General features: G+C 64.3%; 54 protein-coding genes and 3 tRNA genes (2 of these 57 cut by a window edge). 30 read left to right on the top strand and 27 right to left on the bottom strand.

Annotated elements, in window-relative coordinates; genetic code table 11:
• Positions 1-54: the final stretch of a porin gene (locus IF809_RS09390; protein WP_462837434.1), read on the top strand. It extends 1503 nt beyond the left edge of the window; only the last 54 of its 1557 coding nucleotides appear in the window; its start codon lies off the left edge, out of view; its stop codon occupies positions 52-54.
• A gap of 277 nt (positions 55-331) precedes the next feature.
• Here the strand turns inward: IF809_RS09390 and IF809_RS09395 are convergent, their stop codons facing one another.
• The 3 genes from IF809_RS09395 to IF809_RS09405 all read right to left on the bottom strand — a co-directional run bounded on the left by IF809_RS09395 (position 332) and on the right by IF809_RS09405 (position 2217).
• On the bottom strand, positions 332-808 hold the full coding sequence (locus IF809_RS09395) for a GcrA family cell cycle regulator (RefSeq protein WP_128966597.1): 477 nt from the start codon (positions 806-808) through the stop codon (positions 332-334).
• 71 nt (positions 809-879) lie between these two features.
• Positions 880-1077 (bottom strand): hypothetical protein, encoded by a 198-nt coding sequence (locus tag IF809_RS09400; protein WP_007603456.1) that lies wholly within the window; start codon positions 1075-1077, stop codon positions 880-882.
• Between the two features lie 198 nt (positions 1078-1275).
• The gene (locus tag IF809_RS09405) at positions 1276-2217 is read right to left on the bottom strand and encodes an acetamidase/formamidase family protein (protein WP_462837435.1); all 942 of its coding nucleotides are present in this window, start codon (positions 2215-2217) and stop codon (positions 1276-1278) included.
• 181 nt (positions 2218-2398) lie between these two features.
• Here IF809_RS09405 and IF809_RS09410 point away from each other — a divergent pair, with 181 nt between their 5' ends.
• From IF809_RS09410 to IF809_RS09425, 4 genes are read left to right on the top strand one after another with little or no spacing between them, the layout of a single operon-like run.
• Positions 2399-3166: a YdcF family protein gene (locus IF809_RS09410; RefSeq protein ID WP_164939029.1), complete on the top strand. Its 768-nt coding sequence runs from the start codon at positions 2399-2401 to the stop codon at positions 3164-3166.
• 41 nt (positions 3167-3207) lie between these two features.
• The gene (locus tag IF809_RS09415; protein ID WP_128966594.1) at positions 3208-3990 is read left to right on the top strand and encodes a DUF169 domain-containing protein; all 783 of its coding nucleotides are present in this window, start codon (positions 3208-3210) and stop codon (positions 3988-3990) included.
• A 9-nt stretch (positions 3991-3999) separates the two neighbouring features.
• Positions 4000-5178 carry a saccharopine dehydrogenase family protein gene (locus IF809_RS09420; protein ID WP_462837436.1) on the top strand — a complete coding sequence of 393 codons (1179 nt, stop codon included), beginning with the start codon at positions 4000-4002 and terminating at the stop codon, positions 5176-5178.
• Positions 5179-5183: 5 nt separating this feature from the next.
• On the top strand, positions 5184-6359 hold the full coding sequence (locus IF809_RS09425) for a saccharopine dehydrogenase family protein (RefSeq protein WP_128966592.1): 1176 nt from the start codon (positions 5184-5186) through the stop codon (positions 6357-6359).
• Between the two features lie 110 nt (positions 6360-6469).
• Here IF809_RS09425 and IF809_RS09430 read toward each other — a convergent pair whose 3' ends face one another.
• Entirely contained in the window at positions 6470-7666 is a 1197-nt protein-coding gene (locus IF809_RS09430; protein ID WP_128966591.1) for an FAD-dependent monooxygenase, read from the bottom strand.
• A 148-nt stretch (positions 7667-7814) separates the two neighbouring features.
• Here IF809_RS09430 and IF809_RS09435 point away from each other — a divergent pair, with 148 nt between their 5' ends.
• Positions 7815-8291 carry a MarR family transcriptional regulator gene (locus IF809_RS09435; protein WP_164939028.1) on the top strand — a complete coding sequence of 159 codons (477 nt, stop codon included), beginning with the start codon at positions 7815-7817 and terminating at the stop codon, positions 8289-8291.
• On the opposite strand, the gene IF809_RS09440 is transcribed toward IF809_RS09435, so the two are convergent.
• The 3 genes from IF809_RS09440 to IF809_RS09450 form a co-directional block, all read right to left on the bottom strand.
• Positions 8260-9516, bottom strand: a complete 1257-nt coding sequence (locus IF809_RS09440) for an O-antigen ligase family protein (protein WP_462837437.1) — start codon at positions 9514-9516, stop codon at positions 8260-8262. The two genes, IF809_RS09435 and IF809_RS09440, sit on opposite strands and share 32 nt — an antisense overlap.
• A gap of 159 nt (positions 9517-9675) precedes the next feature.
• Entirely contained in the window at positions 9676-11223 is a 1548-nt protein-coding gene (locus IF809_RS09445) for an undecaprenyl-phosphate glucose phosphotransferase (protein WP_128966588.1), read from the bottom strand.
• A gap of 120 nt (positions 11224-11343) precedes the next feature.
• Positions 11344-12477 carry a glycosyltransferase family 4 protein gene (locus IF809_RS09450; protein ID WP_462837438.1) on the bottom strand — a complete coding sequence of 378 codons (1134 nt, stop codon included), beginning with the start codon at positions 12475-12477 and terminating at the stop codon, positions 11344-11346.
• Positions 12478-12679: 202 nt separating this feature from the next.
• On the opposite strand from IF809_RS09450, the gene IF809_RS09455 reads away from it, so the two are divergent.
• Positions 12680-14926 carry a GumC family protein gene (locus IF809_RS09455; protein WP_462837439.1) on the top strand — a complete coding sequence of 749 codons (2247 nt, stop codon included), beginning with the start codon at positions 12680-12682 and terminating at the stop codon, positions 14924-14926.
• A 40-nt stretch (positions 14927-14966) separates the two neighbouring features.
• Here IF809_RS09455 and IF809_RS09460 read toward each other — a convergent pair whose 3' ends face one another.
• On the bottom strand, positions 14967-16148 hold the full coding sequence (locus tag IF809_RS09460) for a GNAT family N-acetyltransferase (RefSeq protein ID WP_462837440.1): 1182 nt from the start codon (positions 16146-16148) through the stop codon (positions 14967-14969).
• A gap of 127 nt (positions 16149-16275) precedes the next feature.
• On the opposite strand from IF809_RS09460, the gene IF809_RS09465 reads away from it, so the two are divergent.
• The gene (locus IF809_RS09465; protein WP_462837477.1) at positions 16276-17319 is read left to right on the top strand and encodes a polysaccharide deacetylase family protein; all 1044 of its coding nucleotides are present in this window, start codon (positions 16276-16278) and stop codon (positions 17317-17319) included.
• On the opposite strand, the gene IF809_RS09470 is transcribed toward IF809_RS09465, so the two are convergent.
• Positions 17316-17537 carry a DUF2842 domain-containing protein gene (locus IF809_RS09470; RefSeq protein WP_128966584.1) on the bottom strand — a complete coding sequence of 74 codons (222 nt, stop codon included), beginning with the start codon at positions 17535-17537 and terminating at the stop codon, positions 17316-17318. The genes IF809_RS09465 and IF809_RS09470 overlap by 4 nt on opposite strands.
• Before the next feature lie 110 nt (positions 17538-17647).
• Between IF809_RS09470 and IF809_RS09475 the strand changes: the two genes are divergently transcribed.
• Complete coding sequence (locus IF809_RS09475; protein WP_453978637.1) at positions 17648-18730, top strand: COX15/CtaA family protein; 1083 nt, start codon at positions 17648-17650, stop codon at positions 18728-18730.
• Here IF809_RS09475 and IF809_RS09480 read toward each other — a convergent pair whose 3' ends face one another.
• The 4 genes from IF809_RS09480 to IF809_RS09495 form a co-directional block, all read right to left on the bottom strand.
• On the bottom strand, positions 18731-19075 hold the full coding sequence (locus IF809_RS09480; RefSeq protein ID WP_462837441.1) for a hypothetical protein: 345 nt from the start codon (positions 19073-19075) through the stop codon (positions 18731-18733).
• 138 nt (positions 19076-19213) lie between these two features.
• Positions 19214-20491: an O-acetylhomoserine aminocarboxypropyltransferase gene (locus IF809_RS09485; RefSeq protein ID WP_462837442.1), complete on the bottom strand. Its 1278-nt coding sequence runs from the start codon at positions 20489-20491 to the stop codon at positions 19214-19216.
• Positions 20492-20629: 138 nt separating this feature from the next.
• On the bottom strand, positions 20630-21214 hold the full coding sequence (locus tag IF809_RS09490; RefSeq protein WP_128966581.1) for a CoA-binding protein: 585 nt from the start codon (positions 21212-21214) through the stop codon (positions 20630-20632).
• Positions 21215-21320: 106 nt separating this feature from the next.
• Positions 21321-22145 (bottom strand): enoyl-CoA hydratase, encoded by an 825-nt coding sequence (locus IF809_RS09495; RefSeq protein WP_164938726.1) that lies wholly within the window; start codon positions 22143-22145, stop codon positions 21321-21323.
• 85 nt (positions 22146-22230) lie between these two features.
• On the opposite strand from IF809_RS09495, the gene IF809_RS09500 reads away from it, so the two are divergent.
• The 6 genes from IF809_RS09500 to IF809_RS09525 all read left to right on the top strand — a co-directional run bounded on the left by IF809_RS09500 (position 22231) and on the right by IF809_RS09525 (position 25906).
• Entirely contained in the window at positions 22231-22659 is a 429-nt protein-coding gene (locus tag IF809_RS09500; RefSeq protein ID WP_092291872.1) for a PaaI family thioesterase, read from the top strand.
• Positions 22660-22817: 158 nt separating this feature from the next.
• Entirely contained in the window at positions 22818-23282 is a 465-nt protein-coding gene (gene rplM, locus IF809_RS09505) for a 50S ribosomal protein L13 (RefSeq protein WP_128966579.1), read from the top strand.
• Positions 23283-23284: 2 nt separating this feature from the next.
• Complete coding sequence (rpsI, locus tag IF809_RS09510; RefSeq protein ID WP_128966578.1) at positions 23285-23767, top strand: 30S ribosomal protein S9; 483 nt, start codon at positions 23285-23287, stop codon at positions 23765-23767.
• 229 nt (positions 23768-23996) lie between these two features.
• The gene (locus tag IF809_RS09515) at positions 23997-25217 is read left to right on the top strand and encodes a GGDEF domain-containing protein (RefSeq protein ID WP_453997489.1); all 1221 of its coding nucleotides are present in this window, start codon (positions 23997-23999) and stop codon (positions 25215-25217) included.
• A gap of 57 nt (positions 25218-25274) precedes the next feature.
• A complete protein-coding gene (locus tag IF809_RS09520; protein ID WP_128966576.1) occupies positions 25275-25511 on the top strand; it encodes a hypothetical protein in 237 nt (78 codons plus the stop codon).
• 98 nt (positions 25512-25609) lie between these two features.
• Positions 25610-25906 (top strand): antibiotic biosynthesis monooxygenase family protein, encoded by a 297-nt coding sequence (locus IF809_RS09525; RefSeq protein ID WP_025036647.1) that lies wholly within the window; start codon positions 25610-25612, stop codon positions 25904-25906.
• 6 nt (positions 25907-25912) lie between these two features.
• On the opposite strand, the gene IF809_RS09530 is transcribed toward IF809_RS09525, so the two are convergent.
• Positions 25913-27085: an AI-2E family transporter gene (locus tag IF809_RS09530; RefSeq protein ID WP_164938725.1), complete on the bottom strand. Its 1173-nt coding sequence runs from the start codon at positions 27083-27085 to the stop codon at positions 25913-25915.
• A 234-nt stretch (positions 27086-27319) separates the two neighbouring features.
• On the opposite strand from IF809_RS09530, the gene IF809_RS09535 reads away from it, so the two are divergent.
• Both IF809_RS09535 and IF809_RS09540 read left to right on the top strand, forming a co-directional pair.
• Complete coding sequence (locus tag IF809_RS09535; RefSeq protein ID WP_128966574.1) at positions 27320-28093, top strand: gamma-glutamyl-gamma-aminobutyrate hydrolase family protein; 774 nt, start codon at positions 27320-27322, stop codon at positions 28091-28093.
• A gap of 98 nt (positions 28094-28191) precedes the next feature.
• Positions 28192-28803, top strand: coding sequence for a hypothetical protein (locus IF809_RS09540; RefSeq protein WP_128966573.1), 612 nt, complete (start codon positions 28192-28194; stop codon positions 28801-28803).
• 213 nt (positions 28804-29016) lie between these two features.
• Here the strand turns inward: IF809_RS09540 and glnA are convergent, their stop codons facing one another.
• On the bottom strand, positions 29017-30426 hold the full coding sequence (glnA, locus tag IF809_RS09545) for a type I glutamate--ammonia ligase (protein ID WP_128966572.1): 1410 nt from the start codon (positions 30424-30426) through the stop codon (positions 29017-29019).
• 150 nt (positions 30427-30576) lie between these two features.
• Positions 30577-30915, bottom strand: coding sequence for a P-II family nitrogen regulator (locus IF809_RS09550; RefSeq protein WP_007603495.1), 339 nt, complete (start codon positions 30913-30915; stop codon positions 30577-30579).
• Positions 30916-31293: 378 nt separating this feature from the next.
• On the opposite strand from IF809_RS09550, the gene IF809_RS09555 reads away from it, so the two are divergent.
• Both IF809_RS09555 and IF809_RS09560 read left to right on the top strand, forming a co-directional pair.
• Positions 31294-32793 carry an NAD(P)H-hydrate dehydratase gene (locus tag IF809_RS09555; protein WP_462837443.1) on the top strand — a complete coding sequence of 500 codons (1500 nt, stop codon included), beginning with the start codon at positions 31294-31296 and terminating at the stop codon, positions 32791-32793.
• Positions 32793-33233, top strand: a complete 441-nt coding sequence (locus IF809_RS09560) for a GNAT family N-acetyltransferase (RefSeq protein WP_462837444.1) — start codon at positions 32793-32795, stop codon at positions 33231-33233. Before IF809_RS09555 ends, IF809_RS09560 begins: the two co-directional genes overlap by 1 nt.
• A gap of 4 nt (positions 33234-33237) precedes the next feature.
• Here IF809_RS09560 and IF809_RS09565 read toward each other — a convergent pair whose 3' ends face one another.
• Positions 33238-34542, bottom strand: a complete 1305-nt coding sequence (locus IF809_RS09565) for a multicopper oxidase domain-containing protein (RefSeq protein ID WP_462837445.1) — start codon at positions 34540-34542, stop codon at positions 33238-33240.
• A 154-nt stretch (positions 34543-34696) separates the two neighbouring features.
• On the opposite strand from IF809_RS09565, the gene IF809_RS09570 reads away from it, so the two are divergent.
• The 6 genes from IF809_RS09570 (at position 34697) to IF809_RS09595 (ending at position 42219) form a co-directional block, all read left to right on the top strand.
• Positions 34697-34781, top strand: a tRNA-Leu gene (locus IF809_RS09570).
• Positions 34782-34962: 181 nt separating this feature from the next.
• The gene (gene tig / locus IF809_RS09575; RefSeq protein ID WP_462837446.1) at positions 34963-36321 is read left to right on the top strand and encodes a trigger factor; all 1359 of its coding nucleotides are present in this window, start codon (positions 34963-34965) and stop codon (positions 36319-36321) included.
• 321 nt (positions 36322-36642) lie between these two features.
• Positions 36643-37278, top strand: coding sequence for an ATP-dependent Clp protease proteolytic subunit (locus tag IF809_RS09580; RefSeq protein WP_128966567.1), 636 nt, complete (start codon positions 36643-36645; stop codon positions 37276-37278).
• 449 nt (positions 37279-37727) lie between these two features.
• Positions 37728-38999, top strand: a complete 1272-nt coding sequence (gene clpX / locus IF809_RS09585) for an ATP-dependent Clp protease ATP-binding subunit ClpX (protein WP_018642420.1) — start codon at positions 37728-37730, stop codon at positions 38997-38999.
• Positions 39000-39322: 323 nt separating this feature from the next.
• Positions 39323-41746, top strand: a complete 2424-nt coding sequence (lon, locus tag IF809_RS09590; protein WP_453978649.1) for an endopeptidase La — start codon at positions 39323-39325, stop codon at positions 41744-41746.
• Positions 41747-41814: 68 nt separating this feature from the next.
• Positions 41815-42219 carry a GFA family protein gene (locus tag IF809_RS09595; RefSeq protein ID WP_462837447.1) on the top strand — a complete coding sequence of 135 codons (405 nt, stop codon included), beginning with the start codon at positions 41815-41817 and terminating at the stop codon, positions 42217-42219.
• Between the two features lie 122 nt (positions 42220-42341).
• Here the strand turns inward: IF809_RS09595 and IF809_RS09600 are convergent.
• A tRNA-Val gene (locus IF809_RS09600) sits at positions 42342-42418 on the bottom strand.
• Between the two features lie 78 nt (positions 42419-42496).
• Here IF809_RS09600 and IF809_RS09605 point away from each other — a divergent pair.
• Both IF809_RS09605 and IF809_RS09610 read left to right on the top strand, forming a co-directional pair.
• A complete protein-coding gene (locus IF809_RS09605; protein ID WP_462837448.1) occupies positions 42497-44011 on the top strand; it encodes a cytochrome P450 in 1515 nt (504 codons plus the stop codon).
• Entirely contained in the window at positions 44011-44871 is an 861-nt protein-coding gene (locus tag IF809_RS09610) for a class I SAM-dependent methyltransferase (RefSeq protein ID WP_462837449.1), read from the top strand. The genes IF809_RS09605 and IF809_RS09610 overlap by 1 nt, the downstream gene beginning before the upstream one ends.
• A 48-nt stretch (positions 44872-44919) precedes the next feature.
• Here IF809_RS09610 and IF809_RS09615 read toward each other — a convergent pair whose 3' ends face one another.
• Genes IF809_RS09615 through IF809_RS09635 form a run of 5 tightly spaced genes read right to left on the bottom strand, consistent with a single transcriptional unit; the run spans position 44920 to position 51705 of the window.
• Positions 44920-45906, bottom strand: coding sequence for a cation diffusion facilitator family transporter (locus IF809_RS09615; RefSeq protein WP_462837450.1), 987 nt, complete (start codon positions 45904-45906; stop codon positions 44920-44922).
• Position 45907: 1 nt separating this feature from the next.
• Positions 45908-49120 carry an efflux RND transporter permease subunit gene (locus IF809_RS09620; protein WP_462837451.1) on the bottom strand — a complete coding sequence of 1071 codons (3213 nt, stop codon included), beginning with the start codon at positions 49118-49120 and terminating at the stop codon, positions 45908-45910.
• Positions 49113-50090, bottom strand: a complete 978-nt coding sequence (gene ihpB / locus IF809_RS09625) for a divalent metal ion exporter adaptor subunit IhpB (RefSeq protein ID WP_462837452.1) — start codon at positions 50088-50090, stop codon at positions 49113-49115. Before ihpB ends, IF809_RS09620 begins: the two co-directional genes overlap by 8 nt.
• Positions 50087-51361: a divalent metal ion exporter subunit IhpA gene (gene ihpA, locus IF809_RS09630; RefSeq protein ID WP_462837453.1), complete on the bottom strand. Its 1275-nt coding sequence runs from the start codon at positions 51359-51361 to the stop codon at positions 50087-50089. The genes ihpB and ihpA overlap by 4 nt, the downstream gene beginning before the upstream one ends.
• A 56-nt stretch (positions 51362-51417) precedes the next feature.
• On the bottom strand, positions 51418-51705 hold the full coding sequence (locus IF809_RS09635; protein ID WP_462837478.1) for a hypothetical protein: 288 nt from the start codon (positions 51703-51705) through the stop codon (positions 51418-51420).
• Between the two features lie 312 nt (positions 51706-52017).
• Here IF809_RS09635 and IF809_RS09640 point away from each other — a divergent pair, with 312 nt between their 5' ends.
• Together IF809_RS09640 and IF809_RS09645 are read left to right on the top strand one after the other, a co-directional pair.
• Positions 52018-52140 carry a hypothetical protein gene (locus tag IF809_RS09640; RefSeq protein ID WP_283814996.1) on the top strand — a complete coding sequence of 41 codons (123 nt, stop codon included), beginning with the start codon at positions 52018-52020 and terminating at the stop codon, positions 52138-52140.
• An 11-nt stretch (positions 52141-52151) separates the two neighbouring features.
• Positions 52152-53045: a hypothetical protein gene (locus tag IF809_RS09645; RefSeq protein WP_462837454.1), complete on the top strand. Its 894-nt coding sequence runs from the start codon at positions 52152-52154 to the stop codon at positions 53043-53045.
• A gap of 12 nt (positions 53046-53057) precedes the next feature.
• Here the strand turns inward: IF809_RS09645 and pepT are convergent, their stop codons facing one another.
• The 4 genes from pepT to IF809_RS09665 all read right to left on the bottom strand — a co-directional run bounded on the left by pepT (position 53058) and on the right by IF809_RS09665 (position 55375).
• Positions 53058-54305 carry a peptidase T gene (gene pepT / locus IF809_RS09650; protein ID WP_453978656.1) on the bottom strand — a complete coding sequence of 416 codons (1248 nt, stop codon included), beginning with the start codon at positions 54303-54305 and terminating at the stop codon, positions 53058-53060.
• 108 nt (positions 54306-54413) lie between these two features.
• Positions 54414-54743 (bottom strand): HU family DNA-binding protein, encoded by a 330-nt coding sequence (locus IF809_RS09655; protein WP_453978658.1) that lies wholly within the window; start codon positions 54741-54743, stop codon positions 54414-54416.
• Positions 54744-54932: 189 nt separating this feature from the next.
• Positions 54933-55009, bottom strand: a tRNA-Asp gene (locus IF809_RS09660).
• A 162-nt stretch (positions 55010-55171) separates the two neighbouring features.
• Positions 55172-55375: a hypothetical protein gene (locus IF809_RS09665; RefSeq protein WP_128966555.1), complete on the bottom strand. Its 204-nt coding sequence runs from the start codon at positions 55373-55375 to the stop codon at positions 55172-55174.
• 550 nt (positions 55376-55925) lie between these two features.
• Here IF809_RS09665 and IF809_RS09670 point away from each other — a divergent pair.
• Positions 55926-56162, top strand: the 5' portion of a protein-coding gene (locus IF809_RS09670) for a TonB-dependent siderophore receptor (protein ID WP_462837455.1). Its footprint extends 2013 nt past the window's final position; the window shows 237 of its 2250 coding nt (coding positions 1-237); the start codon lies at positions 55926-55928; the stop codon falls past the right edge of the window.

Consider the following 56162-nt stretch of genomic DNA (forward strand, 5'->3'; position numbering starts at 1 on the left):
CTGAAGGATCAGGACACCTACAGCATGCTGCTGCGCGCCCAGCGCAACTGGTAAGCTCAGGTTTTCCGACGATCTGACCAGGCCCCGGCGGGACACCGCCGGGGCCTTTTCTTGATGGGAACGCCGGTTGCGAAAATCAGAAGCCGTCTGCGCAAGCAACGAAGACGAGCTATGCGATTTGATTGCGCCAAATTTATTTACTTACCTGAGTTGCTCAGCTATATGGCTCTCAGCCGATTTCGAAAGTCACGGCTCTTAGCTTCACGCTAAGCCTCCAAGAACCTCCGGTAGTGCCCTGCCGGAGGTTTTTCGTTGTCGAGTGGGGCTGGCGTCAGCCGCGCATGAGGCGGCCGCGCGAGTTCGGCCGGTAGGCCAGGCGGCTATGGCCGGTGCAATAGGGCTGGCCGTCCTGCGCGGCGTTACCGCAGAAGCGGAAATCCTCGGCCCCCGGCGTCGAAATCGGCCAGCGACAGCTGTATTCGCGAAGCTCCATTAGGGAGCAGCGATTGGCGTCGTCGATCGGGCCGGTCACTACGGGTGCGTCCGCTTCGCCGTAGATCGTAGCAAGCATTTCGAATTGCAGCCGGGGCACCGCTTTCGGCGCGCGCGGCGCGCTCGTTCTGTCCTGAAGTCTGCGCTCGTCGACTGAGCGGCCGCGCGTGAGGTTCAATCGCGACAGCTTGCCGATCACGGCGTTGCGGCTGACGCCGATATCGGCGGCGATCTCGCGGCACGACAATCCGGCCTCGAAGTGCCGCTTCAACAGTTCAATTCGTTCAACGGTCCAGGTCGGTGAGAGAGCAGGCATTTGTACGGTCCCAGGTTGCGACATCCGGCCACTAGTCGCCGAGATCCGTCCGCATCAAGCGCGTCGCGCGCTCACGTCCTGCCATTGTCGCGAATCGACAAAAGCCCGTCCTTGATGGCGAGACGGATGCCTTCCTCGATCAATGTCCGTGCGACGCCGGGAACGCTGGTGCCGTGGGTGCCCTGTCTCACCAACTTCTCCAGGTAGGTGATGGTCGAGAGCGCCAAGGTTACGGGAATGCGGTCAGTCTCGGCTTTTTCGGTGGCCATGGCCGAACGCTAGCCTCTTACTCGGGTACATAAAAGTAACGATTAAGACTCTATTTAGGTTCAGGGGCGGAAGTCAAATCCGGGCTGGTACGGTGGTTCAGCGCATTGGAATCGCACGGGAAAAGGATGCGCCTGCCCGCGCCGCGCGGAATCCCGCGCGGCTTGTTGGGGGCAGCAGGTCAGAAGATGTGGGCGGGCTTAGCCGTGCACGATCGCTTTTTCGATCATGCAATGGATGCCCTTCGAGCCGTTGACGGTCTGGGTCACCCGCAGATCGGCCGCGAGACTGCAGAGCGTGTAGGCGTCCTCGCGCGACAGGCCTCTGAGCTCCCCGAGTAAAATGATCATGTCGCGCAGCGCCCGCACCGCGCATTGGTCGAGGTCGGGGTCCATCGCCATCGTCATGTAGTGGGTCGGCGTTTCCGCACGCGGGTAATCGAACCGCAAATCCTTGCGCAGCGTCAGCCGGAATCGGCCCTGCAGCGCCGTCTCGATCGCGGTGACGCAGACCTCGCCGTCGCCCTGAACGCCATGGCCGTCGCCACAGGAGAACATCGCGCCGGGAACGAAGACCGGCAGATACAATGTGGCGCCGGCGCCGAGCTCCTTGTTGTCGAGATTGCCGCCCATGGCGCGTGGCACGAGCGAAGAGATGCGGCCCCAGCTCGGGGGCGGCGACACGCCCATCACCCCGAAGAACGGCTTCAGGGGCAGGTCGAGGCCCCACGGCATCCGGCCGACCATCCGTGTCCGGTCGAGCGGGATGTTGAGGATGCGCGTCTCGTGGAAATCGTCGGGCAGGGTGCCCGACAGCGGCTTGATCAGATTCCAGCCCCAGTCCTGCCGCAGCTGGACGTCGAGGATCTCGACGGCGAGGACATCGCCGGGCTCGGCGCCTTCGACCGCGATCGGGCCGGTCAGGATATGGCCGGGGAGCATCCGCTCGTTCCTGGCATGAACCTCGAGCATCTCCGGCGGAACGTGAAACTTGCTGCGGTCGGGCAGCATGTCCGGACCGCCGCTGATGGTATCGACAATCACCTCGTCGCCGCTGGCAATGGTGAGGACCGGTTTAAGCGCGGCTTCAAAGAAGCCCCAATGGCAGGTTTCGGGACTTGAATGCAGGTGGTGTTGGGTCATTTGCCGCGTCCAGTCGGTTTCATCGGACCTTGTCACGAGATCATGTATGCCGGGGCTTGACCGGACAATCGATCCTCTCCCAAGAAGATTTCTGATGACAAGGGGGCAGGTCAAGCCGCACCCGATCACTCAAGCGAGGTTTCTCCTGTTCTTCGTTCTTTCCAAAACGCTCGGCGCGGCCGTGCTGCCGATCAATCTTCTGGTCGAGCTCGGGATCATCTCGGTCGTGTTGATGGCAACGCGCTTTGCCGGGCTCGGTCGGAAACTGGCCGCGACCACACTGGTCCTGCTCGCACTCGCCGCCTTTTCGCCGCTCGGCAATCTCTTGCTCTATCCGCTGGAGTCGCGCTTTCCTCCGTGGGATCCCGCGCGCGGCGCCCCCGACGGCATCATCGTGCTGGGCGGCTCCGTCGATACCGATCTGTCGGCGGCGCATCGGACGCCGGTGGTCACGCACGGAGCCGATCGCCTGCTCGCACCGGCCGAGCTTGCGCGCCGCTATCCGAATGCGCGGATCGTTTTCACGGGTGGCTCTGCGAACCTGATTTCGACCGGCGCCAGGGAGGCCGACTATTCGGTCCCGATCCTGGAAAGCATCGGCATTCCGAGGGAGCGCCTGATCGTCGAACGGGACTCGCGCAACACCTACGAAAACGCGATCTTCACCAAGCGCCTGGTCGCGCCGAAGCCGGGCCAGCGCTGGCTGCTGGTCACCTCGGCCTATCACATGCCGCGTTCGATCGGAATTTTCCGCAAGGCCGGATTTGACGTCCAGGCCTATCCTGTCGACTGGCGGATGGGCGGACGCGACGATCTGTTCTCGTTCACCAATGTCAGCGCTGATGGTCTCGGCCGCACCGAGGTGGCCATGCGCGAATGGATCGGCCTTGTGGCCTACCGCCTCATGGGCAGAACCAGCGAGTTGCTTCCCGGGCCGGCCAAGGACTAGAACTGGCCTCAGAAGCAAAACGTCCGCGTCGGGAGGATGCCATGCAGCAGCAAGCCGCTGATACGATCGACCTTGCCGGCCTCGTCGCCGATCTCAACAGCCTGTTGCGGCTGAAGACGACGGTAACAGGCATGAAGCTGTTCGCGCATGCTGCGGACATGGAGGCGATCCCGAAAATCCGGCGGCCGAATGCGGTTCACACCACCGATCAGATCGTCAGCATGGCCTCGCGCCTCGGGTGGACCGTCGGCATTACCGGCGAGGATCTTGTCGGCGCGCAGTGCCGCGCGGTGATCGGCCTCGCGCCGCAGGACGACAAATGGCTCGCGGGAGAGAACTATGTCGGCGTCTGGCACGGCACGGCGGAAGATGCGCGCAAGCGCCAGCAAGCCCTGGACGTGGTTCCCTTCGGACAATATCAAGCGCTCGCCGTCAGCCCGCTCGCAAGCGGCCGGCTCAATCCGCCCGACATCTGCCTCGTCTATGCGACGCCCGGCCAGATGATCATCCTGATCAACGGGCTGCAATATACCGGTTACAAGAAGTTCGAATGGGGCGTGGTCGGCGAGACCGCCTGCGCGGATTCCTGGGGACGGGCGCTCAAGACCGGCGAGCCCAGCCTGTCCTTGCCATGCTATGCCGAACGGCGCTATGGCGGCGTGCCGGACGAGGAGATGCTGATGGCCTTGAAGCCCTCCCATCTCGCCAAGGCAATCGAGGGCATGAAGGCGCTGGCCAAGAACGGCCTGCGCTATCCGATCCCGCCCTATGGAATTCAAAGCGACGTCCGCGCCGGCATGGGCGTGAGTTACGCAAAGAAGTAAAGGCCGACCATGAGCTCTGCGAAGTTCGACATCGTTGTCTATGGCGCGACCGGTTTCACCGGCCAGCTCGTCGCCGAATATCTGGCGACGCACTATAAGGGCGATGCCTCGCTGAAATGGGCGATGGCGGGTCGCAGCCTCGAGAAGCTGAAATCCGTGCGCGACGCAATCGACGCGCCTGCCGCTACGCCGCTGATCGTCGCCGATGCGTCCGATGCGGCTTCGCTCAAGGCGATGGCGGAACAGACGATGTCCGTCATCACGACGGTCGGCCCATATCAGCTCTACGGCGAGGAACTGCTCGCCGCCTGCGTCGCGACCGGTACGGATTATTTCGACCTCTGCGGCGAGCCGATCTGGATGCGGCAGATGATCGACAAGTACGAGGCTGCTGCGAAGGACAGCGGCGCACGCATCGTGTTCTCCTGCGGCTTCGATTCCGTGCCGTTCGAGCTCGGCACGTTCTTCGTGCAGGAAGAGGCCAAGCGTGTGTTTGGCGCTCCTGCGGCGCGCGTGAAGGGGCGCGTGCGCGACATGCGCGGCACGCTGTCGGGCGGCACCGCCGCGAGTGCAAAGGCGACCTTTGACGCTGTTGCCAAGGACATGAGCCTCATCGCGATCCTGAACGATCCGTTCGCGCTGACGCCGGGCTTTGCCGGCCCGAAGCAGCCGAAAGGCAACAAGCCGCTCGTTGAGGAAGACCTGCAATCCTGGGCGGCGCCGTTCATGATGGCGCTGATCAATACCCGCAACGTCCACCGCTCCAACATGCTGATGGGCTTTCCCTACGGCCGCGACTTCGTCTACGACGAAATGGTTTTGACCGGACCCGGCGAGAAGGGCGAGGCCAACGCCAAGCGCGTGATGGCGGCCAATGCCGAGAAGACAGGTCCGAGCGCGCCGAAGCCGGGCGAGGGGCCGTCGAAGGAAGAGCGCGAGAACGGGCTGTTCAATCTGCTCTATGTTGCGATCGCGCCTGATGGCCGCATGGTTCGCGCCGGCGTCACCGGCGATCGCGATCCTGGTTACGGCTCGACCTCGAAGATGATCTCCGAATGCGCGATCTGCATGCTGCGCGATGCAACGGACGTTGCCGCCGGCTTCTGGACCCCGGGCGCGGCGATGCAGCACAAGCTGATCAAGCGGCTGCGGGACAATGCGGGCCTGACATTCGAGGTGGAAGCGTAAGGCCAGTGTCCGCAAAGTTCGACATCGTCGTCTACGGGGCAACCGGATACACCGGCCAGCTCGTGGCCGAATATCTCGCTGCGAACTATGTGGGTGACGGGGCTCCGGCATGGGCGTTGGCGGGACGCAGCAGAGACAAGCTCGCCTCCGTTCGCGATGCCATCGGCGCGCCCGCGGACACGCCGCTCATCGTAGCGGACGCGGCCGACCCCGTGTCGTTGCAGGCAATGGTCGATCAGGCGAAGCTGATCGTCACCACGGTTGGTCCATACCAGCTCTATGGGTCCGAGCTGCTTGCCGCCTGCGTCGCTGCCGGCACCGACTACATGGACCTCTGCGGCGAGCCGATCTGGCTGAAGCAGATGATCGACAGGCATGAGGCGGCCGCAAAGGCGAGCGGGGCGCGCATCATGTTCTCCTGCGGCTTCGATTCCATGCCGTTCGAACTCGGCGCGTTCTTCGTGCAGGAGCAAGCGAGGCGCGTGTTCGGGGCATCGGCGCCACGCGTGAAGGGGCGCGTCCGCGACCTCAGCTGGAAGTTCTCCGGCGGCACCTCGGCGAGCGCGCGAGTCACCTTCGAAGCGGTTGCGCAGGATCTCAGCCTGGTGTCGATCCTCAAGGATCCCTTTGCACTCACGCCAGGCTTCGAAGGACCCAGGCAGCCGCGCGGCAACAAGCCTGTTTTCGAGGAAGACCTGCAATCCTGGTCCGCTCCGTTCGCGATGGCGATGCTGAACACCCGCAATGTCCATCGCTCCAACATGCTGATGGGATTCCCCTATGGCCGGGACTTTGTCTACGACGAGATGGTGCTGACGGGGCCGGGCGACGAAGGGCTGGCCAACGCCAAGCGCGTGATGGCCGCCAATAGTGAAAAGACTGGCCCTGAGGCGCTCAAGCCGGGCGAGGGACCTTCGAAGCAAGAGCGCGACGCCGGTCATTACGACCTGCTCTATATCGCGATCGCGCCGGACGGGCGCCAGGTTCGCGCGGCCGTGAAAGGCGATCTCGACCCCGGTTATGCGTCAACGGCGAAGATGATTTCCGAATGCGCCATCTGCCTTCTGCGCGACGCGCCGGATGTGCCTCCCGGTCTGTGGACGCCGGGCGCAGCGATGCAGCACAAGCTGATCAGGCGGCTGGTCGACCATGCCGGGTTGAGGTTTGATGTGGAAGGCTAGGTCAGCTCTCGTAGGGGGGCAAAGCGAAGCGTGCCCGCCGTTGTCACGCTTGGAGAGAGATGGTGGGCACGGCGCGTTGCGCCTTTGCACACCCTACGGCACCGTTTCTGTTACGCCGCCCGCGCGTCATAGGCGTACATGAAATCCATGCCCTTCGATCCCAGCGGCAACAGCAGTTTGATCATCTGATTGCGTATCCACGCGCCGGTGGCGCTGAATTCGCGCTTGTTGTTGCCGTTGCGGCGGGCGATGGCAACGATCTTTTCCGCGCGCGGTCGGCGCTCGGCCTCGAAGGCCTGGAACGTGGCGGTGAGCTCCTGGCCCTCCTGCATCAGGCGGGCGAGCCGCATCGCATCTTCCAGCGCCAGCGAAGCGCCCTGGCCGGCATGGGGGCTCGTCGCATGCGCGGCATCGCCGATCAGGAGCGAGCGCTTGCGCGACCAGGTCGGCAGGGTCGCGACGTCGAGCGTGTCGGTGACTATGATGTTCTCGGCCGCATCGATGATGGCGGGGATGGGATCGTGCCAGCCGTGATGGAAGCCGCGCAGATGCTGCTTCAGCGTGCGCTGATCGAGGGCGCGGAACGTCGCGGCGTCCATGCCATGCGCCGGCTGCGTGCTCCACCACATCACGCCGTGCTTCGGATCCGGGCTGCAATAGCCGTAACCGAAGAAGCCGCTCTGCCCGAACGTGGTCTCGACGTGGCGGCCGACCGGCCTTCCGTCAAGCACGGCGTGCGGCACGAAGCCGCCAAAGCCGATCAGGCCGGTGTTGAAGGGTTTCGGACCATCAGGCACCACCTGGCGCCGCGTGACCGAATGCACGCCGTCGGCGCCGATCAGGAAGTCGCCCTCGGCGGTGGTGCCGTCGGCGAAATAGGCGATAACAGGCTGGTCGCCGCGATCCTCGATCTTGATCAGGCGCTTGTCGAAATAGAGCGAGACGCAGGCGCACCAGGCCTTGTCGATAAGAATCTCGTTCAGCGCCGCGCGGCAGATATTGACGGCCGGCTGGCCAAACCGCCGTTCCATGTCGCGGTTGATCGAGCCGAGCTTGTCACCGCCTTGCGAATAGAAGTCGAAGGATTCCGCGATCGAGCCGCGGCTGATCAACTCGTCCGCGAGCCCGATCTCGTCCATCACATGCATGCCGTTCGGCGCGATCTGCAGCCCGCCGCCGCTGCCCTTCGCGTAGGGCCAGGCTTCATAGATTGCCGATTCGATGCCGGCGCGGCGCAGCAGGATCGCGGCGACGGGCCCGGCGATGCCGGCGCCGATAATCAGGGCCTTGCGGGGACGATGAGGCATTGGCTTGCTCCCGACGTTTCCGTGGTGCTAGGAGAAATTACGGTCGCTAAATCTCTTAGTGACTAAGATATATATCGACTAAGATATGAGGTCGGCCTTGTCAAGGACGAAGGCGCGCGCGGCGTTGCTGGGGGAACTGGAAGAGGCGATGCGGCGCTCGTCCGCGCAGGGCGTGCTCTATGGGCAAACCGTTGCGAACGTCGCCGGGATTGCCAATTCCGATCTCGAATGCATGGACATTCTTTATCTCGAGGGTCGCGTGACTGCAGGCCGCCTCGCCGAAGTGACGGGCCTCACGACCGGGGCCATCACCGGCGTGGTCGACCGACTGGAGAAGGCAGGGCTGGTGCGGCGGGAGCGTGATGAGGCCGATCGCCGCAAGGTCTACATCGCCGTCGTGCCGGAGACTGCCATGAAGATCGGTCAGCTCTACGTGCCGATGCAGCAGGCGCTGGAGAAGGTGTTCAGTGGCTACTCCGACGAGGAACTGCGGCTGCTGCTGCGTTTCGCCAATGAAGGTTACAAGGGCGTGGTCGCGGCGACCGCGGCGCTGAAGACCCTGCTTGATACGCCGCCGGAGAAGCGTCCCGATCTCAAGCTGAAGAAGCGTCGTCCGAAGCCGTGATCTTGTAGGCCTGCGCGGCCGCGATCATGCCCCACATCGCGCCCAGCATCATCCAGAAATGCCGCCAGTGGTCTGTGTCGATCACGAAGCTTTCGCCGACAGTGCCGACGAAGGCCGAGAACACCGCGAGATAGGCGCGCTGCCAGGGCACGCGGACGAAGATGTGCCGGAAGCCCGTGATCACGGTGGTGAAGACCAGCGCGGGATAGCAAACGCCGGAGAGCCAGCCCCCCGACATGAAGGCATTCAGATAGGAATTGTGGGTGTCTTCGGGGAAGAAGCGGTGGAATTGCAGGGGACCGATGCCGAACGGCAGGTCGAGCGCCATCTCCGCACCCAGGATATGCCGGCCGAAGCGGCCGAAGCGGCCTTCGTCGTAGCTCTGGTCGAAGCTCGCGCGCTGCTTGAACATCTCGGCAATAGAGTCGAACGACAGCAGCACCGCGATCAGCGCGAGGCCCAGCACGACCGCCATGACGGCCATGATGATGATGCGCGAGCGCTGCGCGTTGGTGCGGCTGGTCAAGACCATCAGCGCCAGCATGAAGGCGGCGGTCAGGACCAGCCCGCCCCAGGCGGCGCGCGAGAAGGCGAGCAGAATCGCCAGCGACATGATGCCGAAGGCGATGAGGTTGCGGAACGCCTTTGCCGGCTTGTCCGAGACCACGCTCTGGAGCGCAAACAGCGCCGGCAGGATCAGGAAGGCGCCGAGCACGTTCGGGTCCTTGAACGTGCCGCGCGCACGCTCGTAGAGCGTCAGCAGGTCGTGGTCGCCCGGAACGAAATTGAAATATCCGGCGATCGCCGAGAGCGAGGCAACCATCGCGCCGACCACCAGGCCGCGGCGCAGCATGTCGAGCCGTGCCGCCGTGTCCTCCGACGTGATCATGGCGAAGAACACCACGGTCACCGCCATGTACCAGGAGGTCGCGATCCAGCTTGCGACCTCGGACTGATCGAGCAGCGGGATCGCACTGATGGTGTAGCCGACATTGAGCAGGACGAGGGCGAGCACCAGCGGCATCAGCACCAGCCGCAATCGCAAGCCGGTGGCGAAGAAGATCACCGTGGCGAGCAGCGTCGCGATCTCGTAGGGACTTGGCTCGATGAAGACGATCGCGCCTGAGGCCCCGACCAGCCACACCAGCGCGCGCTGAAGGGCCAGGACGCCGGGCGCAGCCGGTGCGGCTATCTTCATTCCACCGGCTGTCGCCGCATACGCCATCACACGCTCACGCTATTCGTGCACACAACTTCCGCTGTCATGCCCCGGCTTGACCCGGGCATCCAGTACTCCGTGCCGTCGTGGCAGGCTCTCCTGCCGGTGATTACTGGTTCGCCCGGCCAAGCCGGGCGATGACAGCGAGGCTCGGCGTCAGCAAACTCAATACGCGTTCTCGTTCTTCGTCAGCAGCGAGAGCGGCGTCTTCAGGAGAATGACGAGGTCGAACAGCACCGACCAGTTCTCGATGTAATAGAGGTCGAACTCGACGCGCTTCTGGATCTTCTCTTCGTTGTCGATCTCGCCGCGCCAGCCGTTGATCTGGGCCCAGCCGGTGATGCCGGGCTTGACGCGGTGGCGGGCGAAATAGCCGTCGACGGCCTCGTCGAACAGCCGGCTCTGGAGCTTGCCCTGGACGGCGTGCGGACGCGGACCGACCAGCGAGAGATTGCCCGCGAAGACCACGTTGAAGAGCTGCGGCAATTCGTCAAGGCTGGTCTTGCGGATGAAGCGGCCGACGCGGGTGACGCGCGGATCGTTCTTGGTCACGACTTTCGAGGCCGTCGGGTCCGCCTGGTGATGATACATCGAGCGGAACTTGTAGACGTCGATGCGCTCATTGTTGAAACCGAAGCGCTTCTGCCGGAACAGCACCGGCCCCGGGCTGTCGAGTTTCACCGCCACCGCAACCAGCGCCATGACCGGCAATGCGGCGAGCAACGCGAGGCTGCCGACGACGCGGTCGAACAGCCATTTCATCACCAGGTCCCAGTCGGTGATCGGCGCCTCGAACACGTCGAGCGTCGGCACCTTGCCGAGGTAGGAGTAGGAGCGGGGGCGGAAGCGCAGCTTGTTGGTGTGGGCGGACAGACGGATATCGACCGGCAGCACCCAGAGCTTCTTCAGCATCTCCAGGATGCGCGTCTCCGCCGAGATCGGCAGGGCGAACAGCACCAGATCGACGCGGGTGCGGCGGGCGAATTCGACGATGTCGTCGACCTTGCCGAGCTTGCGTGCACCGGCACAGGTGTCCAGCGCGCGGCTGTCGTTGCGGTCGTCGAACACGCCGAGCACGTGGATGTCGGAATCCTCCTGCGCCTTCAGCGCTTCGACCAGCTGCTCGCCATTGTGGTCGGAGCCGACGATGATGGTGCGGCGATCGAGCCGGCCCTGGCGCGCCCAGCTGCGAACCAGCGAACGCAGCACGAGGCGCTCGGCAACCAGCGCGGCGAGGCCGAGGAAGTAGAAGGCGGCCAGCCACAGCCGCGAGATTTCGCTGCCGAACTTGGCGAAGAAGGAGATGCCGATGAACATCAGGAAGACGAACGACCAGGACGAGATCATCCGCGTCATTTGCCGGAGTTGTCCGCGGAACAGCTGCACCTGATAAATGTCCGCCGCCTGGAAGCAGACCACGGCGGCGACCGCGACGGCGACGATCTCGATCGGATAAAGCCAGCTGAAGCCGGCGAGCGGCATGACGTAGCCGAGATAGACCGCGATGCCGACCGCGCTCAGCAGGACAAAATCGACGGCTCGCGCGATGCCGGTGATCACGATCGGCGAATAGGCGCGGGCGACCTTCTGGTTGACGACCTCGAGTGCAGCAGGCGTCAGGCGGCGGCGGCGTTCGACAAAAGGTTGCTCAGCCGGCTTGGCCGCGGCGCTGGTCGCGGCATCGAGCATCGAGCGTGCGTTGAGCGGTTCCACGGGCGTCTACGTCCATTCCAAGGCCCCGTGGGCGCAGCCTTGACGCCCCCGGGCATGCATCCCCTGGCACGTCGATTATCGGACAAATCGGAAGATTCTCTAAAGCCGGCTTAAGGATGGTTAATGTTTTGCAAATGCTTCGCGGTACCCGGCGAGCACGCCTTCGACCATCGCCTGCTGGGAGAAATGCGCCGAGATGCGTTGGCGCAGGGCGGAGGCGCGCTGCGCCGTCTCCTTCACATCGGCGAGGGCGGTCGCGATCGCCTCGGCCATGGCCTCGGCATCGCTGGGCGCAAACAAAGCCGGGTTCTCGGGGCCGAAGATCTCGGGGATGCCGCCGACGCGTGCCGCAATCATGGGAATCCCGGCCGCCCCGGCCTCGATCACGACATAAGGCATGGAATCGCCGCGCGAGGGCACGACCAGCAGCCGGCCTTTGGAGAAGCCGTAGCGGGCCTTGACGTGGCCGACGAAGCGGATCGCGTCCGTCAGGCCGAGCCTTTCGACCTGCGCCTTCAGCGCCGCCGATTCCTCGCCATCGCCCCCGAGCGTCAGCGTGATCTTCTTGCCGTTCTGATGCAACCGCGCGACCGCGTCGACCAGCAGATCGGCGCCCTTGATGTGCCTGAACTCGCCGACATAGGCGAGGTCGGTGGCGTCATCAGCGATGTCGACCGGCTCGAACTCCTCGGGCGTCACGCCGTTGAAGACGCAGTGCACGACGCCCTTGGGAGTGCCGACGATGCGCTGATAGGTGTCGCGGGCGAAGGCGCTCTCGAACAGGAACAGATCGGTCGAATCCATCAGCGTGCGCTCGAGCCGCGCGTAGAACTCGCCCTTCAGGGTGTTGAGCGGATAGTGCAGCGAGCCACCATGCGGGGTGTAGATGCGGATGGCGTCGTCGGTGCGCCGGCGCATGCGAACGAAGGCGCCAGCCTTGGCGCCGTGGCCGTGCATGACGTCGGGCTTGAGCGTGGCGATGAGGCGGCGCATGCGCAGCCAGACCAGAAAATCCTCCGGCGACGGTTCGCGGCGGATCGCGAGCCGATGCACACCAAGCTTCAGCCGTGGCGCAATTTCGGCCAGGGCTTTGTCGGCCCGCTCACCGCCGGTGAGGCTGTCGGCGAGAATCCCGACATGATGGCCGCGATCGACTTGGCCATTGGCGAGGTCGAGGATATGGCGGATGATGCCGCCCACGGGAGCGCGCACGGCGTGAAGAATGCGAAGCGGCTGGTCGGGAGAGGGGGGCATGATCAAAACCAGCGCTCAACGAGGAGTGCCGAACAATGTTCTCGAATATCGATGCGGATTAAGGGCCCTCGTGGTTAACAAAGAGTGACGAACGCGCGTGCGCTGCCCGTGCGACGGCAAGATTAACCCAGCGGCAACCTTAATGGAGTGTAATCGGCCGCATTGAGGTACATGAGTGGCGTTGCCCCTGCGGGAGTGTTCGATGCGTTTAGCGTTCTGGCGTGCCGGCAAGGACAAGTCCGTCATCGAGCGGGCCGTTTCGAAGGCCAAGTCTGAAGTCAAGCCTGAAGTCAAGCTTGAGTCCAAGCCGCGCATTGAAGCCAAGCCGGCGCCGCTTGCCGCAAAACCGGCGCCAGTCGAATCCGGCGACATCGATCTGCACGCGCTCGGCGGCGCCCTCGCACGCAAGCGCGGCTGGATCATCGTGCCGACGGTGCTGGCCCTCGTCGCGTCCGTTGCTGTCGTCAATCTCATCACGCCGCGCTACAAATCCGAGGCGCGTATCCTGATCGACGGTCGCGAGAACGTCTTCCTGCGGCCGAGCAGCGACCGCAGCACCGAGGAGCGGCAGGCGCTCGACCCCGAGGCGGTCACCAGCCAGGTTCAGCTCGTGTTGTCGCGCGACCTCGCGCGCGAGATCATCAAGAAGAACAAGCTTGCGGAACTCCCCGAATTCGATCCGGTGTTGCAGGGCGTTTCGCCGCTGAAGTCGCTCGCGGCGCTGGTCGGCATCGGTCGGGATCCGTTCTCGATGACCCCGGAAGAGCGCGTGCTCGACGCCTATTACGATCGGCTTCAGGCCTATGCCGTCGACAAGTCGCGCGTGATCGTGGTCGAATTCCAGTCGCAGGACCCCGAGCTCGCCGCGCGCGTCGCCAATTCGATCGCCGACGGCTATCTCGTGCTCCAGCAGGCTGCGCGTCAGGACCAGGCGCGCAACGCCAGCCAGTGGCTGGCCGGGGAGATCGACAATCTGCGCAAGAAGGTCTCCGAGGCCGAAGCCAAGGTCGAGGACTTCCGTTCCAAATCGTCGCTGTTCGTCGGCACCAACAACACCACGTTGTCGAACCAGCAGATGGGTGAGGTCAACACCCAGCTCAACAATGCGCGCGCGCTGAAGGCGGACGCCGAGTCCAAGGCCCGGCTGATCCGCGAGATGCTCCAGAGCGGCAAGCCGATCGAGGCCTCCGAGGTCGTGAACTCCGAGCTGATGCGGCGGCTGTCGGAGCAGCGGGTGACGCTGCGCGCCCAGCTCGCCGAACAATCGTCCACGCTGCTCGGCAATCATCCGCGCATCAAGGAGCTGAAGGCCCAGCTCAGCGACCTCGATGGTCAGATCCGCGACGAGGCAGCCAAGATCTCGCGCTCCCTCGAAAACGACGCGCGGATCGCGGGCGGGCGGGTCGACGGCCTGACCGCGAGTCTCGAGCAGCTCAAGAAGCAGGCGACCTCGACCAACGGCCAGGACGTCCAGCTCCGTGCGCTCGAGCGCGAGGCCAAGGCGCAGCGTGATCTGCTCGAGACCTATCTGGCCAAATACCGCGAGGCCAACACCCGCGAGACGATCGACACCGCGCCGACCGAAGGACGGATCATCTCGCGTGGCATCGTCTCCAACACGCCGGCCTATCCGAAGAAGCTGCCGATCGTGTTGATCGCGACGCTGGCGACACTGCTGCTGTCGTCCGGTCTCGTGGTCACCGGCGAGCTGCTGCGCCAGACCGCGCCGCGCGCCGTTGCCACCCTCGCGCCGACGGTCGTTCGCCGAGAGCCGGTCGTCGAGGCGGTGGAGATCGAACCGGCGCCGCTCCAGCCAGAGCTGAGGACGGATATCGAGGTCGGCGAATTCGCCGAGATCGGACAATTGGCGGAAAGCCTGCTTGCGGCGGGGGCGGGCGCGAAGAAGGTCACCGTGCTCGGCACCGCGCCCGGCGATGCCATCACGCTGTCGACGCTGACGCTGGCCCGCCATCTCGCGCGCGATGCGCGCGTGGTCGTCGTCGATCTAACGGCGTCCTCGCCGACGATCGCCGCGGTATCCGTCGATCCGACGGCCCCCGGTCTTGCCGAGTTGATGCAGGGGCAGGCCTCGTTTGCGCAGGTCATCACGCGCGACAAGCTCTCGCGGCTTCATCTCGTCATGGCCGGCCGTCCGGGCTTCGACCGCAGCCTGCTGCAGTCGCCGCGCGTGACGCTGGCGATTGACGCTTTGCTGCGCGCCTACGATCATGTGCTCCTGGACGCCGGCAGCGCCTCCGATCTGCCGGCCGAACTGCTGACGGCGAATGCCCGCGCCGTCGTGGTGCCCGACACGTCGATGGAGGCGGACGCGCGCGCACTGATGTGCGAGCAGTTGAAGGCGGTCGGCTTCAGCGAGGTGACGATGCTGAGCAAGCCGGTGCAGCCGTCGGATGCCGCCGAGACGTCCCCGCGCGTGGTGGCTGCGTAGTCGGTTATTCCTCTCTCCTTTGCGGGAGAGGGTGGGCCTGCTACCCGAACGCCTGCCGCAGTCTGCGGGCCAGGTCGAACAGCATCTGGTTCTGCTTCACCAGTCGCTTGCCATGATTGAGCGAAGACATCGCCATCGCCGCAAATTTGCCACGTGATGTCAGCGGGACGAAGCTGTCGAAGATCTCCTCATCGTCCTTGCAGAACATCCGCTTGTATTCGTCCGTGCCGATGCCGAGGTCGAGTGACCGGTAGCCGCGCTCGGCGTAACGGTCGATGATGTAGCGCACCAGAATCAGGCCGGGGCTATAGCGGGCGTGCTCCGACATCGTGTAGGTGTTGAACATCATCGAGAAGCGCTGCCCGTCCGCGACGCCGGCGAAGATTGCGATCACTTCCTCGTCGCATTCGAGCGCATGGATGTCGATGACGCGCCCTTCGCCGCGCGGCGCGAGGCAGGCGCTGCGGATGAAATGCTCGACCCCCGGCTCGGCAAAGACGTTTGGCAGCTTCTGCTCCGCCATCCGCGCCGGCTTGACGCGGAAGAACCAGTCGAGCAGGCGCGTGATGTCCGCGTCCGTTGTCGCGAGGTGGTAGCGATAGCCGGCGAGCGGCTGGAGCTTCTTCTCCTTGCTCTTGAGCCGGCGGCGCAAGGAGTTGCTGATCCGCGATGCGGGTGGACCGCCGGGCTCCATCAGCAGCAGTGGGCAGCCATTGACGGCACTTTGCTGCGGCAGGAGCGCGAACGGGTTTTGCTGGTCGTTCCAGCGTTTGGGTTGCTGTGTCAGCGAGAGAACGTCGACCTGATCACGCAGCGAGGCGAACAGCATGTCGAGATCGGCGGAGAGGGCCTCTGCCGCGAACTCGGCGCTCCACAGCCCCATGTTGAAGGTCGGGTGCTTGCCGCCCATGAAGCAGGCCGTCCGCACGCCGTGGCCCTGGCGCAGTGCGAGCGGCAGCAAGGCGAGCGGCCTGCGTTCGGCATCGCGGGCAATCACGATAAAGGGACTGGCGCCTTCGCGTTCTCCGACCGATCGTTGCCAGGAGCCCAGCAGATCGAAGCGCTGATAGGGCGTGAACAGGTGTCCGGGCTCTTCGAGGGCGCGCCACACCGGCTCGGCCTCGGCGATGTCGCCGATGATGTCGACATGGGCGATACGGCTCGCTTCGGACCGCGCTGGCGATTCTGCCGTCCGGCTTTGCATCGCCGCAGCTATGGTCATCCGCGAAACCTGTCGAGAAAGCAAAAATACGTATTTCGGCCTGTGGCCGACCTTTGCAAACAAATGTCAACAAAAGGTAATGACAATGGCGGGGGGAACCGCCGCCGGCAAATGCGAAGGTGGGATAGTGGCACCCGGTGACGGATGGCTGGAGCGGTTGCGGCTCGAACTGGCCTGGTTCACCGGCCAGCCCCTGCTGCGCAGCCGTGGCGCCGGGGCGATCCTACGCTTTCAGCACGTACGACCACGGCGGAGCGGCGCGTTCCAGCCGCTGCGCCAACACGAGATCACGCCGGATTTTCTCGATCGTGCCATACGCGCGCTGAAGCGCTGGAACTACGAGTTTCTCGGTATGGACGAGGTCTGCCGGCGCGCGGTGACGCTGCCCGAGAAGCGGCGCTTCGTGGCGCTCACCTTCGATGGCGCGAGCAAGGACCTGATCAGCTTTGCCTATCCGGTGCTGGCGCGCCATGCCGTGCCGTTCACGCTCTACATTCCCACGGCCTTTCCCGACGGTGTCGGCGAGGCGTGGTGGCTCGGGCTCGAGCAGGTGATCGCGCGCGAGAGCCGCATCAGCCTGATGATGGGCGACAGGGAGCAGCGCTTCACCGTCACGGAGAACGCTGCGAAGCGGGCGCTGTTCTCGTTCCTCGAGAGGTGGCTGCGCTCGCTGCCGCCGGCGGATTTGTCAATTGCGATCGCCGATCTCTGCACGCGCTACCGGATCGATCTCGCGGCACTCTCGCGCGAGGCGTCGATGGATTGGGAGGATCTGGCGAGGTTAGCTGCCGATCCGCTCGTCACGATCGGCAGTGCGACCGTGAACTATCCCGGCCTCGCCAACATGAAGGATGCGGCCGCGCTGCGCGAGATGACGATGGGCAAGGCAGTGGCGGAAGCCGCCTTTCGCCGCGAAGTCAGGCATCTGGCGTTTCCGTTCGGCGATCGCTCTTCATTTCGGCGGAGTCACGTCGTGATGGCGGAACAGGCCGGCTTTGTCAGCGCGGTGTCGACGATCCCCGGCATCGTGGATACGGAGGGGCGAACCAACCTGCACGCGCTGCCGCGGATTGCCTGGAACGGACGGGTGCGCTCGCTGCGCATGATGCGGGTGCTGGTATCAGGTGTTGCCTTCGCGCCGGTGAAACCAGCGCTACGAGCTAGCAGCTAAGAACGGGATTTGGCACGGTCGGGCCGCTGCATCCAGCTCACGATCGGCATCGCCGGCAGCACCCAGCCCATGCCGACCACCACATAATAGATCGCCTGTCGCCAGCCGGATTCGGCGATCCACGGCATCTGCGCCGCCGCCATGCCGAGCAGGGCCCAGACGGTGGCAAGCACCAGCAGCAGGATGGCACCGAGGAACTTGCGGGTGCGGATCGTCATGGCGGGGACTTTACAGCTTTCGCGTAACTTGCGCTGCGGAAGCGGGGGACTATAAGGGGCACGCAATCCGGTTCAAGTCTCTTAGTCACAAGGCTTGGTTTGTCCCTGAAATGACGACGAATTTTGCTCCGACCAACCCCCATCGCGCCGTACGCTGGTGGCTGATCTCCGTGGCCGCCCTGATCGCGCTGATGGTGCTGGTCGGCGGCGCGACGCGGCTGACGGAATCCGGTCTCTCCATCGTCGAGTGGAAGCCCGTGACGGGCAGTGTTCCGCCGCTCTCGGAAGCGGCGTGGACCGACGCCTTTGAGGCCTACAAGAAGATTCCGCAATATCGCGAGCTCAACGCGGGCATGAGCCTGTCCGAGTTCAAGCAGATCTTCTGGTGGGAGTGGAGCCATCGCCTGCTCGGCCGGTTCATCGGCGTCGCCTATCTGCTGCCATTCCTGTTCTTCCTGTGGCGCGGCGGTCTGGCGAGCGAGTTGAAGCGGCGGCTCTGGCTGCTGTTCGCGCTTGGCGGGCTTCAAGGCGCGGTCGGGTGGTGGATGGTGGCTTCGGGCCTCTCCGAGCGCGTCGAAGTGTCGCAATATCGGCTGGCGACGCATCTGGTGCTGGCCCTGCTGATCTTCGCCGGCATCGTCTGGACGGTACGCCGGCTTGCCGAGCGGCCGCAGCTTGCGGTCCCGGCGCGGCTGCGGTTCACGAGCGCGGTGCTGGTGATCCTGACCTTCATCCAGATCTATTTCGGTGCGCTGGTGGCGGGCCTGCGCGCCGGGCGCGCCTACAACACCTGGCCCGCGATCGACGGCGCGTTCATTCCGTCCGCGGAGCGGCTGTGGTTCGAGACGCCGTGGTGGCGCAACATGTTCGACAACGTGCTGACGGTGCAGTTCGAGCACCGCATGACGGCCTATGCGCTGTTGGTGCTGGTGGCGCTGCACGCTTTCGATGCGGTGCGCTCGCGCGCAGGCGCAGCCGTGCGCGGCGCGCTCTGGCTGCTTGGGGCGGTGAGCCTGCAAGCCGTGCTCGGCATCCTGACGCTGCTCAACCAGGTGCCGATCGATCTGGCGCTTTCGCACCAGGCGGTCGCGATCGTTGTGCTGACTCTAGCGGTGATGCAGGCGGAGCGGCTGGCGTCGCGACAATCCGCCGAGACGCAGCCGCGCGCGGTCCCGGCGGGACAGCCCGGCTGATCAGCAATAGCCGTAGACGCCGCACGCGTAGGGCAGGCGCCAGAAGTAGTCGACCTGTTTCCCGCCGTAATACGAACCCTGATAGTCGTAGTCCCAAGGGCGACCGTAATAGCCGGGCAGGGTATGGGAACCCGGCAACAGCGGGGTGCCGGGCAGGTTGTGGATGTAGCTGCCGAGGCCATAGGCCGGCGAGATCAGCGCATCCGGATCGGTCTCGACATAGACCTTTGGCGCTTGCTGGGGCGGTGCGGCGGCCCGCCGCTTCGGGTGGGCCGCCAAGTCGGCCGCAGATGCGGCTGAAACCGTCAGCATCACCGCCAGGGCAGGCACCATCCAGCGCAGCATCATCGGCTCCGAATCAAAGGGCGATCCAAAGTCGATGTATGCGGCAGATGTTGTTAACGACTGTTAACTGCAGCCACGCTGGCGCGGAGCCTCCAAACCAGCGCCAGATCTGGTGTGGATGGAGACTGGTGGAACTCGTTACGCCAGCGCCTGCTCCAGGTCCGCAATCAGGTCTTCCTTGTCCTCGATCCCGATCGAGAGCCGCACCACGTCGGGGCCGGCGCCGGACTTGATCTTGGCCGCGTCGTCGAGCTGGCTGTGCGTCGTCGAGGCCGGGTGGATCACCAGCGAGCGGGTGTCGCCGACATTGGCGAGGTGCGAGAATAGCTGCAGTTTCGAGACCAGCTTTACGCCGGCGTCATAGCCGCCCTTGAGGCTGAAGGTGAACACGGCGCCCGCGCCCTTTGGCGCATATTTGCGCGCGAGCTGGTTGTACTTGTCGCTGGCGAGACCGGCATAGTTGACCGAGGACACCGCGGGATGGGCCGCAAGGAATTCGGCGACCGCCCTGGCATTGTCGCAGTGCTTTTGCATCCGCAGCGGCAGCGTCTCGATGCCGGTGAGGATCATGAAGGCATTGAACGGCGACAGCGCCGGACCGAGGTCGCGCAAACCCAACACCCGGCAAGCGATGGCGAAGGCGAAATTGCCGAACGTTTCCTGCAGCCGGATCCCGTGATATTCCGGCCGCGGCTCTGACAACATCGGATATTTGCCTGACGCGGACCAGTCGAACGTACCGGCATCGACGATGATGCCGCCGAGCGAGTTGCCGTGACCTCCCAAGAACTTCGTCAGCGAGTGCACGACGATGTCGGCGCCGTGGTCGATCGGGCGGATCAGATAGGGCGAGGCCAGCGTGTTGTCGACGATCAAGGGCACGCCAGCCTTGCGCGCCACCGTCGAGATCGCCTCGATGTCGGTGATGCTGCCGGCGGGATTGGCGATGGATTCGATGAAGATCGCCTTCGTGCGCGGCGTCACCGCGCGCTCGAAGCTGGCGATGTCATCAGGATCGGCCCACACCACGTTCCAGCCGAAGCTCTTGAACGCATGCGTGAACTGGTTGATCGAGCCGCCATAGAGTTTTCGCGCGGCGATGAACTCGTCGCCGGGCTGCAGCAATTGCTGCAGCACCACGACTTGCGCGGCATGGCCCGAGGCCACCGCGAGCGCGGCGGTGCCCCCTTCGAGCGCGGCGACGCGCTCTTCCAGTACGGCGTTGGTCGGGTTGCCGATGCGGGTATAGATGTTGCCGAACGCCTGCAGGCCGAACAGCGAGGCGGCATGGTCGGCATCGTTGAAGACGAAGGATGTCGTTTGATAAATCGGCGTCGCGCGCGCACCGGTGGTCGGGTCGGGTTGTGCACCGGCATGCACGGCGAGGGTGGAAAATCCCGGAAGGCGATCGCTCATTGATTGCGTCCTGTTCTTGTGGCTTGAAATCGCGCGGCATGCTGATGGGCGCCGTGCTCCCCGTCAAGGCGCCGCGTCACTTCGGAACGATCGTGCTACGCATCGACACGTTCACGAAACGAATGCTTCGCAATTGCGTCAGCTTTGCTCGCTCTTGTTTTTGGCCGCGCGATCCGAGGCTGCGGTATCGCCGCCGCCGACACTCATCCGATTGAGGGATAGACGCATGCCCTGCGTCGGCGCCGGTGCGCGCTTGGAGCTCAGCGTCCGCGAGTTGACGCCCATCCAGGAGATTTCGGACGACAAACGGCCATATTCGATCTTGGGGCAGCGGTTCATCACGACCTTGATGCCGGCGGCCTCGGCCTTTTCCGCCGCCGCATCGTCACGCGCGCCGAGCTGCATCCAGATGACCTTCGGCAGTGGATCGAGCGCGAGAGCCTCCTCGACCACGGGCATGATGTGACTGGAGTTGCGGAAGATGTCGATCATGTCGACGGGACGGCCGATGTCACGCAACGAGGCGACGAAGGGCGCGCCGAGCAGGTCCTTGCCGACATGGCCGGGATTGATTGGAATCATATCGTAGCCGCGCTGCGCCAGGTATTTGAAGGCAAAATAGCTCGGCCGCACGTTGACCGGCGAGGCTCCGACCATCGCGATCGACTTCACGCTGTTGAGAATGGCGCGGATGTAATTGTCGGGATAGGCGTCGTGATTCATTTGTCGTTCTTCTTCCTTGTCATTGCGAGAAGCGAAGCGACGAAACAATCCAGTGTGTTCGCGTGGAGGGATGCCGGATTGCTTCGCTTCGCTCGCAATGACGGGACTACTCATCCCGCCAGGTCGGCGTGCGCTTTTCGATGAAGGCGTTGATGCCTTCCTCGGCATCCCGCGCCATCATGTTCTCGGTCATCACCTCTGCCGCATAGCGATAGGCATCTGCAAGGCTCATCTCGGCCTGGCGATAAAACGCCTCCTTGCCGAGCTTGACGGTGTAGGCGGATTTCAGCGCGACCTTTTCCGCCAGCGCAATCGCGGCGTCGCGCTCGGTACCGGCGGCGACCACGCGGTTGACGAGACCGATCTCGCGCGCGCGTGCGGCCGGGACGGGCTCGCCGGTCAGCAGCATTTCCATGGCCTGCTTGCGCGGCACATTGCGCGACAGCGCCACCATCGGCGTCGAGCAGAACAGGCCGATGTCAACGCCGGGCGTGGCAAAGTGTGCGGCTTCCGACGCGATCGCGAGATCGCAGCTTGCCACAAGCTGGCAACCGGCCGCGGTCGCGATGCCCTGGACGGCTGCGACCACGGGCTTGGGTAGATGCACGATCGCCTGCATCATCGCGCTGCAGGCATTCATCGTCTCGGCGAAGAAGGCACGGCCGCGATCGGGGTCGGTGCGGCGCGCGGTCAGCTCCTTCATGTCGTGGCCGGCCGAGAAGGCAGGTCCGTTGGCCGCGAGCACGACGCCGCGGACCGCCTTGTCGCGGCCGATATCGTTCAGGGCGGCATGCAGGCTCGCGATCATCGCCGTCGACAGGCTGTTCCGCGCGGCCGGCCGGTTGAGGGTCAACACCGCGATTGGGCCGACCATTTCGCGCAGCAGAATTGGCTGAGACGGGGAGGGGGCGCGGGCGGCCTGGCCGGACATTGGAGCGTTTCCGATTGGATTATTACAGTGAGATGATGCAGATAACCTAATGCAGCAGGCGACGCGACGCGAGGGTGGGAACAGCATGGCATTAGCGAAAATGAGCGTGGCGGAGCTCGAGCAGTTTCTCCGTGACGAATTTCCCCAAGCCTTCAGCGGCGACGACATCACGATCGAGAGCGCGGACGGCCAGACCTCCCTTCTGCGCCAGCGCTACAGTGAACGGATGCTGCGGCCGGGTGGAACCGTGTCCGGCCCGACCCTGATGGCCTTGGCCGATTTCGCCATGTACGTGGTGCTGCTGTCGGCGATCGGACCGATCGGGCTTGCAGTCACCACCAATCTCAACATCAACTTCCTGCGCAAGGGCCAGCCCGGGCAAGACGTGCTGGCGGAAGCCCGGCTGCTCAAGCTCGGCAAACGCCTGGCGGTCGGGGAGGTGAACCTGTTATCGGGCACGTCGCCCGATCCGATCGCCCATGTCACATCGACCTACTCCATTCCAAATATTTGACCTTTTTGCAGGTAATATCGCACCTTATTTATAAGTAACTGATTTAATTGAAATAAATTCCACTGCCGGGCATTGACCGTTGCGCGTCTCTTCTCTAGAAACCCGCGCAGTCCGGTGCGGTGTTCGCGCCGATATCTCCCGTCCACGGAAATTCTGACATGAAAACCTTTTCGGCAAAGCCGGCCGAGGTGACGAAGAAGTGGGTGCTGATCGACGCCAAGGGTCTGGTCGTCGGCCGTCTCGCCACCATCGTCGCCATGCGCCTGCGCGGCAAGCACCTCCCGACCTACACCCCGCACGTTGATTGCGGCGACAACGTCATCATCATCAACGCCCAGCATGCAGTCCTCACCGGCCGCAAGCGCGAACAGAAGACCTATTTCAAGCACACCGGCTATGTCGGTCACGTCAAGGAGCGCACCGCGCGCCAGATCCTCGAAGGCAAGCATCCCGAGCGCGTGCTCGAGAAGGCCGTCGAGCGCATGATCCCGCGTGGTCCGCTCGGCCGCGTGCAGATGGGCAACCTCCGCGTTTACGGCGGTGCCGATCACCCGCACGAAGCCCAGACGCCCGAGAAGCTCGACATCGCCAAGTTGAACCGCAAGAACACGAGGGCCGCATAATCATGGCCGAATCCATCCAGTCGCTCGACCAGCTCTCGCAGCTCAAGACCGCTGCCGCGACACCCGATGCGCCCAAGCACGAGAAGAAGGTCGACAAGTTCAACCGCGCCTACGCCACCGGCAAGCGCAAGGACGCGGTCGCCCGCGTCTGGATCAAGCCGGGCGCCGGCAAGGTCACCGTCAATGCGCGCGAGGTCGAGGTCTATTTCGCCCGTCCGGTGCTGCGCATGATGATCGAGCAGCCGTTCTCCGTTGCCCAGCGTTCGGGCCAGTACGACGTGATCTGCACCGTCGCCGGCGGCGGCCTCTCCGGTCAGGCTGGCGCTGTGCGTCACGGCATCTCCAAGGCTCTGACCTATTTCGAGCCGGAGCTGCGCAGCGTGCTCAAGAAGGGCGGCTTCCTCACGCGCGACTCCCGCGTGGTCGAACGTAAGAAGTACGGCAAGGCCAAGGCCCGCCGGTCCTTCCAGTTCTCGAAGCGTTAATCGCTTCGGTCACATTCGCCGCGAAAGCGGCCTCAATGAGATGCAAAAAGGCGCTGATTTCAGCGCCTTTTTTGTTGTTCGTTTGTATGCAAATTGCGCGCGTGTTTCCCGAAAACTTGGGCTCGCGTGAAAACCTGAATGGAACTCGGCGGACATAGCGTCGCAGCTGGAAGGGCGCGCAAATCGGCTGGGCCGATCGCGTAACTGCTATGTTCAAGAGGGGGCCGACATGATGTCGCTCGATAGCATCACGCTCTATTTGGTCGCCACCATGGTCGCCGCATTGCTCGGCGCCATGATGGTGTTTTTCGGCAAGCAGGAGAACAGCCCCGCGCTGAAATGGTGGGGTACGGCCTATCTGCTCGGCGCCGCCTCCGTCGCGTTGTGGACCGCGACGGGCGACAAGCTCGGCCCCTACCTCTCACTTGCCTTGAATGCGGTTGGCTTCGTCGCTTGCGGCATGGTGTGGAATGCGGCGCGCGTCTTCCATGGTCGCAAGCCGAACTGGCCCGGTCTGGTGCTGGGGGCGATCGCGTGGGTCGCGACGGTGATGCTGCTCGATCCCACGGCGTCGATGCTGCGCATGATCATCGGCGCCGGCATCGTTTCCATCTATGCGGCCCTGACCGCAGGCGAGCTCTGGGTCGAACGGCGCAAGAGCCTGCAACGTCGCTGGCCGGCCTTTGTCGTGCCCGTCATGCACGGCTGCGCGTTGATGCTGCCGATCCTGCTCGGCAGCTTTCTGCGCCCGAACGACGCCGGCTTCGCCACCAGCGTCTGGGTCACCGTTTTCGCGGTCGAGCTCGTGCTCTATGCCGTCGGCACCGTCTTCGTGATCTTCATGCTGGTGTCCGAGCGCACTGTCACCGCGCACCGCACCGCGGCGTCAACCGATCCGCTCACGGGCATGCTCAACCGCCGCGGCTTCTCGGAAGCCTGCGCGCGAATGATCGATCGCGAGGCCAAGGGCGGCCGACCCGTCACCGTGATGATCTTCGACATCGACCATTTCAAGTCGATCAACGACCGCTTCGGTCATCCCGCCGGTGACGAGATGCTGAAGCTGTTCTCGACCGTCGTCGTCAACAATTTGCGCATCTCGGACTTGTCGGGCCGCATCGGCGGCGAGGAGTTCGCCGCGCTGCTGCCGTGTGCGCTCGAAGAGGGCGTGCTGGTCGCCGAGCGCGTGCGCGAGGCATTCGAGATGTCAGGCGTCGTGGTCGACGAAGGCCCGGTCGACACCACCGTCAGCATCGGCGTGGCCGGCGGTCCGGCCGGTACCGAGCTCGAGGTGCTGCTCGCCTCGGCCGACACCGCGCTGTACCAGGCCAAGCGCGGCGGCCGTAACCGTGTCGAGGCGGCGGAAGAGCTGCCGTTGTCGCTGGAGAACTGGCGCCGTCAGAGCGCTGCGCGGATCGGTGTACCGAAGACGCAGCCGGCCACGGCCTGAAGCGAGCGGTCTTCGCGGTAATCTTCTGTTTACCATTCGGTTCCTACCATTGCGGTCATGGAATCGATCCGTCGACAGAACCCGCAAGCTGCCCTGATGTCGCTCGAAGCCCACGCCGCTTCGGCGCGCGGTGGCTTCGCCTGCCTGTTCTCGACCGCGGACGAGTACGAGACGGCTCTCATTGCCGAGCGCCGCGCCCAGGGGCGCTACGCGCAAAGGCGCAGCTACTGGCCGGTCGTATTGTTTGTCGGTTGTGCACTCGTCATCGCGGGCACCGTGCTGCTGTTTGCCTGAGAGCGCCGCATTTTCGGTCGGGCAGGGCGCCGTTTCGACGCCTTTTTCTTTGCTTCCGGCTGCGCTAGATGTGGCCATCAAACAAAGGGCGGAAACCGATGATCACCGAGATCGCGCAAATCGACGTCAAGCCGGGCAGCGAGAAGGACTTTGAGGCAGCCGTCGCCAAGGCCAAGGCGGCCTTCGGCCGCTCCAAGGGCTTTCACGGTTTCGAACTGCACAAGTCGATCGAGAAGCCGCAGCGCTACCGGCTGATGGTGAAATGGGCGACGCTGGAGAACCACACGGTCGATTTCCGCGGCTCCGAGAATTTCACCGAATGGCGCGGCCTTGTCGGCCAGTATTTTGCCGCGCCCCCGGAGGTCGAGCACACGGAGACCGTGCTGACGACCTGATCGCGATCAGGCCGCCTTGTCGAGAGGCACCTCATACGTCTTGAAATGATCGATCATCACCTTGGCGATGGCGACGAGTGGCAGCGCCAGCGCCAGGCCCCAGATGCCGAAAACGACGCCGAGCAGGATCTGGAACGCGAACAGCGTGGCCGGCGGGATGTCCAGCGCTTGACGCTGGAGCAGCGGCGTCAGCACATAGCTCTCCATCGCGTGCACGCCGAGGAACAGGATCAACGCCGATAGTGCCGGGATCCAGCCGGAGGCAAGGCTCGCCAGCACCACGACGACGCCGGCGATGATGGCGCCGACGGTCGGGATGAAGGCGAGCAGGCCGGCCTGGATCCCCAGAATGAACGGGCCGGGGATTCCGATGATGGCAAGCCCGATCCAGGTCACCACGCCGACCGCGAGCATGACGATGATCTGCGCGATCAACCAGCGTTCCAGCGTCTCGCCGATACGGTCGATGATCAGGGTCGCACGGAGGCGATGCTTCGCTGGCGCGAGGAACAACAGGCCATCGTGATAGATGCTGGGCTGAGCGGCAAAGGACAGGCCCAGAAACAGAACGATGAAGATGTTTCCCACGCCGTGGATGGTGCCAAGCAGCAGCTTGAAGGTCTGGCTCACGATCGCTCCTCCGCTGGAGGCCAGCGCGTCAGCACCGGGCAAGGGACCGCGCGGGGGCGTCGCCGGCGAAGGCGTCGGGGCCGATGATGGATTGGCTGCAGCGTCAGATGCACCATTGCCAAAATCGAAGAAGCTTGTGTCGATCCCGTGGTTATCCAGGAAGGACTTTACATTGCCGATCTGCGACTTGATGGTGTTGCTGAGCAGCGAGGCCTGCTCGGCGATGGTTGCGCCGCCGAGATAAGCTGCCCCCGCCAGCAGGGCGGCAAGCGCGGCGCAGACGATTGCGAGCCGCACGGCATGTGGCAGCCGGACGTGGCGACCCAGCGCGCCCGTCAGCGCGTTGAGCCCGAGGCCGAGCAGCATCCCCGCGAATATCAGGAGCAGGGTGGCGGCAAAGTACCAGGTGAAGACCAGGGCCCCGGTGAAGAGCACGACAGCGATGCCGCCGACGGCAATGGCCCAAGCCAGGTCTCGAGGCACATCTCGAGCGGCGTCCCGGGCCGGATCTGAGCGGGTCTGGGGCTGTTCATCTCTGGAGGCGGTCACATCTTGTCCTTTTCGGGTCGGACGCACTCTTTCGTGAAATCTGAGCGGGGATCAAGCCGGGGCCGTGCGCCGGATTGAGGCGCTAAGGTCGTCTGAGGTCAAGGCTGCCGGCGTGCGGGGCCTTGGAAGCCGATTTGCGCAAAAATAGCATTGCCGTCCCGCGATCCCCTCTGTTGAATTTGTTCCATTCGAGGGGCATCTTCGGAGAATCTTCTTGCTGGAGGTCGGAACGGGATGAGAAAGCCGGTCGTCGGCGTGATCGGGAACGCCCATCGCGTCGAAAATCGATTTCAGGTCCAGATGGTCGGCGAGCGCAATTTGCGCGCCGTGGCTGAGGTCTCCGGCGGCCTGCCGCTGATGTTCGCGGGCTCCCCTGACATCACCGACATCGCCGCGCTGCTCGATACGGTCGACGGCATCGTGCTCACCGGGGCCCGCGCCAACGTGCATCCGACCCGCTTCAACGTCGATCCCTGCGAGAAGCACGAGCCCTACGACATCCATCGCGACGAGGTCGCGCTGGCGCTTTCAGTCGCCTGCGTGTCCCGCGGCATTCCGCTGTTCGGCATCTGCCGGGGGCTGCAGGAGATGAACGTCGCCTTCGGCGGCTCGCTGCACCCCGAGATCCGCGAAATTCCCGGCCGCATGAACCACCGCATGCCCCGGCTCGAGAATGGCGAGATCCATCCCGATCCGACCGTCGTGTTCGCCGACCGTCATGACGTCGACCTGACGCCGGGCGGCGCATTCGCCAAGCTACTCGGCTGCGAGAAGATCCGGGTGAATTCGCTGCACGGGCAGGGCATCCTCGATCCCGGCAAGCGCGTGCTGATCGAAGGCGTCGCCGAGGACGGCACTATCGAGGCGATCCGTATCGCGGAGGCCCCGACCTTCGCGCTTGGCGTGCAATGGCATGCCGAATACGACCCGCAGCGCAATCCGATCAATCGAAAGCTGTTCGAGGCTTTTGGCGAGGCGATGGTGGCGAAACAGAGGGCGGCGGCGTAGGCCAAGCCTCGTCGTTCTGACCTCATCGTCGGAGAATTGTGCCGAGCGGACGTCGCGCGTTAGGCTCCAGACTGAATCGTCTGATTGGAATCAATTCGATGTCACGCAGCGCCGCCCTCACGGCTCTTGTCCTGCTCGCGTCTCCCGCACTCGCCCAGACCTCGCCGCCGCAGGAAGGCGCGATCACCTGCGCTTCGCCGGTGTCTTCAGATGATACGGAACGGAGCCTGAAGCAGCGCTACGGCAACGATGCCGAGATGCAGGACCTCTCGGGCGCGGAGGGTGAGACCTACAAGGGACTCGTGCTGTTTCCGAAAGCGATGGACCGCCGCATCGAGATCTCCTTCTCCGAGGACAACGCCAAGCGCGCTTCCGGCTTGACCTTGCGGGACACCGCCAGGGCCAGCCGCTGGAAGGTCAGCGGGATCACCATCGGATCGAGCCTCGCCGACGTGCAGAAGGCCAACGGCAAACCGTTCATGGTGGCTGGCTTCGAATGGGACTATGGCGGCTTCGTCACGGACTGGAAGGGCGGCGCGCTCGGTCGCCCGATGCAAGGCGGCTGCACCGTGACGATCCGCTTCGACAGGAAGTCCGGCGCGCCGAAGTCGCTGCTGGGCGATGGCGTGAAGGTCGCTTCCGACAACGCCACGCTGACGAAATGGGCTCCAGTAGTAGTGGAGATCGGGGTGAATTTTCCCGGCAAGTAAGTAATCGACGAACTGTGCTCGCGGCATAAACCAATCGGTAGGAATTGCTGCGCTCCGATTTTCTCGATTCCGATTCGTTCTTTGAGAACGAAGTGGAGTCAGATGCAGAACGAAAGTGATGGGCTGTCGCAGCTCCTCTCATCCCGCGATCGTCGCAAAAACAAAAGGACGCCCCAAGGGGCGCCCTTCGCGTGTCATGGTCGTTCGAGCCACTTAGCCCGAATAGTACATCTCGAACTCGACCGGGTGCGGGGTCATCTCGAAGCGGGCGACTTCGGTCATCTTCAGCTCGATGTAAGCGTCGATGAAGTCGTCGTCGAACACGCCGCCGGCCTTGAGGAAGCCGCGGTCCTTGTCGAGGTTCTCCAGCGCCTCGCGAAGCGAACCGCAGACGGTCGGGATCTGCTTCAGCTCTTCCTTCGGCAGGTCGTAGAGATCCTTGTCCATCGCCGGACCCGGATCGATCTTGTTCTTGATGCCGTCAAGGCCGGCCATCAGCATCGCGGCAAAGCCGAGATAGGGATTGGCCATCGGATCGGGGAAGCGCACCTCGACACGCTTGGCCTTCGGCGAAGCGGTGTAGGGGATGCGGCAGGAAGCCGAACGGTTGCGCGCGGAGTAGGCGAGCAGCACGGGGGCCTCATAGCCGGGGACCAGACGCTTGTAGGAGTTGGTCGACGGGTTGGTGAAGGCGTTGATCGCCTTGGCGTGCTTGATGATGCCGCCGATGTAATGGAGGCAGGTCTCCGACAGGTCTGCGTACTTGTTGCCCGCGAACACCGGCTTGCCGTCCTTCCAGATCGACTGGTGCACGTGCATGCCCGAGCCGTTGTCGCCATAAACCGGCTTCGGCATGAAGGTGGCCGTCTTGCCGTAGATATGCGCGACCTGGTGGATGCAGTACTTGTAGATCTGCATGTGGTCGGCCATCAGCGTCAGTGTGTCGAACTTCATGCCGAGCTCGTGCTGGGCGGAAGCGACCTCATGGTGATGCTTCTCGACCTTGACGCCCATCTTGGCCATGGCGCCGAGCATCTCCGAGCGCATGTCCTGCACGGAGTCCTGCGGGGGAACGGGGAAATAGCCGCCCTTGGTGCGGATGCGGTGGCCGAGATTGCCGCCTTCATATTCGGTGTCGGAGTTGATCGGCAGCTCCGAGGAGTCGAGGCGGAAACCGGTCCTGTAGGGATCGGACGAATAACGCACGTCGTCGAACACGAAGAACTCGGCTTCGGGGCCGACGAACACGCTGTCACCGACGCCCATCGACTTCACCATGGCCTCGGCCTTCTTGGCGATGCCGCGGGGGTCGCGGTTGTAGGGCTCGCCGGTGGTCGGCTCGAGCACGTCGCAGGTGATGACCATGGTGGTCTCGGCGAAGAACGGATCGATCGTCGCGGTCACCGGATCGGGCATCAGGCACATGTCGGACTCGTTGATCGCCTTCCAGCCGGCGATCGAGGAGCCGTCGAACATCGTTCCTTCGGCGAAAATGTCCTCATCGATCATGCTGACGTCGAACGTCACGTGCTGCCACTTGCCGCGCGGATCGGTGAAGCGCAGGTCGACGTATTTGACGTCGTTGTCCTTGATTGATTTCAGGACGTCTTTGGCGGTCTTCATGCATACCCCTTTTGGCTCTGCGGGTCGGTTTCCAGATGAGCAGATTCGTTCTCGCTTTCGGCGAGTTGGCGCAACCGCACAAACGAAATCAGGCCGCCGAAGCAGCCTTTTTTCTTTCAGAGTGTCGCAAAATGCGGGATAGCACCCGGCTCAGATAGCGTCCAGCCCGGATTCGCCGGTTCGGATGCGGATCGCCTCTTCGATGTTGGAGACGAAAATCTTGCCGTCGCCAATGCGTCCGGTTTGCGCGGCACGGCGGATCGCATCGATCGCGCGCTCCACCAGGTCGTCGCCGATGACGATCTCGATCTTCACCTTCGGCAGGAAGTCGACGATGTATTCTGCGCCGCGGTAAAGTTCGGCATGACCCTTCTGCCGACCAAACCCCTTGGCCTCGGTGACGGTGATGCCCTGAAGGCCGACTTCCTGAAGCGCTTCCTTCACCTCGTCGAGCTTGAACGGCTTGATGATGGCTTCGATTTTCTTCACTGCGCGCCTCCCGGCCTTTCGATCAAATAGCAACGTCTTCGTCAGGATGCGCTTTTCTTAACGCACGATCTTGTCTTCGCTATGCCGGGACCTGACCCGCCCGGCAACAACGGCCGGCCATACCCAGACATGCCAGTGAGCACGACAAACCGAAGCGGCTTCCTCGAAAGCAGGGTCTATGCCAAGTTGCAAATGCCCTGATTATTGGAGCGTTATCAGCCTTTTAACGAGCATCTCTGATAGGTTGAACCGGTCGGCTCAAAATACCGCAGACTACGAAATAGGCAAACGGTTCAATATCTGTGCAATCAGATGTTCCGGAAGCCGGATCGGCACGGAATGTGCCTGTTGAAAAGGCGTTTGGACCAGGGAAGTGGCATGGAAGTTCTAACCACCGCCGAGATGCAGCGGGCTGATCAACTCAGCATCACGGCCGGCACGCCCGGCTTCAAGCTGATGCTGAGTGCCGGCCAAGCGGTCGCGGAAGCCGCCAGCGCGCTGGTGGAGGAGGGGCCGATCCTGATCGTCGCCGGCCCCGGCAATAACGGCGGTGACGGTTTTGTCGCAGCCGCCGAGCTTGCCGCGCAAGGGCGCGAGGTCTCGGTGATCCTGATGTGCGAGCGCGATCAGCTGCAGGGCGATGCGGCGTCGGCCGCGCGCGGCTGGAAGCATCCTGTGCTGCCGTTCAATCCGCAGGCGATCGGAAGACCCGCGCTGATCATCGATGCGCTGTTCGGCGCGGGCCTTAGCCGCAGCGTCGACGGCGAGGCGCGCGCGATGATCGAGGCGATCAATGCCAACGGTGCCCCGGTGCTGGCCGTCGATTTGCCGAGCGGCATCAACGGGACCAGCGCGGCCGTCATGGGGGTGGCGGTCAATGCCGAGGAGACCGTCACCTTCTTCCGCAAGAAGCCCGCGCATTTGCTGCTGCCCGGGCGAATGCATTGCGGTCGCGTGCGCGTCGCCGACATCGGCATCGATGCGCAGGTGCTCGAGGAGATCGCGCCGCAGACCTTCGAGAACGATCCGGATTGCTGGGGCGCGGCCTTTCCTGTGCCGCGTATCGACGGACACAAATATGCACGAGGCCATGTGCTGGCGGTATCGGGCGACGCCGCTGCGACCGGCGCGGCGCGGCTCGCCGCCCGCGGGAGCTTGCGCGCCGGTGCGGGCCTCGTGACACTCGCAACCCCGCGCGATGCGCTCGCGATCAACGCGGCCGCGCTGACGGCGGTGATGGTTCGCCCCGTGGACACCGCGGTCGAGTTCGGCGAACTGCTTGGCGACATCAGGTACAACACCTGCATGATCGGCCCGGGGGCCGGCGTCGGCGAGCGCACCTGCGACATGGTCCACACCGCGCTCACTGCGCAGAGGCATCTGGTGCTGGATGCCGATGCGCTGACGAGCTTTGCCGCCAAGCCGGAGCGGCTGTTTGAATCGATCAAGTCCTCGCAGGATAATGCCGTGGTGCTGACGCCGCACGAAGGCGAATTTCCGCGCCTATTCTCCGACCTCAGCAACAAAACGCCAGGCCGCTCGAAGCTGGAGCGCGTGCGCGCGGCCGCCGAACGCTCCGGCGCCGTCGTGCTGCTGAAGGGGCCGGACACCACAATTGCTGCTCCTGACGGCCGTGCCAGCATCGCCGCCAATGCGCCGCCCTGGCTTGCGACCGCTGGCGCCGGCGATGTGCTTGCCGGGATCATCGCCGGGCTCTTGGCGCAGGGTGTTCCGGCATTCGAAGCTGCCAGCATTGGCGTCTGGATGCACGGCGAGGCCGCGAGCGAAGCTGGGCCGGGGCTGATCGCGGAGGATCTCACCGAGACGCTGCCGGCCGTGCACCGGCGGATCTATAACGCTCTCGGGATCGAGTACTGATGCTGAGGCCCCTCGCGCTCCCCGATATGGGCGCAGCGGCGCAAGTTCATCGCCTCGCATTCGACCAAGCGATGCCGTGGCTGGTCGGGCTGCACACGCCGGACCAGGATCGCTGGTTCTACCGCGAGCGCGTCTTTCCGACCTGTCACGTCTGGGGGCATTTTGACGGCGTTGAGCTCGGTGGGACCATCGCCTTCCGTGACGGCTGGATCGAGCAGCTCTACGTCCGTCCGGATCTGCATGGCCGCGGCATCGGCACCGAACTCCTCAACGTCGCCAAAGGCGCCAACGAGCGGCTCGAGCTCTGGACCTTCCAGCGCAACGCGCCAGCGCGCCGCTTCTACGAGGCGCGCGGGTTCACGTTGGCCGAGCAGACCGACGGAGCGCGGAATGAGGAGAAGGAGCCCGATGCGCGCTACGTTTGGGCTCGCGCCGGCTGATCGTTCATTCCACTCCGTACCAGCGCACCAACCGCGGTGCGGCCCAATCGGTCACGACCGATTCGATCAGCCATCGTCCCGGCGAGGTTGCGGCGAAGGCGATGCGCTGGATCTGGCCGGGCTCGATGGCGAGCGTGTCGAGCCAGTACGGCTTCCAGCCTTCGTCGAGCCGGTCGAGCAGGCGGAAATGGTGGCCGTGCAGATGAAACACCGTGGTTGCAGGGGCGGGGTTTCTCACGGCCAGCACGACGGTGCGACCCGCCCTGGCCCGGAATGCGGGAGTCGAGGCGGTGGAGAAATTGGCCGGCCGGGTCCAACCGGCTTCCGCTGCCCCGAGCGTGAGATCGAACCGCAGGGCGCCTTTCAAGTCGAGTTTGTCGGGAAGATCATTCGGCGGGAGTGGCCGTGGCGGCGGTAGCGCCGCGCGCCGGTCCAGCTTGCCTGAGACAGCGAGGTGCCCGATCGGGCGGGCCTCCTTGCCATCATGAAGCACCAACGCGGCGGATGTGGCCGCATCCACGAAGGCATCGGCGCGGGCGCCGGGGGCCAGGATCAGGGCGCCGTTGCGGGCCGGGAAGGGCTCGGCGGGCTGGCCGTCCAAGGCCATCACCTGGACCTCGTGGCTCTCCAATTTGATCGCCAGAACAGAGCGTTGCGACCCGTTGATGAAGCGCAGCCGCAGCCGCTCGCCGGCCTCGGCTGAGAGGTCGAATGAAGTTCGGCCGTTCAGGGTGTAGAGCGGGGTCGTATCTTTGGGATCCTGGCCCGGCGGAATCGCGGTGCCGTCCCGCTGGAGGCGCCACTCCTCGATCAGCAGAACCTCGTCGCGATCGACGGCGACCGGCCCGGTTTCGGCGGCGATGATCGGAAGCGGGCGCGCGGGCTGCTTCAGCCGGTCCTCAAAGAGGCGGAAGTCGGCTACGAGGGTCCCGGCGCTTGGTATTGAAATAATTGATCTTTCGGTTGCGTCCGGAGCGGCAGGGGGCCGCCCCCGCAAGTGATCGGCCAGGTCAGCGCTGTCAAGGCCGTACCAGACCGGCGCAAGCGGTACGGGCAGGGCGTTCCGGAAGGTCACCTCGCAGCGGTCAAAGCGCTTGAGATGAACGTTGCCGAGGTGACTTACGGCGGCCAGCTCCCAGATCGGTGCAGGAGGCTGATCCGGCCTCAGGGCCAGCGTCGCCTGTCGGGCCTGGAGGGCAAGCTGGGCGGTTGTCACCGGCGTTGCGCCGCCGCCCAACAGGCCCGCAGCGGAGGCCGTCAGGCCGGCCAAAACCTCACGTCTGTTCGGGGCGAAAATCCGCGATTTCATGGTCCGATCCGGATCATGCGACGCTGGATAAGTCCAGCCGTCATGCCTACTTGAAGCCTGCCTCCATCAGGCCATTTTTTTGCTGCGAACAGTCGGGCACATGCTATAAGCCCGGCCGCCCGCGGCATCGCGGCCGGTCTTGATGCAAATTCACGCGGGCGTGGCGGAACTGGTAGACGCGCTGGATTTAGGTTCCAGTGACGAAAGTTGTGGGGGTTCGAGTCCCTCCGCCCGCACCAAGCGCTTATCGCGTTTGCACGGATTACCGAAGGGCCACGCTCTGCGCGGATGTTTTGTCCGTCCGGAGCAAGGCTCTGATGAACCACCGGTGTTGAGGCGTTCGCCTCGCGCCGGACCGATTGATGACAGCGTCCCGACGCGGATAGCGTGCGGGACCGAACGAAAAGAAGATTGGACGCCATGCAGGTCACAGAAACCCTTTCGGAAGGCTTGAAGCACGAGTTCAGGATCAGCGTTCCCGCGTCTGATCTCGACGCAAAGGCTGGCGCCAAGCTCGTCGACCTCAAGGACAAGGTGCGCCTCAACGGCTTCCGTCCCGGCAAAGTGCCCGTCACTCACCTCAAGAAGGTCTACGGCCGCTCGGTGATGGCCGAGACCATCGACCAGACCATCCGCGACACCAACACCCAGCTGTTCTCCGAGCGCGGCTTCAAGCTTGCGACCGAGCCGAAAATCACCATGCCGTCCGAAAAGGACGAGGTCGAGGAGCTGCTGAACGGCAAGTCCGACCTGACCTATACCGTCGCGATCGAGGTCGTGCCGGCGATTGCGCTCGCCGATTTCAAGACCTTCCAGGTCGAGAAGCCCGTCGCCGACGTCTCCGATTCGGACGTCGACGAGGCGATCAAGCGCATCGCCGACAGCAACCGCACCTATGCCGCCAAGGGTGAGGACGCCAAGGCCGCCTCCGGCGACCGCGTCACCATCAATTTCAAGGGTACCATCAACGGCGAAGCCTTCGAGGGTGGCGCCGGCGAGGGCATCCAGGTCGTGATCGGCTCCAACACCTTCATCCCGGGCTTCGAGGAGCAGCTCATCGGCATTGGCGCCAACGAGACGCGCACGCTGAAGGTCTCGTTCCCCAAGAATTACATGAGCGAGAAGCTCGCCGGCCAGCCAGCCGAGTTCGAGACCACCGCGACGCTGATCGAGGCGCCGCAGGATCTCGCGGTCGACGACGAGTTCGCGAAGACGCTCGGCCTTGAATCGCTGGACAAGCTCAAGGAAGCCGCGCGCGAGCGGCTCACGGCCGAGTACGCCGGTGCGACGCGCCAGCGCGTCAAGCGCGCGCTGCTCGATCGTCTCGACGAAGCGCATCGCTTCGAGGCGCCGCCTTCGCTGGTCGAGGAGGAGTTCAATCTGATGTGGAACTCGGTCAAGGCCGAGATGGACTCCGCCGGCAAGACATTTGCCGACGAGGACACCACCGAAGAGAAGGCCAGGGAAGAGTACCGCAAGATCGCCGACCGCCGCGTGCGTCTTGGTCTCGTGCTCTCCGAGATCGGCGAGAAGAACAAGATCACCGTGACCGACGACGAGGTCGGCCGCGCCGTGATCGAGCGCGCGCGCCAGATGCCCGGCCGCGAGAAGGAAGTCTGGGACTATTATCGCAACAATGCCCAGGCGCTGGCCCAGCTTCGTGCGCCGATCTACGAGGACAAGGTCGTCGATTTCATCCTCGAGCTCGCCAATGTCACCGAGAAGAAGGTCTCGCGCGAGGACCTGTACAAGGACGACGAGGAAAAGACTGCGGCCTGAAGGCCTTGAGCAATCCTTGTCTTGAGAAAGCCTTCTATTAAGGATGATCCGCGAACAGGCTCAGCTAGCCAGATGGCCGGCTGGGCCTTTTTGCCAGAATCAGCTTCAAGTGCCGCAAAGGGGGTCGACGGATTAAGCCTTAATTCGCTCCACACTTGTCTGGCGCGAATTGCGCTATATCTGTCGGTACCTACGCGTTCTACCTCTACCCACTTCCTGCATCACGGGACGTCCATCGGCCTTCCGGCACATCCAGTCCGACTGGCAGCCAAGAACTGCAGCCAAGACTGGCGATGTCCGCCTCTAAACCCTAGGTGACTCATGCGCGATCCGGTTGAAACCTACATGAACCTCGTGCCCATGGTGGTCGAGCAGACCAACCGTGGCGAGCGCGCCTACGACATCTTCTCGCGCCTGTTGAAAGAGCGCATCATCTTCGTGACCGGCCCGGTCGAGGACGGCATGTCGACGCTGATCGTCGCACAGCTGTTGTTCCTGGAAGCGGAAAATCCGAAGAAGGAGATCTCGATGTACATCAACTCGCCGGGCGGCGTGGTGACGTCGGGTCTTGCGATCTACGACACCATGCAGTTCATCCGCCCGCCGGTCTCGACGCTGTGCACCGGCCAGGCTGCATCGATGGGCTCGCTGCTGCTGACCGCCGGCGAGAAGGACATGCGCTTCTCGCTGCCGAACGCGCGCATCATGGTGCACCAGCCCTCCGGCGGCTTTCAGGGCCAGGCCACCGACATCATGCTGCATGCGCAGGAAATCCTGAATCTGAAGAAGCGGCTCAACGAGATCTACGTGAAGCACACCGGCCAGACCTACAAGACGATCGAGGACGCGCTGGAACGCGACAAGTTCCTGACGGCCAACGACGCCAAGGAGTTCGGCCTGGTCGACAAGGTCATCGACAAGCGCGCCGAAGAGGCCACGCCCGCGAAGGCCCCGTAGCACTACCGGAACTGCAACATTGATCCCCAGGATTATGGGGGATCGCCAGCACGGCGTTCACGTTAAGGACGCGTTCGCGAGGGCGCAAAAGCCAGTTTTGCGCCCTGCGGCAGGCAGAAAGTTCCGCTTTCGTGCTTGTTTTTCGTGGCAATCCAGCAACGCCGGGGTGATTTCGGTCACTTCGCCCGTGCCAAGACGTGAAATCACGGTATTGTCACGGGTAGCGGGCGGCCTCCCGATTAGCGAATTCTTGATAGTCGGGTGACAGCATGGTTGGCTACGAATGATCGGCTATGATCGCGGAGAATCGAGTGACCGTGATTCGCACGGGATGTAACGCGTAGGGTCTTTTTTGGTACGGAATTTGCTCTACTTAAGCTTCATGGCGGCCATCGTGCCGGAATGGAGCGATCGAGCGGAACGGGATCGAACCGCGGACGGAGACATGAATGAGTAAGGTCGGCACGAGCGACTCCAAGAACACGCTATATTGCTCGTTCTGCGGCAAGAGCCAGCACGAAGTCCGCAAACTGATCGCGGGTCCCACGGTCTTCATCTGCGACGAGTGCGTCGAGCTCTGCATGGACATCATCCGCGAGGAGAACAAGTCCTCGCTGGTCAAGTCGCGCGACGGCATTCCGACGCCGAAGGAAATCTGCAAGGTCCTGGACGATTACGTCATCGGCCAGAGCCATGCAAAGAAGGTCCTGTCGGTCGCGGTGCACAACCACTACAAGCGCCTCAACCACCAGACCAAGCACAACGACGTCGAGCTCGCGAAGTCGAACATCCTGCTGATCGGTCCGACCGGCTCGGGCAAGACGCTGCTCGCGCAGACGCTCGCCCGCATCCTGGACGTGCCATTCACGATGGCGGACGCGACCACGCTGACCGAAGCCGGCTACGTCGGCGAGGACGTCGAGAACATCATTCTCAAGCTGCTCCAGGCCGCCGACTACAATGTCGAGCGCGCCCAGCGCGGCATCGTCTACATCGACGAAATCGACAAGATCAGTCGCAAGTCCGACAATCCCTCGATTACGCGCGACGTGTCGGGTGAGGGCGTGCAGCAGGCGCTGCTGAAGATCATGGAAGGCACGGTGGCTTCGGTCCCGCCGCAGGGCGGCCGCAAGCATCCGCAGCAGGAGTTCCTGCAGGTGGATACCACCAACATCCTGTTCATCTGCGGCGGCGCGTTCGCCGGCCTCGAGAAGATCATCTCGGCGCGCGGTCGGTCGACCTCGATCGGGTTCGCGGCCCAGGTGATGGCGCCGGAAGATCGCCGTACCGGCGAGATCTTCCGTCACGTCGAGCCTGAGGATCTCCTGAAGTACGGTCTCATTCCCGAGTTCGTCGGTCGTCTGCCCGTCGTGGCGACGCTCGAGGATCTCGACGAGACTTCGCTGAAGAAGATCCTGACCGAGCCGAAGAACGCGCTGGTGAAACAGTACCAGCGGCTGTTCGAGATGGAGAACATCGAGCTGACCTTCGCCGACGAGGCGCTTGGCGCGGTTGCCCGCAAGGCGATCGAGCGCAAGACCGGTGCGCGCGGATTGCGTTCGATCCTCGAGGCCATCCTACTCGAGACCATGTTCGACTTGCCGGGCCTCGAAGGTGTGGAAGAAGTCGTGATTTCCCGCGAAGTCGTGGAAGGCACGGCCCGTCCGCTCTACATCTACGCCGATCGGACCGATCGCGCCGTCGAGAATGCCAGCGCCTGATTTCCGGCGCTGGAACGCTCCAATCGTCTCATCAAGTCGGGCTGCGGAAATGTATCTCCGCAGCCGGTGTTGCGTCGCTTACCTGCGTGCGTAAGCGCCTGATGGCGCGCGTTTTTCAATGACTTGACACCCCCCGGGTCGATAGCCACCTAATGTCGGCGGCGAGCAAGAATTCCCTTCAAGATTCGCCGCAGTTCCGATCTGGCAAGCCCGGTCCAACCTTCGCATGGTAGGCCGGTTTGTGGATCACCTCGGCACCTTGTGGCGGTTGCGCATGAAGACAGCGGGCTGCGTGCAAGGGGGCAAAGCAAAAGGAAAAGGCCATGACTAATCCAAAACCCCGGCCAACCATCGTCCATGGCGAGACGCACGCTTATCCCGTGTTGCCGCTGCGCGATATCGTCGTCTTCCCGCACATGATCGTCCCGCTCTTCGTCGGTCGCGAGAAGTCGATCCGCGCGCTCGAAGAGGTGATGAAGAACGACGCGCTGATCATGCTCGCGACGCAGAAGAACGCGTCCGACGACGATCCGGCGGCCGATGCCATTTACGAGACCGGGACGCTCGCCAGCGTGCTGCAGCTCTTGAAGCTTCCTGATGGCACCGTGAAGGTGCTGGTCGAAGGGCTCGAGCGCGCGCGCGTGTCGAAATACACCGATCGCGCCGACTATTATGAAGCCACCGCTGTTGCGCTCGCAGACACCGATGCAAAGTCGGTCGAGGCGGAAGCCTTGGCGCGCTCGGTCGTGTCCGACTTCGAAAGCTATGTGAAGCTCAACAAGAAGATCTCGGCCGAGGTCGTCGGCGTCGTGCAGGCGATCACCGATTTCGCCAAGCTCGCCGACACCGTCGCTTCGCATCTCGCCGTCAAGATCGCGGACCGGCAGGGCATCCTGGAGACGCTGTCCGTCACCACGCGCCTGGAGAAGGTGCTGGGCCTGATGGAGAGCGAGATCTCGGTGCTGCAGGTCGAGAAGCGTATTCGCTCGCGCGTCAAGCGCCAGATGGAGAAGACCCAGCGCGAGTACTATCTCAACGAGCAGATGAAGGCGATCCAGAAGGAACTCGGCGACGACGATGGCCGCGACGAGCTCGCCGATCTCGAAGAGAAGATCTCTAAGACCAAGCTCTCCAAGGAAGCGCGCGACAAGGCGCAGCATGAATTGAAGAAGCTGCGCCAGATGTCGCCGATGTCCGCGGAAGCCACCGTGGTGCGCAACTATCTGGATTGGCTGCTGTCGATCCCGTGGAACAAGAAGTCCAAGGTGAAGAAGGACCTGGAGCAGGCGCAGGCCATCCTGGATTCCGATCACTACGGGCTCGAGAAGGTCAAGGAACGCATCGTCGAGTATCTGGCCGTGCAGTCGCGCGCCAATAAGTTGACGGGCCCGATCCTGTGCCTCGTCGGTCCTCCCGGCGTCGGCAAGACCTCGCTCGGCAAGTCGATCGCGAAGGCCACGGGCCGCGAATTCGTGCGCGTCTCGCTCGGCGGCGTGCGCGACGAGGCCGAGATCCGCGGTCACCGCCGCACCTATATCGGATCGATGCCCGGCAAGATCATCCAGTCGATGCGGAAGGCGAAGTCGTCCAATCCGCTGTTCCTGCTGGACGAGATCGACAAGATGGGTGCCGATTTCCGCGGCGATCCGTCGTCGGCCTTGCTCGAGGTCCTCGACCCCGAGCAGAACGGGACGTTCGCCGACCACTATCTGGAGGTCGACTACGATCTGTCGAACGTCATGTTCATTACGACCGCGAATACGCTCAACATTCCCGGCCCGCTGATGGACCGCATGGAGATCATCCGGATCGCCGGCTACACCGAGAACGAGAAGGTCGAGATCGCGCGCAAGCACCTGATCCCGAACGCGGTGTCCAAGCACGGCCTGGACTCCAAGGAGTTCTCGATCGACGACGACGCGCTGCTGCTTCTGATCCGCCGCTACACCCGTGAAGCGGGCGTGCGCAACCTGGAGCGTGAGCTCTCCACACTCGCCCGCAAGGCGGTGAAGGAGCTGATGATCTCCAAGAAGAAGTCGGTCAAGGTCACCGAGAAGACTCTGGAAGAGTTGCTCGGCGTGCCGAAGTACCGCTTCGGCGAGATCGAGAGCGAGCCGCAGGTCGGCATCGTGACCGGCCTTGCCTGGACCGACGTCGGCGGCGAGCTGCTGACGATCGAAGGCGTCATGATGCCCGGCAAGGGCAAGATGACGGTGACGGGCAATCTGCGCGATGTGATGAAGGAGTCGATCTCGGCGGCGGCGTCCTACGTCCGCTCGCGGGCGATCAACTACGGCATCGAGCCGCCGATGTTCGACAAGCGCGACATCCACGTGCACGTGCCTGAGGGCGCGACGCCGAAGGACGGTCCGTCGGCGGGCGTGGCCATGGCCACCGCGATCATCTCGGTCATGACCGGCATTCCGGTCCGCCACGATGTCGCGATGACCGGCGAGATCACACTGCGCGGCCGCGTGCTGCCGATCGGCGGTCTGAAGGAGAAGCTCTTGGCTGCTGCCCGCGGCGGCATCAAGACGGTGCTGATCCCCGAGGACAACGCCAAGGATCTCACGGAGATTTCCGATGCGATCAAGGGCGGCATGGAGATCATCCCGGTCTCGCGCCTCGACGACGTCGTCGCCAAGGCGCTGGTGAAGAAGCCGGTGCCGATCGTCTGGGAAGAGGACACCAAGGTCACCGTGAAGCCGGACGGCGACGAAGCCGCCGGCGGCCTGACCGCTCATTGAGGTTCAGCGAAACATGATAAAACGGCGCCTTCGGGCGCCGTTTTTGTTTGGAGCGGGGAGCAGGGCGAATGCAGATCGACGGACAATGCCATTGCGGAAAGATCTCCTTCGAGGCCACGGTCGATCCTGAGGCAGTCTCGGTGTGCCATTGCACCGATTGCCAGACGCTGACGGGCTCTCCGTTCCGAGTGACTGCGATCTGCACGGCGGCGGACATCAAGCTCACCACCGGCACTCCCAAGCTTTACGGCAAGCGCGGCGACAACGGCCGGATGCGCTTCCAGCACTTCTGCGCCGATTGCGGTTCCCCGCTGTTCACCAGCGGCGAGGGCGAGCAGGCCGACGATTGGGGCATCCGCTGGGGCTCGATCCGCCAGCGCGACCAGTTGCGGCCAAACCGACAGATTTGGTGTCAGTCTGCCGCCGTCTGGATCGACGCCGTGCCGCTGCTGCCGGGCAGGCCGAGGGATTGAAGGCGCGACAAGCTTGGCACGAAAGCCCGCCTTCGCCAAACGGCTTCGACGCGAGCCTTCGCCGGCTTCGCGCCAATGAGCACCTAGGCTGGCTCGCCGAGCCGTAGCCCGCGGGCGAAGGCTGGTGGGCGGTCACGGATTCGAACCGCGGACCCTCTCGGTGTAAACGAGATGCTCTAACCAGCTGAGCTAACCGCCCCACGGCGCCTCTTTAGCCCTGCCGCCCGTGAATGGGCAAGGGCGTAAAGATCGATTCAGCCGCCCGCGGCGCGTCGGCATGGGAGCGGCCGGGAACCCCAGCCGAGGCTGGGCTTTATTGCATATTATTCCCGGGTGTCTGGTCGCCGGCCCTATGCCTGATTTTGAGCCCGAAATTTCGCAAAACTATTGCCCGCCGGCGCCGCTTCCGCCGGAGAGTCGGCTGCGCTGGATTCGCCTGCTGGCAACGCTGAAGCGAAATCCTCTGGAATGCTGGAGTGCGGAGTTTTTCCGCGAACCGATCGCCAGGGTCAGGCTGCCGTTCGCCGACGCGCTTCTGGTGCACGATCCTGCGGCCATCAGGCGCGTGCTGATCGACAATGCCGGCAACTACCGCAAGGACCCGATCCAGCGCCGCATCCTGGCGAACGGTCTCGCCGACGGGCTCTTGAGCGTCGAGGACGCGCGCTGGGAGGCACAGCGGCGGATGCTCGCGCCTCTGTTTGCGCGGCGCACGGTGACGACGTTTACGGGGGCGATGCTCACAGCCGTCGATCGTTTGACGGAGCGATGGTGCAATCTGGGGCACGGGGCTGCGGTCGACGTCGCCGCAGAGATGGCATTGCTGACGCTCAACGTGCTCGCGCTCACCATTTTCTCCGACGGCATTGCAGGCGACTACGACGAATTCCGCGACGCGATGAACGCCTATTTCGCGGTGATCGGGCGGATTGGCGTGCTCGATCTTCTTGGTGTACCGCAATCGGTGCCGCGCCCCGGAGGAGGCCGCCTGCGGCGGACCATGAGCTATTTCGAGGGCATCATCGACCGGATCATCGAGGCACGTCGCGATCGGCTGGCAGCCACGCCCGCCGGCGAAACCCCCGCCGATCTGCTAACGCTGCTGTTGCGTGCGCTCGACCCTTCGACCGGGCAATCGATGTCGCTCACCGAGGTGCGCTCAAACATTCTCACTTTCCTGTCGGCCGGCCACGAGACCACGGCGAACGCGCTGAGCTGGTCGATCTTTCTGCTGTCGCAGTCGTCGCCTTGGCGCGCCCGCGTGCGGGAGGAGGCCGCGCGCGAGCTCGCGGGGCCCCTGGAAGGCGTCGCCGACCGGCTGGTGGTGACCCGGGCGGTGGTCGAAGAAGCGCTCCGGCTCTACCCCCCGATCGCGGCGTTGAGCCGGATGGCAAAGGGCCCGGATCGGCTCGGCGGCGTCGCGGTCGAGCCGCGCACGCTGATCGTGATCGCGCCGTATGTGTTGCACCGGCACCTGCTGCTGTGGGACCAGCCCGGTACTTTCGATCCGTCGCGCTTCTTGCCGGAGCAGCGCAGCAGGGTCGGACGATTTGCCTATCTGCCCTTTGGCATCGGTCCGCGCATCTGCATCGGCGCCTCCTTCGCCCTGCAGGAGGCCACGATTGCGCTTGCCGCACTCACCCGGCGCTTCGAGACCGAGCTTTTGCCGGATGCCAAAGTTTGGCCCTCGCAAAAAATTACGCTACGACCGGAGCACGGTTTGCCGATGCGCGTGACGCCGCGCGACTGCGGCGAGCGGCCGGTCTTGCGAGATGAGAAAAAGAGGGCTTGATGGAATCGCCGAGCGGACACGAGCAAAACGCCGATCAGATCGCCTATTGGAACGGCCCGAGCGGGCAGCGTTGGGCCGATCGCCACGCCGCGCAAGAGAGCCTCCTCGGCCCCATCGCCGACGTGCTGATCGCGCGCGCCCGGCCGAAGCCCGGTGAGCGCGTTCTCGATGTCGGCTGCGGCTCGGGGGCGACGACCTTTGCATTCGCGAAGGCGGTGGCTCCTGACGGGTTTGCGCTCGGCCTCGATGTGTCCGAGCCGATGCTGTCGCAGGCGCGGGCGTTTGCGCCGAAGGGGCTGCCGCTCGATTTAGTGCTGGCGGATGCGACGGTCTATCCGTTAGAGCCTGATAGCTTTGATCTGCTTGCGTCGCGTTTCGGTGTGATGTTCTTCGCCGATCCAATTGCGTCCTTCACCAATCTTCGCCGTGCGCTGAAGCCGACGGGGCGGCTCGCTTTCGTCTGCTGGCGCGAGCCGAAGGAAAATCCGTGGATGATGGCGCCGCTGATGGCGGTCTACAAACACGTGCCGAAGATGCCGCCGGTCGGGCCGGAAGAGCCGGGCCCGTTCGCTTTCGCGTCGGAAGAGCGCGTCACCCGTATCCTCACCGGCGCGGGCTTCGTGGACGTGGCGATGGAGCCGTACAATCTTCCCATGGACATCGCGATCGGCGGCGGCCTCGACGCCGCCGTCGACGGCTCGCTGCAGATCGGCCCCGCCAGCCGCGCGCTCCAGGGCCATCCGCCGGAGACCTATGCGGCCGCCAAAGCGTCGATCCGCGAGACGCTCGCCCCGTTCGTGAAAGGGCAGAGCGTGGCGCTGCAGGGTGCGATCTGGATCGTGACGGCGAAGGCGGGGTAGGGCGCCCGCCACGCTCGCAATGACGATGTTGACGGACCGGTGAGCCCCTTACACCACATCATCAGGCGCCAGGGCGCAGCCATTGTCCGGATGTGTCTCGACCTGGAGCGTGGTGTGGCCGATGCGGAAGGTGGTCTTCAGCATCTTCGCCGTGTCCATCAGGAATGCATCGGCTGTGCCTGACGGCATCACGAGATGGCAGGTGAGCGCCGTCTCGGTGGTCGAGATCGGCCAGACGTGGAGATCGTGGATGGCCGATACGCCCGGCCGGGCCAGCAAGAACGTCCTGATCGCGACGAGATCAGTGCCCTTTGGCGCGGCCGCCATCGACATGTCGATGGAGCCGCGGAGCAGGCTTGTCGTGCTCCAGAGGATGGTGCCGCAGATGACGAGGCTGGTGAGGGGATCGAGCCAGAGCCAGCCGGTCCAGATGATCAGCGCCGCCGAGACCACGACGCCGAGCGAGACCGCGGCGTCGGCGGCCATGTGCAAATAAGCGCCCTCGATGTTGATGTCGTCCTTGCGTCCGCCGGCGAACAGCATGGCGGTGAAGCCGTTGATGAGGATTCCGATGCCGGCGACCACCATCACGGTGACGCCTGCGACCGGCTCGGGCTCGCGCAGGCGCAGGATCGCCTCCCAGCTGATCGCGCCGGTGGCGACCAGCAAAAACACCGCATTGGCCAGCGCAGCCAGAATCGTAGAGGCGCGGAAGCCATAGGTGAAGCGGCCGATCGGGGCTCGCCGCGCCGCGATCGAGGCGCCCCAGGCCACGACCAGGCCGAGCACGTCGGACAGGTTATGGCCGGCGTCGGCGAGGAGGGCGGTGGAATTGCCGAGATAGCCGTAGACCGCCTCGGCCACGACGAGTGCGGTGTTGAGCGTAATGCCGATCGCGAACGCCTTGCGGAAACTGGCGGGCGCGTGAACATGGGCGTGACCATGACCGTGCGAATGGCTGTGGTCGTGGCCACGACCATGCGCATGATCGCCATGGTCATGGTGATGATGACCGTGATGGTCGTGGTTGCCCAAACTAGCGCTCCCCGGAGTCAACCAAATCAGGCGGCATTGTAGGCGTTTCGTCCGCGCCGTCACGCCGGAACATCATGTAGAGCGCGGGCAGCACCAACAATGTCAGGACGGTCGAGGAGATGATGCCGCCGATCACGACGGTGGCGAGTGGCCTTTGCACCTCGGCACCGGCGCCGGTCGCGAGCGCCATCGGCACGAAGCCAAGCGAGGCGACCAGCGCCGTCATCAGCACCGGCCGCAGCCGCGTCAATGCGCCCTCGTGCACGGCCTCGGCAACCGATCGCCCTTCGCTGCGCAGCCGCTCGATGAAGGCGATGATGACGAGGCCGTTGAGCACGGCGACGCCCGACAGCGCGATAAAGCCGACCCCTGCGCTGATCGACAGCGGAATGCCGCGCAGCAGCAGCGCCGCGACCCCGCCGGTCAGCGCCAGCGGCACGCCGGAAAACACCAGTGCCGCATCCGCCGCGGATCCCATCCCCATGAACAGCAGCAGGAACACCAGCGCGAGCGCCACCGGCACGACGATGGTCAGCCGCTTGCTGGCTGAGACCAGTTGCTCGAACTGGCCGCCCCAGCCGATCCAGTAGCCCGGCGGCAGCTTCACCTTCTCGGCGACGGCGGCTTGCGTCTCTGCCACGAAGGAGCGCAGGTCCCGGCCGCGGACATTGGACGTCACCACCACGCGGCGCTTGCCGTTCTCGCGGCTGATCTGGTTGGGGCCGGGCGCGATCTCGATTGCGGCGACGGAGGACAGGGGCACATAGCGGAGCGCGGCGCCGGATGCACCCGACCAGGCGGTCCTGGTGACGGTCTTCGCATCCTCACCCGGCGGCAACGGGATCGGCAGCGATTTGATCGCATCAGGGTCGGCCCGCAGGCTCTCCGGCAGCCGAACCACGATATCGAAGCGGCGGTCGCCTTCGAACAGCTTGCCGACCGGCTTGCCGCCGATCGCGATCTCGACGAGGTTCTGCACCTCGCCGAGGCTGAGGCCGTAGCGCGACAGCGCCTGGCGGTCGAGCCTGACGGTGAGGATCGGCAGGCCCGCGACCTGCTCGATCTTGACGTCGGCGGCCCCTCCGATGCCACGCACCACGCCGTTGACCTGCTGAGCGATGCCGGCGAGCACGTCGAGATCGTCGCCGAAGATCTTGACGCCGACGTCGCTGCGGATGCCGGCAATGAGCTCGTTGAAGCGCATCTGGATCGGCTGGGTCATGCCGTAGGCGGTGCCGGGCAGGCTGTTGGCGGCGCGCTCGAGTTCGGCGACCACCTCGTCCTTCGGCTTGGTGGGATCGGGCCATTGGTCGCGCGGCTTCAGCGTGACGTAGGTGTCAGCGGCGTTCGGCGGCATCGGATCGTTGGCGATCTCGGCGGTCCCGATCTTGGAGAAGATGGTCGCGACCTCGGGAACCTGCTTGACCGCCTGCTCCAGTCGAAGCTGCATGTCCACGCTCTGGGTCAGGCTGGTGCCGGGAATCCGGATGGCTTCGATGGTGATATCGCCTTCATCGAGGCTCGGGATGAACTCGCCCCCCATGCGCGTTGCGGCAAACAGGCTGCCGGCGACGATCAGCACGGCACCGAGCGCAACGCTGCGGCGATAGCGGATGGCACGGTCGAGCAGCGGCACATAGATGCGCTTGGCCGCGCGCATGAAGACGTTTTCCTTTTCCAAGACCTTTCCCGTGACGAAGATCGCGACCGCGGCCGGGACGAAGGTAATCGACAGCAGTGCCGCGCCTGCGAGGGCCATCAGCACCGTCAGCGCCATCGGCGTGAACATCTTGCCTTCGGTCCCCGTCAGGGTCAGGACCGGAAGGTACACCACGGCGATGATGAGGGTGCCGAACAGGCTCGGCTTGATGACTTCGCTGCTGCCGTGGCGGATGGTCAGGAGACGTTCGTCCAGCCTCAACAGGCGGCCGCGCCGGTGTTGCTCGGCCGCCAGCAGCCGCAAACAATTCTCGACGATGATGACGGCGCCATCGACGATGATGCCGAAATCGATGGCGCCGAGGCTCATCAGATTGGCGCTCACCTTGCTCTCGACCATGCCCGTGACCGTGAACAGCATGGAGAGCGGTATGACGCAGGCCGTGATCAGTGCGGCGCGGAAGTTGCCGAGGATCAGGAACAGCACCGCGATCACCAGCGCCGCGCCCTCGACGAGATTCTTCTCGACGGTCTGGATGGTCGCTTCCACCAGATGAGTGCGGTCGTAGACCGCGCGCGCGATGACGCCATCGGGCAGCGATTTCGCGATCTCGCCCAGCTTTGCGGCAACCCGCTGGGCCACCGTGCGGCTGTTCTCGCCGATCAGGAGCATGGCGGTGCCGAGCACGGTCTCGCTGCCGTTCGCGGTCGCCGCGCCGGTGCGCAGGTCCTGGCCTTCGCTGACTTCGGCGACGTCGCGGATGCGGACCGGCACGCCGCCGCGCGAGCCGATCACGATGTCTCGGATGTCGGCGATGTCAGCGACCTGACCGGGGGCGCGGACGAGATATTGCTCGCCATTGCGCTCGATATAGCCGGCGCCGACATTGGCGTTGTTTGCGGCGAGCGCGGTCATGATGTCGCGGAAACCGAGCTTGTAGGCCATCAGCCGGGCGGGAATCGGCAGCACGTGGAATTGCCGCTCATAACCACCGATCGAGTTGACCTCGATTACGCCGGGAATGGTGCGCAGCTGGGGCTTGATGATCCAGTCCTGAATGGTGCGGAGCTCGGTCGGCGTGAACTCGGTACCGGCAGGTGATTTGGCGCCGGCCTTGGCCTCGACCGAATAGACGTAGATCTCGCCGAGCCCGGTCGAGATCGGCCCCATCGCCACCTCGGTGCCTGCGGGAAGCTGATCCTTGGCCTGCTGGATGCGCTCGTTGACGAGCTGGCGCGCGAAATAGATGTCGGTGCCGTCCTGGAACACGACGGTAACCTGGCTCAGCCCATAGCGCGAGATCGAGCGGGTATAATCGAGCCTGGGCAGGCCGCCCATCGCGGTCTCGATCGGGAAGGTGATGCGCTGCTCGGCCTCGAGCGGCGACAGGCCCGGCGCGCGCGTATTGATCTGGACCTGCACGTTGGTGACGTCAGGCACGGCGTCGATCGGCAGGCGGGTGAAATTCCAGACGCCGAAAGCGCCGGCCGCGAGCGCCAGCAGCACCACCAGCCAGCGCTGGCGGACCGAGAAGGAGAGGATCGCATCAATCATGATCCGCGTCTCCCTTGCCCATTTCGGCCTTCACGACAAAGCTGTTCTCGGCGACGTAATGCTCGCCGGCGGAGAGGCCGGCGCGAATCTCGACGAATTTCGGATCGGCATCGCCAAGCTCGACGGGGCGTGCTTCGATCTTGTCGCGGTCCTCGCGGACGAACACGATGGTCTTGTTCTCCAGCGTTTGGATCGCACCTCTGCGCACGGCGACCGCGACATTGCGCGCGGCGAGAATCAGCCGCGCGGTGACGAACAGGCCGGGACGCAGGCGTCCGTCGGGATTTGGCAGCACCACGCGTGCAAGGGCGGTCTGGGTCTCGCTGCTCCCGATCGGGGCGATGTAGGAAATCGTGCCCTTGATCTCCCCGCTGAAGTCATCGGGATCGATCAGCACCTCGTCGCCAAGGCGAACACGCTTGAGGTCCTGGCGATAGATCGACAGATCGACCCAGATGGTCGAGAGATCGGCGACGACGAAGGCCGGCTTCTGCTCGGAGGCGTATTCGCCAAGCGAAATCTGCCGCTCGATGATGGTGCCCGGGATCGGCGCTTTCAGCTCGTAGACGGTGAGGCTTTGGTTGCTCTCGATGGCGGCCAGCAGATCGTCCTTGCCGACCCTGTCCCCGATGCGTTTCTGGATCGATTTTGCCAGTCCCGGAAAGCGCGGCGTCACCTGCACGACAGCTTCCTGGTTGGCCCGCAAGATGCCGTTGAAGGACAGCGTGTCGGTCAGCGTGGCGCTCGCGGCCTCTGCCAGCGTCACGCCGGCCGCGGCGAGCTTGACGTCGGAGATGCGGATGCGGTCAGCGCCGTGCTCGTCCTGCTCGACGTGATCGTTGGCCTTTTCCGGCCTTTTCTCGGCAGCCTGCTCGGTCGGCGTCACCTTGGCGGGAGCGAGCAGGGAATAACCGTAGGCGCCGAGTGCCGCGGCAATGATAGCGACAGCGAAAGAGGATGATGTCTTCATCGCGTACTCTCCCGCGCCAGAGCAAACGGATTGCCGACGAGCCCTTCGATGGTGGCGACGCCGGCGTGGAAGTTTTGCAGCGCCTCCTGCTCGCGCAGGCGGGCCTGCGTCACGCTCGCCTGGGCATCGAGCACTTCGAGCAGGGTGAAGCGGCCCTGACCGTAGCCCTGCGAGATCGCATCCGATGCTTCGGCAGCCTTCGGGATCGCCGTGTCGCGCAGCACGCTGAGCTCGCGCAGCGAGCCCTGCAGCGAGTCGTAGGCGCGGCCGGCGACCACGATCAGCGTATTGCGGTTGGTTTCGCGCTCCGCCCGCGTCTTGGCGAGGCTTTCCTGCGCCGAGAGGATGTTGCCCTGGTTCTGGTCGAACACGGGGATCGGCACCGACACCGAGAGGCGCACCGCGTCGTCATTGGTCTCGTTGAAATGGCGCCAGCCGGCGGCGATCCTGATGTCGGGATAGGGCTTGAGCCGCGCCATCAGAAGCTCGGCATTGCGCTGGGCGTACACGGCGGTCCAGCGCACCAGCTGCGGATTGGCATCGATGGCGGCCACGACCGACTGGAATGTCGGCGGCCGTCCCGTGGTGTCGAGCCGGCCGGAGACCTCGCCGAATTTCGCGGCGGGATCGCCCATCAGCACCGCAAGCTCGCGCCGCGCGCTGGCCAGCGTCGCCTTGAAGCGCTCGCGGTCGGCTTTCACCAGGGCGGAGGCGACCTCGGCGCGGCCGGTTTCGGCCGGCGAGGAGGCCCCGGCCTCGACACGGCGGCGCAAGAGCGGCGTCAGCTTGTCGATCGCCGCGATCTGCTCGTTGAGGATCTGGATGCGCCGCTGCGCGCCGAGCACGCCGAGGAAGGCGATTGCGGTCTCCGACAGCACCTCCAGCCTGATCGCCTTGCGCTGGATCGCAGCGACCTCGATGCCGGCAGTTCCTGCCGCAATTCGCGCCTCGCGCTTGCCGAACAGCTCGAACGCCTGGCTGATCTGGAGCGTGGTCTCCGCCGATCGCGTCCCGCGATAGGCGCCGGAGCCGAACGAATTGTCCTGCTCATAGGACAGTTCCGGATTGAGCAGTGCGCCCGCCTGGATACGCTGGCCCGTCGCGATGCCGACATCGCGCTCGGCCGCCGTCAGCCGCGGGCTCGCCGCCAGCGCGCGCGCGAGCGCCGCGCGCATCGTCAGGCTCTGGGCGTGGGCGTGCTGCGTCAGCCAGGGGCTGACGAAAATCGCCGTCGCGCACGCAAGCCGCGCGGCAGTCCATCTGAAAGGCATGAAGGTGACCCGTGAACAGGAGCATCATGGGCGCGCGCGGCGCCCGGCTGATCAGTTCAGGTGCGGGATTTGGGAGGTGGGGAGTCGGTGTCGGGCGCAACGCCGATCAGCGCGGGCGCGCGCTGCGGGGCCGGCGCGGCAACGATGTCGCTGGCGATTTCGGATTGCGCCGACTGCAAGACGGCGATCGAGAAACAGCCGTAACAGTGATGGCCGCCAAGCGCCGAGTGATCGCCGTGGCCGCCAGGACCGTTGTCGAGGATCGAGGCGATCTCCGAGCCGCCCGAGGGGCTGGTGACATCGATGTCGTGCGCGCCATGGAGTACGCCGGACAGTAGATACATCGTCGCGACCAGCACAGCCACTATCCCGCGCCAGTTGCGCAAGAGGTGAAAGCTGCCGGGGCGGATCGTGGTCACTGTGGCGCTCGGATTGCGGATCCGCTTCGCCTAGCATGGCAGCTGGAACAGTGTCGACCCGCAATATTGTTACGTCCCGGGAACTCGGTGTCGCACGCGCCACATACGAAAAGGCCCCAGCCCGGGGCTGACCGGCTGAGGCCTTTTGTGCTCACAATCTTCATCCTCGGGACTTGAACAGAGAATCCGCAGCACCTGGGTTCGTTCCGCACTGGACTGCAAATTTTGGAACGTTTGTTGGTCCCCCTCATTAGCGCCCCGGAGCATTTTGAGGAGGATGGGACTATGGACGGACTGATCTATCTGATCGGCTTGATCGTCGTGATCATGGCAATCTTGTCGTTCTTCGGCCTGCGCTAGCGAGACAAGCAATGGTCATTGAAACGCTCGTGCAGGACAATTTGATGGAAGGCGGCCTTGTCGCCGCCGAAGAGCGACGGAGCATCCAGTGGAGCTCCGTCATCGCCGGCGCTTTCGCCGCCGGCGCAATGTCGTTCATCCTGGTCAGCTTCGGCGTGGCCATCGGCCTTGGCGTCAGTTCGGCATCACCGACCTGGCGCGATGCGTCGACCGCGCTGGCGCTGCTGTCGGGGCTCTATCTGATCATCCAGGCGATCATCAGCTTCGGCTTCGGCGGCTACATTGCCGGCCGGACCGTGCGGCCGGCGCCTGCGCTGGCAACGATCGAAGATGATGGCGAGCGGCGTGACGGGCTGCGCGGACTGACGTCCTGGGCGTTGGCCGTGCTGATCGGTGCCGCGCTGCTGGCGATCATCGGTGCTGCCGCGGTCGAACGCTCGCCGATGCGCAGCGGCGCCGGGAACACGACAGCCGCCGAGCCGCTGCTGAGCTACGAGCTCGACAAGCTGTTCCGCGCGCCGCGGCGACCGCCCAACACCGACATGCGGGAAGCTCGTGCCGAAGCCGGGCGCATCCTGATGACGTCTTCGAGCCACAACGGCGTCAGCGTCGACGATCGCAACTATCTGGTGCAGCAGGTCGCCGCATTGACGGGATTGAGTGCGCCCGATGCCGAGCGGCGCGTCGATGCGTCGATCGCCGACGCTCACACGGCGATCAACCGCGCCCGACGCAATTCGGTGATCGTCGCGTTCTCGGTTGCCGCGGCAGCCCTGATCGGTGCCGCCGTGGCGTGGGCCGCGGCCGTCGCCGGGGGCCGGCACCGCGATGGCGAGCCGCTGCCGAACTGGATGGCGAGCTCCAACCGCTTCCACCGCGGCCGACGCGCGATGCCGGTGCCGTAAGAGAAGGCCGGCTTACGCCTTCTCTTCCCAGATCATCGCGAGATGCACGATGGTCTGGACGGCCTTCTCCATGTCCTGCCGGCTGACCCATTCGAGCCGCGAGTGGAAGGCATGCTCGCCGGCGAAGATGTTGGGGCAGGGCAGGCCCATGAAGGAGAGCCGCGAGCCGTCGGTGCCGCCGCGGATCGCGGTGCGCATCGGGCGCAGCCCCGCGCGGCGGATCGCCTCGATCGCGTATTCGAGGATGTGCGGGTGACGGTCGATCACCTGCTTCATGTTGCGATACTGCTCCCGCACCTCGAACTTGTAGGTCGAGCGCGGGTACTCCTTCATCACGTCCTTGACGATGGTCTCGAGCAGGACCTCCTTCTCCTTCAGCCCTTCCTCGGTGAAGTCGCGCACGATGAAGGAGAGGGTCGCCTGTTCCAGCGCGCCCTCGATGCCGACGGGATGCAGGAAGCCCTGCTTGCCTGAGGTCGTCTCCGGCGAGCAGCCTTCCTTCGGGAGGCGCTCGACGATGGCGGCTGCGATCTTGATCGCGTGCTCCATCTTGCCCTTGGCGTAGCCGGGATGGGCGCTGACGCCTGATATGGTGATGGTGGCGCCGTCGGCCGAGAACGTCTCGTCCTCGACCGAGCCCGCGCTCTCGCCGTCCATGGTGTAGCCGAAATCGGCACCCAGCTTCTTGATATCGACATTGTCGACGCCGCGGCCGATCTCCTCGTCCGGCGTGAACAGGATCTTGATGGTGCCGTGCTTCACATCGGGGTTGTTGATGAAGAAATGCGCGGCATCCATGATCTCGGCGACGCCGGCCTTGTTGTCGGCACCCAACAGCGTGGTGCCGTCGGTGGTGATGATGTCGTTGCCGATCTGGTTCTTCAGCGCGGGATGCTCAGCGAAGCGGATCACCTGGCTCGGATCGGCCGGCAGGGTGATGTCGCCGCCGCGATAGTTCTTGACGACCTGCGGCTTCACGTCCTTGCCGGTGACATCGGGCGAGGTGTCCATGTGCGAGCAGAAGCAGATCACCGGCACTTTCTTCGTCGAGTTGGCCGGGATCGTCGCGTAGACGTAGCCGTAATCATCGAGGTGGGCATCCGCGACGCCCATGGCCTTCAGCTCGGTGACCAGCACGCGGCCGAGATCCTTCTGCTTTTCGGTTGATGGCGAAGCCGGGGAATTCGGATCGGACTGGGTGTCGATGGTGACGTAGCGCAGGAAGCGCTCGGTCACGGTATGCGCGAAGGTCAGGGACATTTCTGGTCAAACCGCCAAGTCTTTTGGGGGGAGCAGGCAGTATATCAGAAAAGCGGGCCGCGTTGCGGCGTGAACGGGCGCGGATCAGGCTTAACGAAGCGTAAGCGCTCAGATCGCCTCTTTCAGTTCCTTGACGGGACGGAAGGCGACCTTCTTGCTCGCCTTGATGTGGATGGCTTCGCCCGTCGCAGGATTGCGACCGGTGCGGGCGGCGCGCTTGCGGACCTGGAGGATACCGAGCCCGACGATGCGGACGCGGTCGCCCTTCTTGAGGTGCTTGGCGATCAGGTCGACCATGTCGGTCAGAACGGCTTCGGCGTGCTTTTTCGACAGGTCCTGACTTTCCGCGATGTCGGCGGCCAAGTGCTTGAGCGTGATCGTGGTCGGAGCAGCGGCCTTCTTTGCCGAATCCTTCTTCGCCCAATCCTTCTTCGCCATGTCCGGCCTCCTCGATGCAGGGGAAACCCAAGCAAAAGCATGGGGTTCCTGCCAAGTCGTTTGCAGACGTAGACGATTCGGGCGCGGGCTGACTATGCCACGAGTTCCCATCAGGCGCGGGAAATCACCGGCGCAGTCGCCCACGACGTCGAAGTTTTGGAGCTAAGGCTATGGAGGGATTGCCAAAAATGGCGCGAGAGACGGGGCTCGAACCCGCGACCTCCGGCGTGACAGGCCGGCGCTCTAACCAACTGAGCTACTCCCGCGTGACGCGTATGTGTCCGCGCGGAACGAGGGGGGACTTAAAGGGGGGACATGGTGAAGTCAAGGACGTTGCGCTTCGCTCGGGCGCCGCGGCTAAGCATTGCGCTGGAAAACAAAAAAGGCCGCCCGGAGGCGGCCGTCGGTCAGCCGAAAGCGGGCTCGGTTCAGCGAATCTCCGAGGCGCCCGAGCTCGTGATCGCCATCGGCTTGCCGGCCTTGATGACGTGGGTCGACTGCGCGGTCTGGCTGAACTCGGCGTTGGTGCGGGCTGCGATCCCGAAGGCGGCCACTGCGATGCCGGCCACCAGTGCCACCACCACGATCTTCAGGTGGGTCCCCCGATCTGCAGAGTGAATTGAGTGGTTCATCGAAGCCTCCCGACGGGCTTGGGCGCCGTCTGTAGGCTCATGTCTTAAGGGGCATCTGTTTCCGGATCGTTTCGCGGGTTCCGCAAAATGGTTTCATCTGGCGATTTCACCCCCTTCGCCCTGAGCCGTCTTACCTGTCGCGTAATCGCACAGGCCCAATCCCTTCGGCATGATCTCTCCCATCGGCCGCTAACCATTCCGTAAGGGAAGCACGATGAACCGTCGAAATGTCCTCGAAGCCACGTTGCTTGGGAGCGCCGTGGCGGCGGCGTCAGCGGCCAACCCGCCAGCAGCTCAGTCGACCGCGCGATCGCCCTTTGTCACGGCCAACGACGGCACAAAGCTGCTCGTCCGACTCTCTGGCCGAAGCAGGTCGCGGTGAGTGGCTGAGCGACCGGACATCTTCAGAAATATTGGAGTCCTTCTAAGAGGCTTTCAATTAGGGATCCCGCGCGCGCTCCCCTAAGCGTCACCCCATCGCATGCCGTCCTGGGACAGGCGGCGTGACGTATCAAATGCACATCGGGGTGGCGTGTTGAACAGTCTTGGAATGCTGCGGTCGACCGTGTTGGCGACCGCATCCGCTTGGATCTTGATGCCGCAGGCATCGCTCGCACAATCGTCGGGGCAGGGTGGTGCGCAGAGCCTGCCGCCGGTGACGATCGCCGCGCCGGAGCAGCGCCGCCGCACCGCCGCACCCGCGCCGCGGCGTGCGCAGGGACCGGTCGCGACCGCCAACAGCCGCAAGCCGCAGCCTCAGCGCAATGTCGACGTCGTCGAGAATCCG

The sequence above is a fragment of the Bradyrhizobium sp. UFLA06-24 genome, assembly GCF_054967145.1.

Bases quoted from the DNA above. Each gene is read 5' to 3' on its own strand.
- IF809_RS09395 (WP_128966597.1), bottom strand. From the start codon at position 808: ATGCCTGCTCTCTCACCGACCTGGACCGTTGAACGAATTGAACTGTTG.
- IF809_RS09400 (WP_007603456.1), bottom strand. From the start codon at position 1,077: ATGGCCACCGAAAAAGCCGAGACTGACCGCATTCCCGTAACCTTGGCG.
- IF809_RS09405 (WP_462837435.1), bottom strand. From the start codon at position 2,217: ATGACCCAACACCACCTGCATTCAAGTCCCGAAACCTGCCATTGGGGC.
- IF809_RS09415 (WP_128966594.1), top strand. From the start codon at position 3,208: ATGCAGCAGCAAGCCGCTGATACGATCGACCTTGCCGGCCTCGTCGCC.
- IF809_RS09420 (WP_462837436.1), top strand. From the start codon at position 4,000: ATGAGCTCTGCGAAGTTCGACATCGTTGTCTATGGCGCGACCGGTTTC.
- IF809_RS09430 (WP_128966591.1), bottom strand. From the start codon at position 7,666: ATGCCTCATCGTCCCCGCAAGGCCCTGATTATCGGCGCCGGCATCGCC.
- IF809_RS09435 (WP_164939028.1), top strand. From the start codon at position 7,815: ATGCGGCGCTCGTCCGCGCAGGGCGTGCTCTATGGGCAAACCGTTGCG.
- IF809_RS09440 (WP_462837437.1), bottom strand. From the start codon at position 9,516: ATGGCGTATGCGGCGACAGCCGGTGGAATGAAGATAGCCGCACCGGCT.
- IF809_RS09450 (WP_462837438.1), bottom strand. From the start codon at position 12,477: ATGCCCCCCTCTCCCGACCAGCCGCTTCGCATTCTTCACGCCGTGCGC.
- IF809_RS09455 (WP_462837439.1), top strand. From the start codon at position 12,680: ATGCGTTTAGCGTTCTGGCGTGCCGGCAAGGACAAGTCCGTCATCGAG.
- IF809_RS09460 (WP_462837440.1), bottom strand. From the start codon at position 16,148: ATGACCATAGCTGCGGCGATGCAAAGCCGGACGGCAGAATCGCCAGCG.
- IF809_RS09470 (WP_128966584.1), bottom strand. From the start codon at position 17,537: ATGACGATCCGCACCCGCAAGTTCCTCGGTGCCATCCTGCTGCTGGTG.
- IF809_RS09475 (WP_453978637.1), top strand. From the start codon at position 17,648: ATGACGACGAATTTTGCTCCGACCAACCCCCATCGCGCCGTACGCTGG.
- IF809_RS09480 (WP_462837441.1), bottom strand. From the start codon at position 19,075: ATGCTGCGCTGGATGGTGCCTGCCCTGGCGGTGATGCTGACGGTTTCA.
- IF809_RS09485 (WP_462837442.1), bottom strand. From the start codon at position 20,491: ATGAGCGATCGCCTTCCGGGATTTTCCACCCTCGCCGTGCATGCCGGT.
- IF809_RS09490 (WP_128966581.1), bottom strand. From the start codon at position 21,214: ATGAATCACGACGCCTATCCCGACAATTACATCCGCGCCATTCTCAAC.
- IF809_RS09495 (WP_164938726.1), bottom strand. From the start codon at position 22,145: ATGTCCGGCCAGGCCGCCCGCGCCCCCTCCCCGTCTCAGCCAATTCTG.
- IF809_RS09500 (WP_092291872.1), top strand. From the start codon at position 22,231: ATGGCATTAGCGAAAATGAGCGTGGCGGAGCTCGAGCAGTTTCTCCGT.
- rplM (WP_128966579.1), top strand. From the start codon at position 22,818: ATGAAAACCTTTTCGGCAAAGCCGGCCGAGGTGACGAAGAAGTGGGTG.
- rpsI (WP_128966578.1), top strand. From the start codon at position 23,285: ATGGCCGAATCCATCCAGTCGCTCGACCAGCTCTCGCAGCTCAAGACC.
- IF809_RS09515 (WP_453997489.1), top strand. From the start codon at position 23,997: ATGATGTCGCTCGATAGCATCACGCTCTATTTGGTCGCCACCATGGTC.
- IF809_RS09520 (WP_128966576.1), top strand. From the start codon at position 25,275: ATGGAATCGATCCGTCGACAGAACCCGCAAGCTGCCCTGATGTCGCTC.
- IF809_RS09525 (WP_025036647.1), top strand. From the start codon at position 25,610: ATGATCACCGAGATCGCGCAAATCGACGTCAAGCCGGGCAGCGAGAAG.
- IF809_RS09535 (WP_128966574.1), top strand. From the start codon at position 27,320: ATGAGAAAGCCGGTCGTCGGCGTGATCGGGAACGCCCATCGCGTCGAA.
- IF809_RS09540 (WP_128966573.1), top strand. From the start codon at position 28,192: ATGTCACGCAGCGCCGCCCTCACGGCTCTTGTCCTGCTCGCGTCTCCC.
- glnA (WP_128966572.1), bottom strand. From the start codon at position 30,426: ATGAAGACCGCCAAAGACGTCCTGAAATCAATCAAGGACAACGACGTC.
- IF809_RS09555 (WP_462837443.1), top strand. From the start codon at position 31,294: ATGGAAGTTCTAACCACCGCCGAGATGCAGCGGGCTGATCAACTCAGC.
- IF809_RS09560 (WP_462837444.1), top strand. From the start codon at position 32,793: ATGCTGAGGCCCCTCGCGCTCCCCGATATGGGCGCAGCGGCGCAAGTT.
- IF809_RS09565 (WP_462837445.1), bottom strand. From the start codon at position 34,542: ATGAAATCGCGGATTTTCGCCCCGAACAGACGTGAGGTTTTGGCCGGC.
- tig (WP_462837446.1), top strand. From the start codon at position 34,963: ATGCAGGTCACAGAAACCCTTTCGGAAGGCTTGAAGCACGAGTTCAGG.
- IF809_RS09580 (WP_128966567.1), top strand. From the start codon at position 36,643: ATGCGCGATCCGGTTGAAACCTACATGAACCTCGTGCCCATGGTGGTC.
- clpX (WP_018642420.1), top strand. From the start codon at position 37,728: ATGAGTAAGGTCGGCACGAGCGACTCCAAGAACACGCTATATTGCTCG.
- lon (WP_453978649.1), top strand. From the start codon at position 39,323: ATGACTAATCCAAAACCCCGGCCAACCATCGTCCATGGCGAGACGCAC.
- IF809_RS09595 (WP_462837447.1), top strand. From the start codon at position 41,815: ATGCAGATCGACGGACAATGCCATTGCGGAAAGATCTCCTTCGAGGCC.
- IF809_RS09605 (WP_462837448.1), top strand. From the start codon at position 42,497: ATGGGAGCGGCCGGGAACCCCAGCCGAGGCTGGGCTTTATTGCATATT.
- IF809_RS09610 (WP_462837449.1), top strand. From the start codon at position 44,011: ATGGAATCGCCGAGCGGACACGAGCAAAACGCCGATCAGATCGCCTAT.
- IF809_RS09620 (WP_462837451.1), bottom strand. From the start codon at position 49,120: ATGATTGATGCGATCCTCTCCTTCTCGGTCCGCCAGCGCTGGCTGGTG.
- ihpB (WP_462837452.1), bottom strand. From the start codon at position 50,090: ATGAAGACATCATCCTCTTTCGCTGTCGCTATCATTGCCGCGGCACTC.
- ihpA (WP_462837453.1), bottom strand. From the start codon at position 51,361: ATGCCTTTCAGATGGACTGCCGCGCGGCTTGCGTGCGCGACGGCGATT.
- IF809_RS09635 (WP_462837478.1), bottom strand. From the start codon at position 51,705: ATGTATCTACTGTCCGGCGTACTCCATGGCGCGCACGACATCGATGTC.
- IF809_RS09645 (WP_462837454.1), top strand. From the start codon at position 52,152: ATGGTCATTGAAACGCTCGTGCAGGACAATTTGATGGAAGGCGGCCTT.
- pepT (WP_453978656.1), bottom strand. From the start codon at position 54,305: ATGTCCCTGACCTTCGCGCATACCGTGACCGAGCGCTTCCTGCGCTAC.
- IF809_RS09655 (WP_453978658.1), bottom strand. From the start codon at position 54,743: ATGGCGAAGAAGGATTGGGCGAAGAAGGATTCGGCAAAGAAGGCCGCT.
- IF809_RS09665 (WP_128966555.1), bottom strand. From the start codon at position 55,375: ATGAACCACTCAATTCACTCTGCAGATCGGGGGACCCACCTGAAGATC.